Genomic DNA, 57,671 nt, shown 5'->3' on the forward strand with positions numbered 1-57,671 from the left:
TCGGGAAACACCACACGGCAGCGGCTAAACCGGGGCGGTGACAGACGCCTCAACGGAGCCCTGCATCTGGCCACAGTCGTCAGAATGGTCCATGATCCCGCGACCCGCTACCCGCTACCCGCTACCCGCTACCCGCTACCCGCGCCTACGCCGAACGCAGGACGGGCGAGGGCAAGAGCTCACGCGAGATCCGTTGGTGCCTCAAGCGGTACCTCGCCCGCCATCTTTACCGCGCCCTCGATGCACTCCACGCTGCCACTGGAACGATCCCAATCGAGGCTTGACAGATATAGAAGATTCACCCCAATCAGATGATTTCAGTTGCATATGCGCCATTATCGGCGTTTAACTCTTCGAGATGATGCTTTATTGGTTGTTCGGTGAGCGGGAGACCAATGTTGGTTCCCGCTCACCGGCACTGCGGGTTCTAGTTCTCATCACCGCCTGTGGATTCAGTTGCCTCCGCGGTTTCGAGAGCGGGATCTTCATTTTGAATTTCGTCCTTCTTCGCGGGCATGCCGAAGTCTTTTGCTTGGAGGACTGCTGTCCTCGGAACCGGCCACGATGGATCTCTCGTGATGACCTTTCCGTTCCTGATCCGAACCATGCAGATCTTCCACGGACTGTCGGGTGAGCTTTCTGGAGGCTCGAATATGGCGAGGACGAGCCACTTGCTCATTCCGTCGCTAAGTTCGTAACCCACTTCGGCAACAAGACGATCGCCATGGTTTGTGAATTCAAGCCTCTGAACTTTCCGATCGGTATGTGCAAGCCGGGCCATCGCGGAGGATATTTCATGCCAGCGTTCTAGGGCATCTCCCTCGTTTGCCATGCCGGGGACGAAGAAGGCTCTCTGCGAAAAGGTGCTTGGAGGAATCTCGAGAACCTGGGCCGACATCATTGCCCCCCCGTTGGACGTGTGTCTGGCGCTGCCAAGAGGATTCGTTCGAGATCCGTGGCTGAGAAAAGATGTCTGCCGAAGCCGCCACGAATCGTCTTACGCCATAGGGGCTTGAAAACCCCTAGCATGGCGCGATAGGTCGGGAGCATCTGGCTGTGAGAGTTACCGCCACCGTTCTCTGGGCTGAATGCTTCCTTTTGTTCGGTCCACCGATCGGTCTTGATGAGGTACTTGGCGTAGTTTGCCAAGCGGCTCTCGTCTAGGTCGTTGAAGTCGAAACCCCTGAACGTGCCGTGGAGCTCGGCATCCTGCACCTGGACGTGCTTCCAACCGTCCTTGCCAAATTCGCGGACACTGGCCTGGATGACGCGGAACATGTCGAAGATGTCCCATGTCAATTCGCATTCGGATCTCGTCATGGGTTCATCGATATCGGCGAACTCTTGAGGGTACTCCCCGGAGAAGCCATTTTCCAGAACCTGGAGTGATCGAACTTCCTGCTTTTCGTCGTAGTAGGAGTCGCCGAGTCCGCCTTGGGTGGCGAGGAGGTTGCGGTGAAGGAGTTGAAGTACCTTGCGCTGGTATGGGTCCAACGCAATTTCTTCTGTGGTGTCAGGGCGGTCGGCCCCGACGTCCCCTGACTGCTCGAGGGTTAGGTAGGCGTCCAAGGCCTCCCTGATGTAATCGCTGAGCGGGATGCCACGCGCATCTGCGGCTTCTCCTATTCGGTCTCTTGTCTCGTCTTTTAGCCTGATGGTTACAGTTGCCACTGTGAACCGTCCTTTCTGGGCTTGGCCCAATATTGTAGAAATTGTCGTTCAGTAATACAAGTATACCATACCGTATTACGGTTGTTACTTGCTGGCCTCGTGAGGATTGTCGAAACGATCTTGGATGCCCAACTTTGGTTGGTGGGCCTTGAAGTGGATTTTCCATGCCTGGACTGTGTGCGAGGTGATCTGGCGGTAAGGGTGAGATCCGTCGGCTATGGAAAACCAATTTGATGGCCAATGTGGTGAGTGTGTGAGTGAGTGAGCTGGCGAAGACGAAAATGCCGGAGAATGCTTGAATAAAGCGCTAAGTCAGGATGCTTGGATGACCTCACGGTGCCGAAGTGGCTACCCGGCCCCAATCTGCATTGGGTATCGCATAGGTATCGCATAGGGTTTCGCAAAATGGAATCGAAGGTCATAACAAACTGGCACCTGAGACGGTCTGTTCTAATGGTCCAGATAAGTGCTTGCTGTCGGCTGTTGAGGTACTGTGTAACCCATGAGCACTCAAAGCACCTCCAGCGAAGGCCCGAAAGGGCGTGATCCCTTTGCTGACATAGAAGACCAGCCCAAAATGGACACGTTGGGAACCCGGCTCAAACTATTCACTGACGCCAAGCGTGGCTATGTGAGGATCCGGAAAGACTTTGTTCAACGTGAGTCCGAGCCCCGCGCCTCGGTTTTAGCTGATTTTGTGCACGGGCGCAAGGAACGCGCCTTGGATCTGTTCCTCACGATCCACGCATTGCAACCAATACTTGAGGACACTCCGCTACCGATTGCGACATGGGCCCGTCTGCTCGACTCTACGGATCGGCCTTGCACAACTAGGGCGATCAGTTCGGCACTGCGTTCCCTGCAGACCATGAAACTTCTAAAATTCGAAGGTCCCAAAACAACACCGGTCATCACTCTCTATCGAGAAAACGCTGATGAGACTCTGTGGACCAAAGAGTGGCAGGAAGGGAAGGCCAATAATGACGGTCGAGGATTCTTCACCATTCCGTTCGATTACTGGACGGATGGAACGATCGACGAGCTCCGGCTCCCCGGCAAAGCCATGCTGCTGATACTGCTCAAAGAAACACAAGACCCGAACGGTCCATTGACGTTCACGATGCCTGTTCAACGTGCCAGTTCCTGGTACGGGATCAGCGAGCGTACCGCGGAGCGAGGGTACCTTGAACTGGCAAAGCTTGGACTTATCGCACAACGTGTCCAAAAGATACCGGACGCCCGCCATCCCGCAGGTCGAAGGGAAGTACACCACCGGGCGCCGATCGGCAGCTACAGCACAGACTACCGAGAATACTTAGGCATCGAAGCAAAGCAGGCGGCGAGTGGTGGAGACTAGCCCGAAAACAAGATTTTCCCGACAATCGGGAAGAGCTTCGGTTATCGAAGCGCGACAGAAAGGGGTCAGATGGCTAAACCGCAGCCGGACTCCGGTGAAAACCGCAGAAAAAGGAGGAAGGCCGGACACAAAAATAAGCTCTCAACCCTATTTTGTGTCCTAGCCTTCACCCGTGAACTACTCAAGTTCTACAACGACCTGTCTTGAGGTCACGCGCGTCCCTCGTTGCTGCGGGGGACGCGCACTTATTTGAGCGTAAAGGGGGCAAGGGTCATATTGCAACCGAAACAATCTCACTGTGGTGGTGCGAAAGCCTGCGGTATTTCGTCGGGTGGCAGAAGAATTCTGTGTCGATGCGAAATATCACATAGACCCATTCGAATATTTCTGTTTGGAGCGTTCTTCGGATAGTCGCATCAAACCATGGTTTGATGCGAGCATGTGTTTTGCTCCAGCAGAGACCGAAAATAATGGTCTAACGAAGAAGATGTGGTCTCAAAAAAGCGTCTCAGGACAGCTTCTGTATGGAAGTCAAGCCCGAGTCTTTGATGAGAAACTTGTGGCATTATCTGTGTTTTACAATGCTGATTTTGAAAAATGATCAGCTGCTAAATCGATTTGCAGAGGTACAAGTTCATCTATTCAATTTTGTGGCAACGGCAGCGAAACTACGAATTGTTCGCCACGGTCCGATTGTTGTGAGAAGAGCATGGGACGAGTTTGGCGACTTGCGACGGCCGTAGACTGCTTGATCTCGGACGCTTCATGGTCCCTTTGTGCCGGCATGAGATCCCCGCGAGGTGCCGGTGCCTGCCGCTATGCTGATTCCATGGCATTTGAATCACATGTTCTCCAAGTTCTTATTGCGTCTCCGTCGGACACCAAGGAAGCCCGCGATGAAACAGAGAAAGCGCTACACGGTTGGAACAGTGCACGAGCGCTGCGAGAACAGGTAATCCTCCTGCCCCGGCGATGGGAGTCGGATTCAGTGCCCCGTATGGGCGGTGGAGACGGACAGGAAGTGATCAACTCTCAGTTGGTCGACAATAGTGACATCGTAATAGTTATCTTCAACAGCAAGATTGGCCAGGCTACTCCGCGAGCTATTTCCGGAACTGCAGAAGAACTTGAGCGGGCTGTTAGCCAGGGCAAACACGTTCATGTGTTCTTTTCAGACGCGCCGGTTTCTCGGGATGTGTTGGAGTCCGCGAAAGAAGTTGAAGAGTTCAAGAAGTCGCTTGAAGCCAAAGGCCTCTATGGGAGCTTTTCCGACGCTGCAGATCTCGCCTACCAGGTTCGCAATGCTATTGAGTCTGATCTCCAATTGATGGATCTCGCGGCTCCTACTGGTAGGAAAATAGGTTCGGGTGGAGCTGACCCAGTAGTCGCTTACGAGTTCAATCGTGAGCAGGAACTCGATAGCCGTGGCAAGATTCGATACAAAATGAGGAACTCTCGATTGGAAGTAACGAACCACGGCGATGCAGCTGCTGAGAACTTCACTTTCACCGCTACGCCGGTTGGCAACGGCGAACTACCGATCTTGGACCGAAACACGACAAGTGTCATGATTCCGGCCAGAGGATCCTTCTCATACCCACTATTGCAAATGGGAGGTAGCGCATCCGTTCTGACATTGGTGATGGAGTGGGAAGAAGCAGGGGCAGAAAGAAGGAAAACTCAGACGGTTTCCCTATAGCCGAGGCCACGGCCGCGAAGTGGGCCGCCGCGCAGAAGCGCTCACAGACCTTGGAAACGGCCCGCGTCAAGCATCCCTAACATTTCAGCAGCACTACCGATCCCAAGACCTTGGCGATGCCCGGGCCGGCGTGGATCAACGAACCAAAGAACACCACCGAAACATAAGCGGCCTAACCGCTTGCTGCCTCACCTTGATACCGCTTGACTTGAAAACTTCCGTCTTGATCCTGGACAGGAATCTGGGTTGAACATACTGGTAGGTGCTATTTAGACGGGAGGCCTCACACTGCTGGCCGATTTCCGAGGGCATCACGTGCGTCAGGTTGGGGTATACCCCAACCAGATGTCAGGAAACCAGCGAAGAATCGTCAGGTTAGGCCCAGGCCTGGAAGCTCTGATGGTCTACTTACATGCTCTTTGAAATCAACTGGACATGTCCAGAACGGGAGAACTGGGACAGAAGCGCCAATATTGGAGGTAAACCTGAACCGTTCCGGAATCATGTCTCTCGCAAAACCGCGGCATGATTTCCGGAACGGTTCAGTACCACTCTCGCGGGATCAAAGCGGTTCCATCGCGCCACGTCTCGATGATTGATTCCTGGAACCAAGAATCTTCGAAGTCAGCATGGTCAAAGACGATGATCTGCAGGTCTCCGTCGAACGCGGTCACAGCGTCGAACATCATTTTGTAGAGCTTCCGAGTGTTCTCTCGGTCAGTATCCGACAGCTCGTGAAGGTCTCCTCCGGTCTTACGCTCTCGTGGGAAAAATGCCTGGCTTGGCTGATCGAGGACGACGAATCGGGGGACGGGACGATCGTTCGTAATAAAGTATCCTTGGAGCGCCAAGTATGCGGTGAGATGGTAGCCGACCCAGCTCATGCCGCTGCCGATCGCCCCTGCGTCCATGTAGGCAGGACCTTGCATCGTGTCAGCGACGACCGTAAGCCGATATGGGTCAATACGTACGCCGTACTCAGAGTGTTCAAGAGGTAGCGACTGCGCCAGCGTGGTCATTCCGCGCCCAACAATACGGAGAAGGGAATCGACTGCGGATCGTAGGGCATCCGGATCGAGTTCGTCGGCGAGCATTGCGATCTTGGCTTCAAGCGATTCGATGGCTTCACCCAAGCCGATCATTGTTTCGTCGGTTTCTAACGTAGCCGTTTCTAGGTACTGAGCGATGCGCCCTCGAACAAAGCTTTGCTGATCCCACCTGTTCTGGGCCGCCGCGCGAATGTCATCGTTGCGTGCGAGCTCGTCCAACGCAATATCCATGTCAGCGAGATCTGCTCGAATATGATCGCGCGTTTGTATGAGCTCCAAACGGGCTCCTGTGACGCGAGGCTGGTCACGTTGTGCGAGTTCGATTCGTTGGGCTACACGACCAAGACTATTTACTATCGCCTGATGCCGAGCAGCATCATTGAGCGGTCCCTCGCAGACGGGGCATGCGGCCTCAGAATTAATCGTTTCTGGGATAAGGCCAATAGAAGCGAGTCGAACCCTGTGTTCATTGAGTTCGGCGCCATATTCGGTTCCAACTCTCGCGTACTCATCCAGGCCGCGGATCTTGTCGTTGACTTCTCGAAGCGCACTACGCAGATCAGCGCGGGAAGAGATAAGTTTCTCCCACACGTCTGCCTCGTCGACCTCATCGATGCTCACCAGTGGAGCAGTTGGGGAAAGAGCAGTTGAAAGCATTTCAAAGGCTTCTCCGGCGTCACCCGGCACCGTTTCAAACGGTAGCAAGCCGCTAGATCTCGCATCAACAATCAGGCCGGCGGCACGACCCACACCGAGCTCACGTGCAGTGAGTGCTTCTTCAAGCTGCATTGACCGTCGTCGAAGATTACGCCGCAGCTCGGAAAGTTCCTGGCGTTTACGTAGTGCGTCGGAATTCTGCGCTCCCAAGAAATATGGAAACGTGTCTCGAATCGCTTGCTTTTGATATTCTCGATTCTGGCGGTGGAAGAGCAAATCCGGATTGGCTATCTCACCCTGGCCTTGAAAACAGTAGTAGAGCGAATGCTTGAAGTTCGCAGCCAGGGCGCGACGGGTCTGCCCCTCCGCTGGCACGTGAAGATTCTCTTCGATACCAATAAGCCCCCCGAGATAGTCGATGAGTTCGCCCGTGTTTGTGTTGACTTCGAGCGATGAATAGTCGGGAACCTGGTCTTCGCCGACTGTCAGCATGGCCTCTGTAGTGGTCACGCCATGTGGGGGCGCAGGACGAGCAATAAAGATACGCGTATCTCCCACATGCGCAAGAAGGCCGTACCACCTCACGGTGTTCTGGATCGGGCCAAGCGGAGCACTGGGACTTTTTCCTCCCAGGAGGAAACGGAGAATTCCGATGATGCTGGTCTTGCCAGTGCCGGATTCTCCAGTGATGATATTGAGCTGACCAGGCCGGAAGTGAATCTGCCGAGTGTCCCCATCGGCGTTGAAGATGATGAGATTATCCAGTTGCATCATGGTCGAACTCCCCAGTGTGCGAGCGTGGTGGCTTCATCTGCGCCCGTTCCGCCGTACCAACGTCCAAGAAACTCGGCAGCCTTGACACAGGCGGCCCAGTCCTGAGTTGGGAAAAGAGTACGTGGCTGAGGCCTGAGCTTCTCAGCTGAGATCGATCCTGACGTCCCTGACAGGACAGCGTGCCGCAACCCATAGGTAATGGCGGCGGCTGTAAGAGGTCGGAAGGTACGAACGCGTTCGGCGAAATCCATGAGCAGCACGGGATGGTCTGTAAGCCAGGTCCACATTGACGAAGCGGTTGACGCTGGCAGTGCCTCACGCGTGGGCTTGTGCAGCGCGCTAGGCAAGATAAGGAACGCGAACGTCACTGGCAACGCCTCACCGCTTTTCTTCTCGTAATTGGCACTCGCCTTGTTGAGGAGGAGGGTGCAAAAAGCGGGGTTGAAGAGAACGCTTGTTTCCGATTCCATGTCCGTCGAAAATATCGTTGTCATGCGGCACCCCTGGATTCTTTGCTGCCTTGCACGTCGGAAAGCCTGTGTTTCAGGAGTTCAACCCAGTCGGGATGCCAACCAATGCGCAATCGGTCGGCGAGAATATGCAAAGATCCGAGTGGAATATATCCAGAATTAAGGTTCGCCCTGATCTCGGGAAGCGCACGCTCCTGAATCCTGGCATACAGCTGGCGTGCGCTGGTACATTTCGCACTATCGCTAGGCTCCTCAACACTGGAGGGTTCTTCCAACGGTAGGAAGACCCGGTTCCATTCTTCACTAAGGCGCCTGTCGTATGCTTCGAGTTCCCCAATGGCAACGAGGTGTTCCCTCTGCCACTTGGATCTCTGCAGAAAAGCTCGATTGTGGTCATACACTGCTTGGCGAATGCGCCCGTGATGAAGCATGATGACCTTCAACTGCTCAACGAAAACACGATCGTCCTCCTTGACGTCGCTCAGCGTGGGTTCTGGTTCATCACTGTAATCCAACGGCAAGTTGTCGTCTCGAAGTGACTGGGCGATAAAAAGCAACTGTGCCTCAATTTCCTCGATCTTGATCCACTCTGACTCCCCACTCGCGATACGAGACAGATGGTTCAAAGCACGCCCGTGCCACCACCCCCGTAGACGCTCTACAAGCGGCCCCCTTTTTGAAGGAACGGTGGCTTTCCGTACGGTTGCGACAAGACGGTCCGTAATATGTTCAGCAGTCGCAGCGCCGTCTAACACCGTGACACGTTCAAGGAGATTCAGCCGCTGCTCAGAATCGAGTGAAAGGTACTTTGCATAGTAATCGGCAGAAGCCTTGTTCCCTCCCGTCAGAGCGACGGCATCTAGCTGCGCCCTCGCCGCAGCCACATCCTCTGTGGTGCGCGTCGGTCTGAGCAAGCCAGCCGCGGAGTCGCGTGGCGCAGTAACAGTAGAGAACAGGAAACAGGCCGTCTCGCCATCGGAACTTTCAATCCAATTGTGGAGGGTCTTCCAGAGATCCGGACTGCGATCACCTAAAGAACCCTGCCGGGCAATATGGTGCTTTGTCTGCCACAGCTCAACACGCCCACCCACATCGAATGTGATGTCGTCAGCTGTTTCCAACGAGAGACGAAGATCCTCTTCCCGATCCATTCGTTCAAGGGCAATAAGCAAGGCATACTCGATTTGTGCAATGTAGCCGAGAGCCGCACCAGCAGCGCCAAAACGATTGCTGTCAACCACTGGGGAACTCAATATGACCGGCCTCGCTTAAAATGAATCACAGCAGGACCGTATCTTACGTTTCAACCCGCCTTATCAGACCAATATATAAGACTAATCCCGCGCTCAACGTGCGCCAAGGCTAGTTTCTACTGTGTTGCGTTCGGATTCCATATATAGAGCTGCAAAGATCCTTTTTTAGAAGAGATCCATGCCAGCATTTCTTCGAACAGCTAGGAGCCTGGTTCCGAAGTACGCTGCACAATGCGATAGACCGTGCTCCGAGCTACCCCGAAGAGTTCGGCAATTTCCGCGCTGGTGTGCTGGCCGCCGCGGTGGAGGGCGACGAGGTGCTCTTCCTGGGCGGGGGAGAGCTTGGGCTGCTTGCCGCGGAGCTTGCCCTTGGCCTTGGCGATTTGCATGCCTTCGCGGGTGCGGGCGCGGATGAGGTCGGATTCGAATTCAGCGACCATGCCCAGGACGTTGAAGAGGAGTTTACCGACGGGGGCGGTGGGGTCGTGGATGGACCCTCCGAGGCTGAGCTTGATGTTGCACTTAGTGAGGTCCTCGACGATGTCGCGTGCGTCGGGCAGGGAGCGGGCGAGACGGTCCAACTTGGTGACCACGAGGGTATCGCCGGCGCGACAAGCGGCGAGGGCTTGTTGCAATCCGGGGCGTTGGCGTTTCCTGCTGGCGAGTCCGTGGTCGACGTAGACCAGGTCGTCCGGGACGCGGAGGGCCTTGAGGTCAACTTGCTGGGAGCTGAGGTCCTGTTGGTTGGTGGAGACGCGGGCGTACCCGACCAGATGCGGTGACATGTCTCGGGTGTAGTGTTTAGGTCACCTTGGTGAGACAGTTTCTCGGGCGGGGCAACCGCGAATCAGGGTCCGTTGAATTTTCAAGGTTTTGAAGGGCGGATTCTTAGTGCTCGGGTGTCGCGGTGGGGGATCCACTCGCGCAACAACCGGATTGCCCTCTGCTTTTGATGGCAAAGAGCGGAACCTTAAGCGAAGCGGTGGGCAATAGAACTGGGCAGCGTCGTTTGTTCTGGTCTTTGACGCTTCGAGTGCCCCTGTGAGAGAAAATCTAGGATGGGGTCAAACCGCGCCGAGATACTCCAGAAGTCGGAAGTATCGCGGGATGTGAGTACTTGTCATGTAGATGGACCTTCCGCTTTGAGCTCATCAATGGAGACTGTTTTCGTTGCAATTGAGAGAAGTGCACCCCGTTCCTGTATCCGGCCTGTCCCGCAGCCAACACGGTGTGGTGTGTAGAACTGCAACTCGCATCGATTCCCGGTAGTCTTATACGTGGTTATCCGTGTATCGCGGGAAACCACTACAAACAATTACTCCCCGGACCATGCGCCGCAGGTTCCAGCCCCGAAGATCGCGGTCCTCGGTAGTGGCTTTCGCTCTGATTCTTCAGGCAGCGCGAGTCTCGATCGAAGACCAGATCCGGGCAGCGCCCGATGGTTCGTTGCGCTCCGGGGAGCGATCGAAAGGAATGCCCCCACATGGAGGGTCCAGAAATTCAATTCGCAGAGGCCGTGATCGACAACGGTCGATACGGCAAGCGAGTCATCCGCTTCGAAACCGGCCGTTTGGCCCAGCAGGCTGCAGGTGCAGCCATGGTTTACATCGACGAAGACACCGCACTGCTCTCGGCAACCACCGCCGGCAAGCACCCGCGCGAGGGCTTCGACTTCTTCCCGCTGACCGTGGACGTCGAGGAGCGCATGTACGCTGCCGGCCGCATCCCGGGCAGCTTCTTCCGCCGCGAAGGCCGCCCGTCGACCGAAGCCATCCTGGCTTGCCGTCTGATGGACCGCCCGCTGCGCCCTGCATTCGTCAAGGGCCTGCGCAACGAAGTTCAGATCGTTGTCACTGTCCTGGCCATCAACCCGGACGAGCTCTACGACGTGGTTGCCATCAACGCATCCTCGATGTCGACCCAGCTTTCCGGTCTGCCGTTCTCCGGCCCGATCGGTGGCGTTCGCGTTGCCCTGGTTGACGACGGAAACGGTGCCCAGTGGGTTGCCTTCCCGAAGCACAGCCAGCTGGAAAACGCCGTCTTCAACATGGTCGTTGCAGGCCGCATCGCCGGCGACGACGTTGCCATCATGATGGTTGAAGCCGAAGCCACCGACAACTCCTGGAACCTCATCAAGGAACAGGGCGCCACCGCCCCGACCGAAGAGGTTGTTGCCCAGGGCCTTGAGGCTGCAAAGCCGTTCATCAAGGCACTGTGCGAGGCACAGGCAGACCTGGCAGCACGCGCCGCCAAGCCCGTTGTCGAGTTCCCGGTCTTCCGCGACTACGAGGACGACGCCTACGCAGCAGTCGAGGCCAAGGCCACCGCCAAGCTGGCCGAGATCTACACCATCGCCGACAAGCAGGAGCGCGACAACGCGGCTTCGGCTTACAAGGACGAGGTTGTCGCCGAGCTCGCAGCGGAGGGCACCGCCTTCGAGACCCGCGCAGGCGAGGTCTCCAAGGCCTTCGGTTCGCTGACCAAGCAGATCGTGCGCCAGCGCATCCTCACCGAGCAGGTTCGCATCGACGGCCGTGGCCTGTCGGACATCCGCAAGCTCACCGCCGAGGTCGAGGTTCTGCCCCGCGTACACGGTTCGGCAATCTTCGAGCGTGGCGAAACCCAGATCATGGGCGTCACCACCTTGAACATGCTCAAGATGGAACAGCAGATCGACTCGCTGTCGCCTGTAACGCGCAAGCGCTACATGCACAACTACAACTTCCCGCCGTACTCGACCGGTGAAACCGGCCGCGTGGGCTCCCCGAAGCGCCGCGAAATCGGCCACGGTGCCCTGGCAGAACGCGCAATCGTGCCCGTTCTCCCGTCGCGCGAGGAATTCCCGTACGCCATCCGCCAGGTCTCCGAGGCACTGGGCTCCAACGGCTCGACCTCGATGGGCTCCGTTTGCGCATCGACCCTGTCGCTGCTCAACGCCGGTGTCCCGCTGCGCGCTGCCGTTGCCGGCATCGCCATGGGCCTGGTCTCCGACGAAGTTGACGGCCAGACCCGCTACGCGGCACTGACCGACATCCTCGGCGCCGAAGACGCCATGGGCGACATGGACTTCAAGGTCGCAGGTACCTCCGAGTTCATCACCGCCATCCAGCTTGATACCAAGCTCGACGGCATCCCGGCATCGGTTCTGGCAGCAGCACTGACCCAGGCACGCGAGGCACGTCTGCACATCCTCAACGTCCTGAACCAGGCCATTGACACCCCGGACGAGCTCTCGACCTACGCACCGCGCATCATCTCCGTGAAGATCCCGGTTGACAAGATCGGCGAGGTCATCGGCCCGAAGGGCAAGATGATCAACCAGATCCAGGAAGATACCGGAGCGGATATCTCCATCGAGGACGACGGAACCGTCCTCATCGGCGCCACCAACGGCGAGTCGGCAGAAGCCGCCCGCTCGGCAGTGAACGCCATTGCAAACCCACAGGTTCCGGAAATCGGCGAGCGCTACTTGGGCACCGTCGTGAAGCTGACCACCTTCGGTGCGTTCGTTTCCCTGACCCCGGGCAAGGACGGCCTGCTGCACATCTCCGAGCTGCGCAAGCTCGCCGGTGGCAAGCGCGTGGATGACGTCGAGGACGTCGTCTCCGTGGGCCAGAAGCTCCAGGTCGAAATCACCAAGGTCGATGATCGCGGAAAGCTTTCGTTGGCACCGGTCGTGGCAGAGGACGAAGCCTCCGCCGAATCGGCCGAGTAGGGAATCCTGACTCCCTAGTCCGAAGAATCCCGGTCCGCCTTCCGGCGGGCCGGGATTTTCCGTCTCCAGGCACCGGCTTCCGGAACCGGCAGATGGGATGCGGGATGTGAGAGACCGGCCATAGGCAGGCTGCGAACCGGCGGCACTGTGGAAGAATGGATAAATGCGTTTCGCGCCCTGGCGTGCGCGGCGCACCCCGATCTTTGTGAACAGTAAAGGACTTTGCCCGTGGTCATGATTCCCCTGCCGCTCGATGGAGCTGGAGCATACCCTGCCAAGGCAGGGGAGCGCGGCGTCTCCGACACCGCAGCACCCATCGAGGCGGGAGACCCCACGATCATCCACGGCCAGGCCGGAGGCGCCCTGGTGCGCCGCTCCGTGCTGCCAGGAGGCGTCCGCGTGCTGACCGAGGCCATGCCCGGCCAACGTTCGGCGACCATCGGCTTCTGGGTCGGCGTGGGTTCCCGCGACGAGCAGGACGGCCAGCACGGTTCCACGCACTTCCTGGAGCACCTGCTGTTCAAGGGCACCAAGCGCCGCACCGCCATGGAAATCGCCTCGGCCTTCGACGAGGTCGGCGGCGAATCCAACGCGGCAACCGCCAAGGAAAGCACCTGCTACTTCGCCCGCGTGCTGGACACCGACCTGCCCATGGCCATCGACGTCATCGCGGACATGATCACCTCCGCAGTGATCGACCCCAATGAACTCGAGCAGGAACGCGACGTGATCCTCGAGGAAATCGCCATGGATGCCGACGATCCCGGGGACGTCGCCCACGAGCGCTTCGTCGAGGCAGTCCTGGGCGAGCATGCCCTGGGTCGCCCGATCGGCGGCACCCCGGAGGCCATCACCGGCATCAGCCGCGAGTCGGTCTGGGAACACTACCGCCGCTTCTATACCCCCGACGAGCTGGTCATCACCGCCGCCGGCTCCCTCGACCACGACGTGGTCTGCGACCTGGTGCTCGGAGCCCTGCGCGAGGCCGGCTGGGAACTGCCGGAGGACGCAACCCCCGTCCCGCGCCGCTCCACCGAACCCGTGGAGATCACCGGTTCGGAGCGCATCGAGGTCATCCGCCGCCCCGTCGAGCAGGTCAACATCATCATGGGCTGCCCGGGCATCGTGGCAACCGACGAGCGCCGCCACGTGATGAGCGTGCTCAACTCCGTGCTCGGCGGCGGCATGTCCTCCCGCCTCTTCCAGGAGATCCGCGAGAAGCGCGGCCTGGTGTACTCCACCTACTCGTTCTCCGCCGCGTACTCGGACGCCGGCTACTTCGGCATGTACGCCGGCTGCGCCCCGGCGAAGACCGAACGCGTGATCAAGCTGCTGGCCGCCGAGCTCGAGAAGCTCGCAGAGCACGGCATCACCGACGAGGAACTGCGCAAGGCGGTCGGGCAGCTGTCCGGCGGCATGGTGCTGGCGCTCGAGGACCCGGGATCGCGCATGTCGCGCCTGGGCCGTGCCGAACTCGTCACCGGTGTCTTCCACGACATCGACGAGTCGCTCGAACGCGTCAAGGCCGTCACCCCGGCCCAGGTCCAGGAACTGGCCGTCCTGTTGGCAGCGCGCCCCCGCACCATCACCGTGGTCGGTCCGTTCGACAAGCCCTCCGACTTCGGAATGTAGCCGACAACCGCTGGCGATCAACGGCCGCATCCGCTCGCCCTTCGGGGGAACGGATGCGGCCGTTTGCATGTCTGCCGGGATCGCGGATCGGTCGCCGGGGTTGGACGGTAAGCACCGAGTTTGCCGCGGCACCAAGCCCCGTTGACGCTGTGGCGAAGGCCCCGTTTTCGGCGGTGCCGGGTCGCTCCCACCTGGATCCGCAGTTGGACGATGGTTGTCTTACCCCGGATTTCCTGCGACACATTGCAACCGCTTGTCGTCGGAATGGCACCGCTCGTCTTGGTTGGACGGCCTTCTGGATGCATTTCATCACCTGACTTGGGAACTCGAGTAGCATGGGTGACTTGTGACGCGGATCACCGTCACATTTCTTCGAATTCGCACCAGAAGGAAATGAAACGCCACCATGGACAACCTCGCAACGGTTCTGGGTGACATTAGCAGTGTCATTTGGGGCCCATTCCTGTTGATTCCGCTGCTCTTGGGCACCGGGCTGTACCTGACCATCCGCCTCGGCGGCCTGCAGTTCTTCAAGCTGGGGGTGGCCCTCCGTTTGGGCCTGCTCAAGCGCAAGGACGCCGGCGCAGAAGGTGACATCTCGCAGTTCCAGGCGCTGACCACCGCGCTTGCCGCAACCGTCGGCACCGGCAACATCGTCGGCGTGGCAACGGCCATCGGCATCGGCGGCCCGGGCGCCCTGTTCTGGATGTGGGTCACCGGCCTGGTCGGCATGGCCGCCAAGTACTCGGAGGCGTTCCTGGGTGTGCGCTACCGCGCGACAGACGCCGCGGGCGAAAAATCCGGCGGTCCGCAGTACTACCTGGAACGCGGCATCAAGGGCCCGCTGGGCAAGGTGCTTGCGCTCTCCTTCGCGATCTTCGCGACCCTCGCCTGCTTCGGCATCGGCAACATGACCCAGGGCAACTCGATCGCTGCAAACCTCGAGAACTCCTTCAGCGTCCCGACCTGGGCCACCGGCCTCATCCTGACGGTGCTCTCCCTGGTGGTCCTCGTGGGCGGCATCAAGTCCATCGGCAAGGTCACCGCCGGCTTCGTGCCTGTCATGATCATCTTCTACGTGGGCGCCGCCCTCTACATCCTGCTCGCCAACATCGGCCAGGTCCCTTCGGCCTTCGGCCAGATCTTCTCCGATGCCTTCACCGGCACTTCGGCGATCGGCGGCTTCGCCGGCTCGGCGATCATCATCGCCGTCCAGTTCGGTGTGGCACGAGGCATCTTCTCCAACGAGTCGGGCATGGGTTCGGCAGCCATCGCGGCAGCCGCGGCACAGACCACACACCCGGTGCGCCAGGGCCTGGTCTCCATGACCCAGACCTTCATCGACACCATCATCGTCGTCACCTGCACCGGCCTGGTCATCATCACCACCGGCGCCTGGAACTACGTCGACCCGGAAACCGGTGAGCAGATCAAGGCCTCGCTGATGACCGGCTACGCCTTCACCTTCGGCCTGCCGGGCGAATGGGGCCACTGGATCGTGACCATCGGCCTAGTCATGTTCGCCTTCTCCACCATCCTCGGCTGGTGCTACTACGGTGAGCGCAACATCGAGCGCCTGCTTGGACGCAGCGCCGTCATGCCGTTCCGCGTCGCCTTCTCGCTGGTCGTCTACGTGGGCTGCACCACCGAGCTCACCGCCGTCTGGAACTTCTCCGACATGATGAACGGCCTGATGGCCATCCCGAACCTGATCGGCCTGCTGATCATGTCCGGCCTGATCGTCCGCGAAACCCGCTGGTACCTCAAGAACGACCCGAAGCTCGAAGCCACCAAGGACGAGATCGAGGAATTCATGAAGAACCAGAAGGGCTGGGACGAATGGAAGTCCGGCGACGTCATCGGTTCGAGCCACTCGCACCGCAACGTCCAGGTCCTTGACCGCGACAACGCCTAGCCAGCTGCCGCCCGGACCACCCCGGGCGTAGCCGAAACAACGCAAGCGATCCCCGCTTTCCCGGAAAACCGGAGGGCGGGGATCGCTTGCGTTGACCAGTGGAATCGCTTTGTGGCTAGGGAAGCAGGCGTGCCTTGCGTTCCTCATGCTCCCGGGCGACCTTCACATCGTGCGCCGCACGGATCTTGGCGTGCTCCGGGTTCCTGCGCAGCATCACGTAGCCCACGGCCAGCAGCACAAACCAGATCGGCGTGAAGACCAGAGCCATGAGCGTGTCCGGCTGCTGGGTCAAGGCCCAGATGATGAAGCCGAAGAACGCGAGCACCACGTAGGGCATGAACGTTCCGCCGGGCATCTTGAAGATGCTGGCCTCGTGCAGGTGCGGACGGCGACGGCGGTAGACGATGTAGCTAACCATGATGATCGTCCACACGAACATGAAGCACAGGGCCGAAATGGTGGTGACGAGCGTGAAGGCCTCGGCAACCGAACCTTCCGCATAGAGCAGCACCACGCCGGCGAGCAGGAACATGCAGGAGAAGATCAGCGCGTTCTTCGGGACCTTGCGGCTGGACAGCTTTCCGAAGGCCTTGGGTGCGTCCCCTTCCCGGGCTAGGCCGTAGACCATGCGGGAGGTGGAGTAGATGCCGGAGTTGGCGCTCGAGGTGGCCGAGGTCAGCACCACGAAGTTCACGACGCCGGCCGCGCCCACAAGGCCCGCCAGGGCGAACATGCCCACGAACGGCGATTCGTCGGCGGTGTAGCTGGTCCACGGGCGAACCGCCATCAGGATGACCAGCGAACCCACGTAGAAGAGCAGGACTCGGATGGGGATGGAGTTCACCGCGCGCGGGAGGTTCTTCTCCGGGTCCTTGGTCTCGGCCGCCGCGGTGCCCACCAGCTCGATCCCGACGAACGCAAAGACCGCGATCTGGAAGCCGGCCACGAAGCCCATGAAACCGGTCGGGAACATGCCGCCGTGCTCCCACAGGTTGGCGAAGGATGCGTGGGCGCCCTCGGACTCGAAGCCGGTGATGATCATGACCAGGCCGGTGACGATCAGGGCCATGATGGCAATGATCTTGATCAGGGCAAACCAGAACTCGGTCTCGCCGAAGGCCCGGACCGTCGGAAGGTTCAGGGCGAGCAGGACCAGGATGCAGGCCAACGCGGGTATCCAGAGGGCAAGGTCTGGCCACCAGAACGCCACGTAGTGCGCAATCGCAACGACGTCGGCGATGCCAGTGACGATCCAGCAGAACCAGTAGGTCCAGCCGGTGAAGAACGAGGCCCAGGGGCCGAGGATGTCGCCGGCGAAGTCGCCGAAGTTCTTGTACTGCAGGTTGCTCAGGAGCAGTTCGCCCATAGCCCGCATGACGAAGAAAAGCATGAAGCCGATGACCATGTAGACGAAGATGACGGATGGGCCGGCAACCGAGATGGTCTTTCCGGATCCCATGAACAGGCCCGTGCCGATGGCGCCGCCGATGGCCATGAGTTGGATGTGGCGGTTTGACAGTGCCCGTTCGAGCGGTGGACTGGCCTGGGGAACGATGTCCTCCCACTCGGTTTCGGTGGTGTTTTCACTCATTTTCCGGTCCTTGGTCTAGAAGAATGAAGGGTGATCGAAACTACCTGTCGTTCAAAACCATACGCCCGAAATGGGGCTTTGTTCAGGGGAAAGGAAGGCTCTCGTTTGTGCCGCCGGAGCCGCGGAACCGCAGGCGCGCGGGAGTGCCTGGACAGCCCAGCGGGAAACAGAAAGGCGCCAGCGAACGGTGTTGTTCGCTGGCGCCTCCGGGGACGGGCGTGGGCCCGTCTGTGGCGTACCGGTCTAGCCCCCGGCGAAGGGGGGAAGCACATCGAGTTCATCGGTCTGCTTCAGGACACTGTCCCGGGCCTGCGTGCTGACACCGTTCACGAGGAAACTGCAGCGGGCGAGCACTGTGCCCAGGGAAGCGGTTCGACGGACCAGCACGTCTCCGGTGGCCGGGGCCGCGAGCGGTTCGCGGGCCGAGAGCGTGTCCAGGACCTGCCCCAGCGTGGCCCCGCCGCCGGCAGTGCCGGCCGACAGCTCGTCAAGGTCGAGGTGTTCCTCGTGGGTGCCGGCAGCCTGTGCGGCTGCCGCGAAATAGCGAATGCGCATTATCCTCCGATGGCGCTCATGGAGCGGTCCGATTGTACAAAGTCCTTGGAGCCCAGCCCGACGTGGTCCATGCCGTGCGCCCTGGGCTTGCCCCACATTGCCGCACGCCAGCGCTCGGCGATGTCGGTGTCGCTGGACCCGTCGCGTAGCAGTGCGCTCAGGTCGGTCTCCTCGCGCGAGAACAGGCAGCTCATGACCTTGCCCTCCGCCGTGATGCGGGTGCGGCGGCAGTCGGCGCAGAACGGTTCGGAAACCGAGGCGATGATGCCCACGGCGCCAAGGACCGTGTGCGGATCGGCGTGGGTGGAGACCAGGAAGCGTTCGGCCGGGGCTCCGTCGCGCGGGCGCGTGTCGGGGCTCAGGATGAAGCGCGCTTCCAGGTAGGCGCGCAGCTGGGCGGCCGTGACCATGTTGTCCTTGCGCCAGGTGTGGTCGGCATCCAGCGGCATCTGCTCGATGAAGCGCAGCTCCAGGCCGCGTTCCAGCGCCCACGCGAGCAGCTCTGGCGCCTGCTCGTCGTTGATGCCGCGCATCAGCACCGCGTTGATCTTCACCGGGGACAGCCCGGCGGCCAGGGCGGCGTCGATGCCCTCGAACACCGAGTCGATGTGGTCGCGGCGGGTGAGCGTCGCGAAGGTTTCGGCGTGCAGGGTGTCCAGCGAGACGTTGATGCGGCTGAGCCCGGCCTCCGCGAGCGCCGCGGCCTTCTTGGCCAGGCCCACCCCGTTGGTGGTCAGCGAGACGGGAAGCTCCGGGAACTCCGTGCGGACGGCGGCGATGATCTGGGCGAGGTCCACGCGGACCAGCGGTTCCCCGCCGGTGAGGCGCAGTTCCCGGATGCCGAGGTCGCGCACGCCGATGCGTACGATCCGGGTGATTTCCTCCAGCGTGAGCAGCTTGGACTTGGGAAGCCAGGCAAGCCCGTCGGCGGGCATGCAGTAGGTGCAGCGCAGGTTGCACTTGTCGATCAGGGAGATGCGCAGGTCGGTGGCCCGGCGGCCGAACGTGTCGCTCAGCCCGGGGGAGTCGGCAGGGGCCGGGGTGAGGATCGTGGGCATCGGGAGGCGCACGGTCGTGGAGCGGGGTTGATCTGTGTGCGTCGCCATATATCGAGGGTAGACCACCGGCCGCCACTTTGTTCGGCGGACGTCACACCGAGAGGCCGCGCTGGCGGTGGGTCAGGGCAAAGAGGGGGAAGAGCAGGACCGAGAGCATGCCGGCGCCGACAAGTGCCGTGGCGATGCCCGAGGGCAGCAGGCCGCTTTCCTGCCCGATGGTCGTCACCGCGACGATGATCGGCAGGCCGGTGGCGCTGAAGAGCACTATCGCCCGCTTGTCGGAGCCCGGGGAGCCCGGCGGGGCGACCATCAGGTTCGGCAGGCCGCGCACCAGCAGGAAGAGCACCAGGAACGCCGGCACCATGGCCAGGGTGAGCGGGTCGGCCAGCAGAGCCTCGAGGTCGAAGGAGACGCCCGTGTGGATGAAGAAGACCGGGACAAGGAAGCCGAAGGCCACGGCGTCGAGCTTGGATTCCACCATTTCGCGGTCGTGCTCCTTGGCGCCCGCGATGAGCACCCGCCACAGGATGCCGGCCGCGAAGGCGCCCAGCAGCATGTCCAGTCCGAAGACGATGCTCAGGGCCACCAGCAGGGCCACGAGCAGCAGCACCAGGCGGACGGCGAACTGGCCGCTGGTGTGCAGCGTCAGGTTCACGAGCCGGTGCAGGCGCAGGTGCTCGCCGCGCGCTGTCAGCCAGATGGCGAGGCCGGCCAGCACGATGAAGCCGACAAGCAACACCGCCGAGGCCCCGAAATCGCGGCCGCTGAGGAACAGGGAGATGGCCAGCAGCGGGCCGAACTCCCCGGCAGTGCCGATCGCCGTGACGGCCAGCCCGAAGGGGGTCTTCAGTTCCTTGGCGTCGCGCAGGATCGGCAGCAGCGTCCCCAGCGCCGTGGAGGACAGGGCGATGCCGATGAAGACGCCCGCCGCAGGGGTGGGCGCCAGCAGCACGCCCAGGGCTATGCCCAGCGCGAGGGAGATGAGCCAGGCAACGCCGGCGCGCTTGACCGGCCGTCCCCGGATGGCGCCGAAGTTGATCTCGTTTCCTGCCATGAAGAAGAGCATGGCCAACCCCAGGTCGGCGAGCACCTTGAAGAACTCGGTGGGTTCCACCCAGCCCAGCAGGCTCGGACCCACCACGATGCCCAGCGCGATCTCGAAGACCACCAACGGCACCTTGGCCACCCGGCCCACGAGGGACGCCAGCGGGGGCACGAAGGCCGCGATCAGCGGAATGAGCACGAGGCCGATCGAGAGGTCGTTCATTGGCGCATCCTTAGAGGTGGAACGGTGGGTCGTCGGCCCAGTGTTTCAGGGTCCCGCCCGCAGCGCCAACCCGCAACCCCGGCAACCGGTGCGGGTGCACGCCTAGGATGGTGTCCATGACCTCACCATTCCGCCGCAGCGTCGCAGGGCACCAGGCCGCCATCCGGGAGCTGGTGGATGCCGCGTTCGCGGACCTCGGCAGCGAAACGGTCCCGCTGCGCGAGGCCCGCGGGCGCATGCTTGCCGCAACGCTGGCAGCTCCGCGCTCGCTGCCGCCGTGGGACAACTCCCAGATGGACGGGTACGCGGTGCACACCGGGGACCTGGGCGGCCCGGCGCTGCGGGTCGTCGAACCCATCGCCGCGGGAGAGGCCGCACCGGCGCTGGACCGGGGGAGTGCCGCGCCCATCATGACCGGTGCACCGCTGCCGGCCGGCGCCAACGCAGTCATCCCCATCGAGGCCGCGGTGCCGGACGGCTTCCCCGACGCGGTACAGCGCCAGGCCGGGTTCACCGTGCAGCTGCCCGCCACGGCCGATCCCGGCGCCTACATCCGGGTGGCCGGAAGCGACATCGCGGCAGGAGACACGGTCCTGGAGGCCGGGACCCGGCTGGGCCCCACCGCCCTGGGCATCCTGGCCGGGCTGGGCATCGGCGAGGTGGCCGTCACCCGGCGCCCCTCGGTGCTGCTGCTCTCCACCGGCGACGAGCTCGTCGCCCCCGGCCGGGAACTCGGCCCCGGGCAGATCCACGACGCCAACACCACCCTGCTGGCCACTGCCCTCGAATCGGCAGGCTGCGCCGTCAGCGCCGTCGGCGTGCTGGATGATTCGCCGGCCTCCTTCACCGCCTCCCTGGGCGCGGTGCTGGGCCCGGGCGGGGGCACCCACCACCTGGTGATCAGCAGCGGCGGCATCTCCCAGGGCGCCTTCGACGTGGTCAAGGAGGTGCTCTCCGGCCACGGCATCGCGTTCGGGTCCGTGGCCATGCAGCCCGGCGGCCCGCAGGGAGCCGGCACGCTGGTGCTGCCCGGATGCGACCCCGTCGCCTTCATCGCCTTCCCCGGCAACCCCGTCAGCGCGTTCGTGAGCCTCGAGGTCTTCCTGCGCCCGGCGCTCGCCGGGCACCTGGGCCTTGCCGAAAGACCGCTGCTCGAGGCGCGGCTGACCGAGGACCTGGCCTCGATGCCCGGTAAGCTACAGGTTCGCCGCGGCACGTTCCGCAACGGGGCCTTCACCCCGCTGGGCGGGGCGTCCTCCCACCTGCTGGCGGCCCTGGCGGCCAGCAACGCATTGATCCTCATCGACGAGGACACCACCGAACTCGCCGCCGGGGCACGAGTGCACACCCTAGTCATTGGAGACGGCTCATGAGCCAGGAGCAACAACCTTCCGCCCTGTCGCACGTGCGCGCCGACGGCAGCGCCCACATGGTCGACGTCAGCGCGAAGGCCGAGACAAGCCGCGAGGCAACGGCCGAGGCCACGCTGCGCACCACCGCCGAGGTGCTCGCGCTGGTCTCCTCCGCCGGCATGCCCAAGGGCGATGCCCTGGCCGTGGCCCGCATCGCCGGGATCATGGGCGCCAAGAAGACCTCCGAGCTGATTCCGCTGTGCCACCCGCTGCCGATCTCCAAGGTGGTCATCGACTTCGAGCTGGACCCGGCCGGCTCCGTGCGGATCCTGGCGACGGTGAAGACCCGCGGCGTCACCGGCGTGGAGATGGAGGCGCTGACCGCCGTGGGCACCGCCGCCCTGGCCCTGTATGACATGATCAAGGCCGTCGACAAGCACGCAAGCATCGAGGGCATGCGGGTGCTTGCGAAGTCCGGAGGCAAGTCCGGATCCTGGAGCATCGCCCCGCACACCCCCGAGAACACCCAAGGAGAACACCGCGCATGAGCGCCTGCGAACCACTGCCCGGCCCGCGCAAGGCCGCCATCCTGATCAGCTCCACCCGCGCGGCGCTGGGCATCTACGAGGACGCCAGTGCCCCGGTGATCGGCGACTGGCTCCAGGAACAGGACTTCGACGTCATGCCGGCGGTCATCGTGCCGGACGGGCCGAGCGTCGGTGCCGCCCTGCAGGGCCTGCTGCTGGCCGGACCGCGCGTCATCATCACCTCCGGCGGCACCGGGCTGAACCCGGATGACACCACCCCTGAGGAAACCGAGCCGCTGCTGAACCGGACGATCCCGGGCATCATGGAGGCGCTGCGCGCTGCAGGCCGGGAGAAGACGCCGCTGGCGGCGCTCAGCCGCGGGCATGCCGGGGTGGCCGGCGAGACGTTCATCGTGAACCTTCCCGGTTCGCCCTCCGGGGTCATGGACGGGTTGACGGTGCTCACCCCGCTGATCGGGCACATCTGCGACCAGATCGAGGGCCGGCATGGACACTAGGGAACCTGCCGCACAGGGCGAGGTCGTCTTTGCCGCGGTCAGCGACACGCCCCTGGCCGTGGATACCGCCTGGGACGCCGTGGAGTCCGCACGCACCGGCGCCGTCGTGACCTTCGGCGGCATCGTGCGCAACCACGACGGCGGCAAGGAGGTCGCCAAGCTCGTCTACAGCGCCCACCCGAGCGCCAACTCACGCATGGCCGAGCTGGTGGCCGAGGTCGCCGGGCGCCACCCCGGCACGCGGCTCTGGGCCGCCCACCGGGTGGGGGAGCTGCAGATCGGCGACGCCGCACTTGTTGCGGCAGCCGCCGCAGCCCACCGCGGCGAGGCCTTCGAGGCCTGCCGCGACCTTGTCGAGACCGTCAAGGCGCACGTGCCGGTGTGGAAGGAACAGTTCTTCGCCGACGGGCACGTCGAGTGGGTCGGCAGCGCCTGAGGCCGGAGCCCCGCCGCGAAGGAACGAAACACATGCGAAAACGACAACACAAGCCCGGCTCCAACGCGCGGTCGAAGAAAGCCGCGGGACCGAAGAGCACGCCGCGGCAGCGCGCGGGGCTGTGGGTGGGGATCGCCGGATATGCCCTGACCCTGGCCGCCGTGACGATGCTCATCGGCGGCGCCGTCTACCTGCCGCCGGTCCTTTCCGCCCAGCGCGCCGAGTCCGACCTGCTCCAAAACGGCGCCCCCGCGACGGGCCTCGTCGTCGAGATCGGGCGTTCGTCCACGCCGCACTCCAGGCCCGGCGGCGGCAGCACAACCTACTACCCGGTGACGGTGCAAGGGACCGACGGCGTGGAGCGGACCACCCGGTGGCCGAGCTACGCGACAAGGGATTCCGGCCTCTGGGTCGAGGGTGCCCGGCTGCCGCTGCTCTACGACCCCCTGGATCCGGAACGCGCGGTCATCGCCTCGGACGCCGCCTCGCAGCTCATCGACGGGCGGGTGCGCTTGTACCAGGGCGCGATGCTCGCCGGCATCCCGACGGCTGCAGCCGCCGCGGGGCTGCTCATCTGGGGCGGGCGCCTCAACCCGAGGCGCGGCGGGAAACCGAAGCGCTCCAAGAGCCTTCCCCGGTAGCGCGGGCGGGAAGAACTGGGAACGGCCGGTCCTGCCCGGTGCCGGGGTCATCGAATCGGTGGCGGGCCCCGGTTCCCGATAAGCTGGAGACCATGAGTGCACCGCTAAGAGTCGCCGTCATCGGCGCGTCAGGACGAATGGGAGCCGAGGCCGTCAAGGCCGTGGACTCCGCCACCGACATGGAACTCGTTGCGGCCCTGGGCCGCGGCGACGAGCTCCGGGCCATCCTTGATGCCGGCGCCACGCACGTGGTGGACCTGAGCGTGCCGGCGAGCACCGAGGGGAACGTCCGCTTCGCCGTCGAGCACGGGTTGCACGCCGTGGTCGGCACCACCGGTTGGGACGACGCCAAGCGGGCCTCCCTGGGGGAACTGCTGGCCGCGAACCCGGGAACCGGCGTGCTCATTGCCCCGAACTTCGCCCTCGGATCCGTGCTGGCCAGCGCCTTCGCCGCCACCGCCGCGCGCTACTTCGAATCGGTGGAGATCATCGAGCTGCACCACCCCAACAAGGTCGACGCCCCCTCGGGAACCGCGGTGCGCACCGCCGAACTCATCGCCGCCGAGCGCGCGGCCGCCGGCGTCCCGGTGAGCCCCGACGCCACCGAAACCCAGCTCGAGGGCGCCCGCGGCGCCGTCGTCGACGGCATCCACGTGCACTCGGTGCGCCTGCGCGGGCTTGTCGCGCACCAGGAAGTGCTCCTGGGCGGGGAAGGCGAGCAGCTGACGCTGCGCCACGACTCCTACGACCGCGCCTCCTTCATGCCCGGCGTCCTGCTGGGCCTGCGCACCGTGGCCTCGCGCCCGGGGCTGACCTACGGCCTTGACGGCTACCTCGAGTTGGGACGCTAGACACCGATGAAAACCAAGATCTGGGTCGGCGCCATCCTGCTGCTCTTCGTGTTCTACCTGGTGGCCGCGTTCGGCTCGGCCGTCCGCTTCATCACCGCCGCCGAACCCATCGCCAAGGTGATTGGCGTTGCGGCATTGGTGGTGCCGATGGTGGGCGTGTGGATCCTGATCCGCGAGGTGCTCTTCGGTGCGCGCACGCAGACCATGGCCGGCATCCTCGAATCGGAGGGGCTGCTGCCGGAGGACAACCTGCCGCGCACCCCGTCCGGGCGCATCGTCAAGGCCGCCGCGGACGAGGACTTCGTGCAGTACAAGGAAGAGGTTGAGGCCAACCCGGACTCCTGGAAGTCGTGGCACCGCCTCGCGCTGGCCTACGACGCCTCGGGGGACCGCCGCCGCGCCCGCGAATCCATGCGTACCGCCATCCGCCTGTACCTGGCCAGCACCAAGAAGTAACAGCACCCCCAGAGGGTGTGCCACCTGTGGCCCCGGTTCCGTCTTCGACGAAACCGGGGCCACAGTCGTTTTCCGGCCACAGTCGTTTTCCGGCCACAGTCGTTTTCCGGCCACGCGGCGGTCCCAACGCCGGACAGGTCACCGTCCGAGGGTTTCGGGACATCCGGTGCCCGGACAACACCGCGTGCCACGGGGATGAGTCCATTTGTGCTTTGCTACCCCGATGCTTGCGCATGTTCGGAAACGCCGCTTTCGACGTGAAGGGAGACGGCTCCCGGGGGCGGGGGCGGTCTCAGGGGACGGGAGCGGCTCCGGCGGTTTGGGCAGCAACCTACGGGCTTGAGTGGGTTTCTGGTATCCAATAAATTGCCCGATATTTCCTATCGTTGCACTGGATTCCTCGCAAACTCATGCCTTGTGTAGCCATGTGGATCATTTGGTATTCCATATGACCCCACTTTGGTATACAGTTTTTCGTGTTGCATGGATCACTTTCTCGAAGGGCTAGTCGTCATGACCAACACTGTTTCGAAGGCCCGCAAGTCGGCCACAAAGCCGGTGGCAACCGGGCGCTCACTGCTGGCCACGGCGTGGTTACGCATCCGCAAGAACCGCGTTGCCATGGTCAGCCTGGTCGTCGTGATCCTGATGGTCTTGTTCGCCATCCTCGCCCCGGTGCTGGTGGCGATCTCGGGCCAGGACCCCAACACGACCAACACATCGCCAGAGGTGCTGGACGACTTCTACACCCCGGGCCTGCCGCACCCGTACTACATGTACCCCAGCGCCGAGCACTGGCTCGGGGTCGAACCGGGCCTGGGGCGCGACCTGTTCGCCCGCCTTGCCTACGGGGCCCGGGTATCGCTGAGCATTGCACTGCTTTCCACCCTGGTATCGGTGGTGCTGGGCACGATCCTGGGGGCCGCCGCCGGGTACTTCGGCGGCAAGGTCGACATGGTCATCAGCCGCGTCATGGATCTGTTCCTGGCCTTCCCGCACCTGCTGCTGGTGCTCTCGATCGCACCCATCCTCCAATCCCGGTTGGCCGGTTCGGAGCTCGCCAGCGGATCCTTCGTCCCCATCGCGTCACTGGTCATCGTCCTGGGCTTCTTCGGCTGGGCCTACCTGGCGCGCGTGGTCCGAGGGCAGGTGCTCATGGTCCGCGAACAGGAATTCATGGACGCCGCAAAGTCCTTCGGCACCTCGCACCGGTCGATGATCCTCAAGCAGGTCATTCCCAACGTCTCGGGGGTCGTCCTGGTGTACGCCACGATGATGATCCCCACCAACATCACGGCCGAGGCGGCCCTCTCATTCCTGGGCGTGGGCGTCAAGGACCCGACGCCCTCGTGGGGCCAGATGCTCAACGCCGCACAGGCCGGCAACTGGTACCTGAGCGATCCGTGGTTCCTCGCGGTACCGAGCATCGCACTGATCATCACGGTCCTGGCCTTCAACCTGCTGGGCGATGCACTGCGCGACGCGCTGGATCCCAAGTCCTCGCGCTAACCGCCACCCAACTTTCCACATTCAATTCGCTTCATTTCATTTCGCATCATTTCCATAGGAGGATCCATGAAAAAGCACTCAGTCATGATGCTGTCGTTCACGGCGGCGATGGCGCTCGGGTTGACCGCTTGCGCCGGGGGCGCCAGCGGCGCCAAAGGTCCGCAGGGAGGAACCGACCCGTCGGCCGACCGGTACGCGCCGGTGGTCGTGCACTCCGGTTTCGCCAAGAAGGGCGGCAACGTCAACGTCCTGATGTCCGCAGACTTCGCGACCCTGGACCCGGGAAACTCAAACTACGTGCAGACAGCCAACGTCGGCCAGCTTTACTACCGGACCCTGACCATGGCCAAGGAAACGGCGGGCCAGCCGCCGGAGATCGTCCCGGACCTGGCCACCGACACCGGAACGGTCTCGGATGACGGATTGACCTGGACCTACACCCTGCGCGACGGGCTGAAGTTCGAGGACGGGACCCCGATCACGTCCAAGGACGTCAAGTACGGCGTCGAACGCACCTATGCCCGCGACGTCTACACCCAGGCGCCCCAGGAACTGAACTCGGCGCTTGTCGACGACGGGTACAAGGGCCCGTACTCCGGCGGGGACCTCAAGGCCATCGAAACCCCGGACGACAAGACCGTGGTGTTCCACCTCAAGCAGGCGTTCGCGGAATTCCCGGCCCTGGTGTCGCGCTCCAACACCGCCCCGGTGCCCGAGGCGAAGGACACCAAGCAGGACTACACCAACCACCCCGTGTCCTCGGGCCCGTACAAGGTCAAGAGCTACGAGCGCGGCCGTGAAATGGTCCTGGAACGCAACGAGAACTGGGACCCCGCCACCGACCCGAACCGCCCGGCACTTCCGGACACCTACACCTTCAGCCTGTCGACCTCGCAGTCGACCATCTCCCAGAAGCTGATCGCCGACGCCGATGCGAACGCCATCACCCTGGACAGCAACGGCGCCCTGCAGGTCTCCGACGCGGCAAGCCTCAACGACCCCAAGATCAAGGAACGCACCGCCAGCGGCTTCCTGGGCTGCATCGACGTCCTGGACCTGAACACCGAGACCATCACCGACCCCGACGTGCGCAAGGCCATCGCCCTGGCCATGGACCGGGAATCGATCCAGGTGCAGTACGGCGGGGCGCGCTTCGGGCAGCTGGTGACCACCCAGCTGACCGAAAAGATGGCCGGTGTCACCGAACAGCTCACCGACCTCGACCCTGCGGGCAAGCCCAAGGTCGAGGAAGCCAAGAAGCTGCTTGAGGGCAAGGACTACCCGAAGAAGCTCGTCTACGGATACTCCAACGCCACCGAGCGCTACAAAAACGTCGGCACGGTGCTGCAGCAGAACCTCAAGGAAATCGGCATCGACCTCGAGCTGCGGCCGATCCCCGCCGCGAACTACTACTCGACGCTGGCCGGCGAGGGCATGACGGACATCGCACGCTCCGGCTGGTGCGGCGGCGCCGATTCCTCGTCGGTGCGCATGACCGTCGACCCGAACCTGGGCCCGTCACTGGATGGCAAGACCTACGGGTTCAGCAACATCCCGCGCTTCTACGACGAGACGCTCTCCAAGAAGATGTACGAACTGCGTTCGGCCACCGGCACCGCAGAGGAACTGGGCGCGAAGTGGTCCGACCTGTACAACGAGGTCATGGCCACCTACCCGCTGGTTCCGACAATGCACAGCTACACCAACTCCGTAGTCGGGTCCAATATCCGAAATGCCCAGGTGGGCTACTTCTTCGGCGCCATTGACCTGAATTCGGTCGGCGTCGCAGAGTAAGGCAGCAGATCATGGTCGGTTTCCTCTTCCGCAGATTAGGCGCGATGCTCATCCTGCTTCTCGTCGTCAGCTTCATCACCTTCACGCTGTTCCAGTTCGGCCCCGCGGACCCCGCTGCCGCCTCGTGCGGCCAGGAATGCACGCCGGACCGCGTTGAACAGGCGCGACTGGCACTCGGCCTGGACAAGCCCTTCATGGCCCAGTACCTGGCCTTCCTCTCCGGCCTCGTCGGACCGCGCATGCTCGGGGCCCCGGGCGCCGAGCAGCTGTGCGCCTGGCCCTGCCTCGGAAAGAGCTTCCAGACCAACGAGAACGTCACGGACATGGTGGCAAACGCCCTGCCGTACACGTTGTCGCTGGCCGTGGGCGCCGTGCTGCTGTGGACGATTTCGGGTGTGGGCCTGGGGTTGTACGCAGCACTGCGGAAGGGGAAACTTGCCGACCGCATGATCGTCGGCGCCTCGTCGATCGGCGTATCGCTGCCGATCCCCGTCACCGGCCTCGTGCTGCTGCTGGTCTTCGTCGGCACCCTGGGGTGGTTCCCGTTCACGACCAACCAGATTCGCTCCCCGTTCGGGGACGCCGGATTCGGCGGCTGGGTCGCAAACTACTTCCTGGCCTGGGTCGCCCTGGCTGTGCTTTTCTCGGCGCAGTACGTGCGCATCACCCGCAGCAACATGATCGAGACCTTCTCCGAGGACTTCATGCGCACGGCCCGGGCCAAGGGGCTGCCGCGCCGGAGCATCGTGTTCAAGCACGGCGTGCGGGCCGGCATCACACCGATCGTCACGATGCTGGGCCTGGACCTCGGGGCGCTGCTCGGCGGCGCGGTCCTCACGGAGCAGATCTTCTCCGTGCCCGGTTTGGGGTTCACGGCGGTGCGTGCGGCCACCAGCGGCGACCTGCCGGTGACCATGGCCATCACCATGCTTGCCGCGTTCTTCATCATTCTTTTCAACGTGATCGTGGACGTTTCCTATGCGTTCATCGACCCGAGAGTCAAGGTGGGCTGACCATGGAACCAATGCTGAGCGTCAAGAACCTGAGCGTTAAATTCCCGACAGACGACGGAATGGTCGCGGCCCTGAACGGCATGGACCTGACCCTGCACCGCGGGGAGACCGTGGGCCTTGTCGGGGAGTCCGGTTCCGGGAAATCCGTGACAAGCCAGGCCATCATGGGCCTGTTCAAGGAAACCCGTGCGCAGGTCGAGGGCGAGATCACCTTCGAGGGCACCGACCTGCTGGCCCTGGGCGAGGACGCCATGCGGGGCTACCGGGGCAAGAAGATCGGCATGATCTTCCAGGACCCGCTTTCGGCAATGCACCCCTTTTACACCGTTGGGTCGCAGATCGCCGAGGCCTACCGGGTGCACCACAAGGTCTCGAAGAAGGCGGCCCGCGCGGTGGCCATCGACATGCTGGGCCGGGTCGGCATCCCCGACCCCAAGCGGCGGGTGGACAGCTACCCGCACGAGTTCTCCGGCGGCATGCGCCAGCGCGCGATGATCGCCATGGCGCTGGTCTGCGAGCCGGAACTGCTGATCGCCGACGAACCCACCACGGCGCTGGACGTCACGGTCCAGGCCCAGATCCTCGACCTGATCGCCGAGCTGCAGGCGGAAACGAACTCCGCCGTCATCTTCGTGACCCACGACCTCGGCGTGGTGGCACAGCTGTGCCAGCGCGTGGTGGTCATGTACGGCGGCCAGTGCGTCGAACAGGCCACGGTCCGCCAGATCTTCACCAACCCCTCCCACCCCTACACCCGCGGGCTGATGGCCTCGATGCCGCACCCCTCCGGCGAAGGGGACAGGCTCACGCCGATCCCCGGGTCCCCGCCCGCGCTGCTCGCCCTGCCGCAGGGCTGCATCTTCGCGGACCGCTGCGAATTCGCCCGGCTGGTCCCCGACAGCCTGTGCACCACCAAGCGGCCGGGGCTCCTGGTCGAGGGCGGGCACGCCGTCCGGTGCCATGCCCACGAGCTGGACCTGCTCGGCCAATCCATCCTGATCGGAGCCGGATCATGAACACCCCACTGCTCGAGGTCACCGAGCTGACCAAGCACTTCCCGACCAAGGGATCGTTGGGCCGGACCACCGGGGCGGTCAAGGCGGTGGACGGCGTGAGCTTCACGCTCGAACGCGGAACCACGCTGGGGCTCGTCGGGGAGTCCGGCTGCGGGAAGTCGACAACGGGCAAGGTCCTGATGCGCCTGCTGGATCCCACCAGCGGCAGCATCAAGCTGGACGGCGAGGAGGTGACGGGCCTGCGCGGCAAGCAGCTCGACGGGTTCCGCCGGCGCGTGCAGATGGTCTTCCAGAACCCCGCCTCCTCCCTGAACCCGCGACAGTCGATCGGCGCGACCATCGCGGCCCCGCTGGTCGAGCAGCGCATCAAGGTCCCCGGTGGCACCAAGGCCAAGGTCGCGGACCTGATGGACCGCGTGGGGCTGCGCCCGGAGCACGCCAACCGCTTCCCCCACGAGTTCTCCGGCGGCCAGCGCCAGCGCATCGGCATCGCCCGCGCGCTGGCCCTGGACCCCGACGTCGTGATCTGCGACGAGCCGGTCTCCGCCCTGGACGTCTCCGTCCAGGCGCAGGTGGTGAACCTGCTCAAGGACATCCAGCGGGACACCGGCGTCGCCTACATCTTCATCGCCCACGACCTGGCGGTCGTCAAGCACATGGCCGACGAGGTCGCGGTGATGTACCTGGGCAAGATGATGGAAAAGGCGCCCAAGGCGCAGATGTTCTCCGACCCCCGCCACCCCTACACCCGCGCACTGCTCTCGGCCGTGCCCAGCGTGGACCTCGACGCCGCACTGACCGAGCGCATCCGGCTGGGCGGGGACCTGCCCTCGCCGAGCAACCCGCCCTCGGGCTGCGTCTTCCGCACCCGCTGCCCGGCATACCAGCTGCTGGGGGAAACAGGCCGGGCCCGCTGCGCCGGCGAGGTCCCCACCGGCGCGCTGGCCTGCCACTTCCCGCAGGCACCGATGGCGATGGCCGTCGCCGCGGGGTAGTCCCACCCCGACGCAAGACACCGTCCAGGGGCGGGGCACGCCCCAGGACACCGCACCCCTTGGGACAATGAAGCCCTGAACCGCTGCACACGCGGATAGGCAACCCGCCCGGAACACCACAAGACTTGAACCACCCCGGAAGGAACAACCACATGCTGATCAGCAACGCCCGCCCCTGGGCCGGAAACCCCAGCGACGTCCTCGTCGAGGACGGGAAGATCGCCGCGATCACCCCGCACGACCCGACCCGCGTCCCCGAAGCCGACGATGTCCAGGGACGCGGCAGGATCCTCATCCCGTCCTTCTCCGACGTGCACGTGCACCTGGACTCCACCCGCATCGGCCTGCCCTTCCGCCAGCACACCGGCCGACCCGGGGTGTGGGGCATGATGAGCAACGACCGCGAACACTGGCGCGACGCGGAGATCGGGCTGGGGGAACGCGTGGCCGGGACGCTGGAGCGGATGATCGCCCGCGGCACCACGCGCGTGCGTTCCTTCGCCCAGGTGGACGTGGACTGCAAGCTGGAGAAGTACGAGGCGGTGGTGGCCGCGAAGGAAAAGTTCGCTGATGCGGCGGAGGTGCAGGTCATGGTCTTCCCGCAGGCCGGCATCCTGCTGGAGCCCGGCACGGAGAAGTACCTCGAGGACGCCCTGCGGGCCGGCGCGGACGTGATGGGCGGCATCGACCCCTGCGAGCTGGACCGGGACCCGGTGCGCCACCTGGACGTGGTGTTCGGGCTGGCGGAGAAGTACCAGGTGGACATCGACATCCACCTGCACGAGCACGGCACCCAGGGCGTCTTCTCCGCCGACCTGATCGCCGAACGCACCCGCGCCCTGGGCATGCAGGGACGGGTCAACCTCTCGCACGCCTACGAACTCGGCAGCGTCAACCCGGCCACCAGCCGCCGGCTGATCGACACGTTCGCGGAACTGGACATCTCGCTGACCTCGGTGGCCCCCAGCACCTCGAACCACCTGCCGATGGTTGACCTCGTCGAGGCCGGCGTGCGCTTCGGCCTGGGGGAGGACGGGCAGCGCGACTACTGGGGCCCGTACGGAAACTGCGACCTGCTGGAGAGGACCTGGCAGCTGGCCTTCGTCAACGGATTCCGCAAGGACGAGCTGATCGAACACTCCCTGGCCGTGGCGACCATGGGCGGGGCCTCCATCATGGACCGCGGCGTGCCGCGCCTGGCCTCCGTGGCCGACAAGCCCGGCGTGGCCGTGGGCGACCGCGCGGACCTGGTGCTGGTGGACGGGGAAACCATCGCCTCCACCGTCATGGACCGCGGCACCGACCGCACCGTCATCCACGACGGGCGCGTCGTCGCCGACGGGCTCAAGGTCCTCGCGCTCGCCGAGGCCTACTAGCCGGCCGCCGCACCAGCGGCACGCCGGGCGGGGTCCCGCAGCGGGACCCCGCCACGCAGCACCACCCGGGACGTACCAACGGCACGACGTACCAACAGCAAGCAGTTCAACAGCAAGGAGCATGAAGTGGGTCGGATCACCCGGGTCAGGGCGGCATTCGTCATCGGCTACGAGAACGGGGACCACTGCATCTGGCCCCAGGGGGAGTTGGTGCACGAGGACGACACGGTGCTCTTCGTGGGCCGCGGTTACCCGGGGCGTGTGGATACGGAGATCGACGCGGGCCACGCGATCCTCTCCCCGGGCTTCATCGACCTTAACGCGCTGGCGGACATCGACCACGCGATCTTCGACTCCTGGCCCACGGGCGAAACCCGGATGGGCCTGGCCTGGTCCGAGGAATACCTGGCCCACCACGGCCCGGTGTTCACCGGGGAGGAGGAGCTTTTCCGCCGGCAGTTCGCGCTCAGCCAGCTGGTGCGCAACGGCATCACCACGATCATGCCCATCGCCGCGGAGACCTACAAGCCGTGGTGCGAGGACTACGCCGACGCGGCGCAGCTGGCCGGCGCGGTCACCGAGATCGGGCTGCGCGCCTACCTGGGCCCCAGCTACCGCACCCACGTCCCCTACACCGACGGCACCGCCTCGCTGCTGCACGAGGACGAGGGCAAGGGGCTGGACGGCCTGGCGCAGGCGGTCCGCTTCTGCCGGGACTACGAGGGCGCCGCCGGCGGGCTGCTCCGCACAGCGCTGCTTCCGGCCCGCATCGAGACGCAGACCGAGCTGACGCTGAAACTGACCCGCGAGGCAGCCGACGAGCTCGGGGTCCCGGTGCGCCTTCACGCGGCGCAAGGGCTGTTCGAGGTCGGGGAGATCGTCGCCCGCACCGGGCTGCGCCCGATCCCGTACCTGGAATCGATAGGTTTCCTGAAGGAAAAGACCTTCATCCCGCATGCCTGGACGGTGCCCGGGCACCGGCACATGCCCGGATCCTTCGGGGAGGGCGACGACGTGGGGATCCTGGCCGAGCACGGCGCCACGGTGATCCTTTGCCCGATCCCCACCGCCCACTACGGCGTCTGCCTGGAGGACTTCGACTCCTACCGCGCCCGGGGCGTGGGCGTGGTGTTGGGCACCGATTCGGCGCCGCCGAACATGATCCGCGCCATGGACCTGGCCATGGGGATGACCAAGGCCAGCACGGGGGAGCGCACCAGCGCCCGGGCCGAGGACCTCTACCGGGCCGCGACCCTGGACCCCGCCAACGCGCTGGGCCGCGAAGACCTGGGCCGGCTGGCCCCGGGCGCGCAGGCCGACTACTTCGTGCTGGACCTCTCAGGAACCCACATCGGCCCGCACGGGGACCCGATCCGCACGCTGGTCATGAACTGCGACGGCCGGGACGTGACGCGCGTCGTCGTCGCCGGCAGGACCGTGGTCGAGGACCGGGAGATCGTCTCCGTGGACACCGGATCCTACGCGGAGCGGGCGCAGCGGTTCCTGGAGAAGTACATGGAATCGTTCAGCACCAGCGACTTCAGGAAGCGCCCGACCCACGAGCTCTTCCCCTCCAGCTTCCCGCTGCGCTGAGTCCGGCCGGCAGCCCGGGCTGGCCCGGAGAGCGGCGGCCGGGGTGCGGGAGACAGGTGCGAAGGACAGCGGCGTGGCACGGGCCGTCCCGGCAACGGCTCCCTCGTAGGCTTGGCGCATGACCAAGATCCTGCACCTTGCCGAAACCGGCCACTGGCTCGAGGCCCGGGCCTCGGGCGTGTACTCCCGCTCGACGCGCGGTGCCGCGGTGGCCGACGTCGGCTTCATCCACTGTTCCTCGCCCGAGCAGCTTCCGGTGGTCGCATCGTTCATCTACGCGGACCATCCGGGGGACCTTGTGGTGCTGGAACTCGACGAGGCGGCCATTGAGGCCGCCGGAATCGCGATCAGGTACGAGGACGGCGGCGACGGCGAACTCTTTCCGCACGTCTACGGGGAACTGAAATGTGAATGGGTCAGGGCCGCCCGTCCGGCGCGGATGGCCGGCGGCGTGCTGGTGGTTGGATGACGGAGTTGGCCTGGGGCGGCTACTTCAACGCCCGCGACCTGGGAGGGCTTCCGACCGCGCTCTCCCCGCACGGGGCCACGGTGCCGGGGCGGATTGCGCGCGGGCCGCGGCGCGAGCGACTGAGTGCCGGAGGATGGGCCGACGCGCGTGCGTGGGGCCTCTCCTCGGTCGTGGACCTCCGTTGCCCCTACGAGATCGGCCGGCGGGACGAGGACCCCGTGGTGGGCCCGGAAACGCTCGACGGGCTGTCGATCGTCAACGCGCCGACCGAGGACCAGTCGGATCCTGCCTTCCGGGAAGCCTGCTTCCCGATCCTCGATTCGCCCGAATACTGGAGCCACAACTGGCGCCTGCAACCGCACCTGGTCCGGGCGGCGCTCGAAGCCATTGCGTCCGCCGAGCCGGGCGTGCTGGTGCACTGCAGCGCCGGGCGAGACAGGACCGGCATGGTCAGCGCATTGCTCCTGGGCAACGCGGGGGTGGATCCCGCCGCGGTGGCCCTGGACTACGCCGCCTCGGTCCGTGCCATGGCGGGCGCCACCCACCAATCGCCCACGGCGGATGCGCAGTCCCGGTGGTCGCCCGGGGAAACCGAGGACTGGCTTGCCGGCAAGGTCGGCATCGTTCGAGATGTCGCAACCGGCGCCCGGGACATCCTGGAGATGCTCGGTGTTCCGGCCGCGGTCGGCGAGGCCCTGCGCGCGATGCTCATCGACCCGACGCCGGGTGTGGCCGGTAGCAGGACCCGGTCGAGCTCCTCGGCCAACACGTATGGAAGAATCGGCCCATGACCTCCATCAACCCGCAGGCAGGCACGTACGAACCGCCCCTCGCCACCTGGGGGCTCATGGGCCTGGGGCTTGTGCTCACGCTGCTCATGCTGCTGGTGGGAACCGACGGCCACCCAGCCTCCCCGTGGTTGCTGGCGGTGCCAGCGGTCCTGGGGCTGGCCGGGGCCTGGCTTGCCGCACGCAGGGACAGGCCGTGGTGGATGATTGCCTCGGCCCTCTGGGGGATCGCCCTGGTTCCGGCGACCCTCGTGGTGCTCACCCTGCTCGAGGGTCCCTGACCTGTTTGTTTCCCCCTGTGGCGTGCCGCGGGCTTCGGCGACACCGGTGAAGAATTCGCTGGCCGGGCGCGCCGCGTGGCCCTAGGATCGAAACCGTGGGACCACCCCATTCGCAGTCCAACGTGGGGCGCGATGCATGCCAGGAGGGTTGAATGATGAGTCGACAAATCGTGAGGCTGGGCGGGACCGACACCAAGCGGGCCACCACGCTGTTCGCCCTCATGGCGGAGGTGTTCGAGGAACCCGCCCCGGCCCTGGACCGCGACTACGTCTCGGCATTGCTTGCCGATTCCTCGTTCTGGGCGTACGCGGTGATCGTCGACGGCGAGGTGTGCGGGGGCATCACCGCCCACGTGCTGCCCATGACCCGCTCCATGGACAACGAACTGATGATCTACGACCTCGCCGTGGGGGTGGAGCACCAGCGCACCGGCCTGGGCCGGCAGCTCATGCAGGCGGTCATCGACGACGCGGCAAGCGCCGGGATCGCCACGGTGTTCGTTCCGGCTGAAGCTGCCGACGACCACGCCGTGGAGTTCTACAAGGCCCAGGGCGGGGTGCGCATGGACTGCGTCATCTTCAGCTTCGAAACCACCGGCACCGCCGCCCCGGTGGTCGAACCGACGCTGCGCGAATAGCCGCGCCCGCTACCTGCTTCCGGAGAGCGTCGTCGACACCCCGTGCACCAGCGCCTCGAGCGGGCCGCGGCGCCCCAGGAACTTCAGCAGCAACCCCAGCAGCAGGGCCGCCACGACGTAGATGATGAACAGCTGGATCCGCGGCAGCGGGGCCGACACGTCGCTGAAGACGTCCAGGGCCACCAGGTGCCCCGCGTAGATGGTGAGCGTGGCGCCGCCGGCCCCGGTCAGCGGCCACAGCAGCATCTCGCCCACCCCGCCCAGCATGGCTGTCAACGCCATGCACAGCAGCTGGGCAGCGCCCAGCACGGCCAGCGCGCAGCCGGTGACGTGCAGGACATCGAGCGGGGCGCCGCTGTGCGGCGCGGAAACGGCAAGGAACCACGCAGTGTCCATCGCCCCGCCCAGCCGCTGGCCCGTCGCCAGCGCCACCTCGAGCCCGTTCGCGTTGAGCCCGGTGGCCTCGCGCAACGCCCGCAACGCGCCGGGGCGCTCCAGCAGCCACTCGGAGGCGAGCTTCGAGCCCACGGCCAGCGTGCTTCCGACCACCAGCAGGCCCAGCGCCACGGGCGGCCGGGAGAGCGCCAGCCGGCCGACGAACAACCCGGCGAGCAGGAACCCGAACCACACCAGCAGCGGGTAGTAGCCGGTGAGCAGCACATCGGCCGCGAACACCAGCGGCGTCCCCAGGTCTGAGAACCCGGGGGAGTTGCCCAGCCGGAACGGATCCATCGCCCCTTCCACCCACGGGCGCAGCACGTAGAAGAGGAACGGGGAAGCCAGCAGCCAGCCGGCTGCCCACCAGCCCAGCGTCCGCCGGCGCATGGACAGGAACGGCAATGCCGCCAGGAAAAGCAGTGCATAGTGCACCAGGATGACGGCGACATTCGTGTCGAGCATGGCCAGCCCGAAACCGAGCAGGGCGACCAGCCCGGCGCGGATAAGCACGTTGCGCCGCAGGGCGCCGATCCTTGCCGCGGCCGGCCCGGCCGCGCCGCCGGTGAGCAGTGCCAGGCCCGTGCCGGCCAGCAGCACGAACAGGGCCGAGGCCTTCCCGGAGAACAGCGTGGCGGCCCAGGACGGGGCGAACCCCTCCCCGGCCAGTGCCACGCGCAGCGGCAGGATGTGCACGGCCATCATTCCCACCAGCGCCACGGCCCTGGCCAGGTCCACTCCGGGGATGCGTGCGGTGCCGGAGGCCGGGCGCACACCGCGGCGGCCGGCCGCCGCCCCCCGGGACGAAGTTTCGGTCATTGTTACAGCCTATTGCCTGACACCGAATGAACCCTTGGGGCGCGCAAAGTGTAACGTTGTTCCCATGGCTGACTCTTCGTTGAATACCCCGCGTCCGGATTACACCCTGGGAACCGTGCTCACTGCCATGGTGACCCCCTTCAAGGACAACGGGGAGGTCGACTACGAGGCCGCCGCCAAGCTGGCGAACAAGCTTGTCGACGACGGATGCGACGGCCTGGTCGTCACCGGAACCACCGGCGAGACCTCGACGCTGACCGACGAGGAAAACCTCGGCATGTTCGCCGCGGTGCGCGACGCCGTGGGCGACCGCGCCAAGATCATCGCCGGAACCGGCACCAACGACACCCGCCACTCGATCAGCCTCTCCCGGCGCGCCGCGGCCCTGGGCGGCATCGACGGCCTGCTGCTTGTCACCCCGTACTACAACAAGCCGTCGCAGGCCGGCGTGAAGGCCCACTTCGAGGCCGTCGCCTCCTCCACCGACCTGCCCATGATGATCTACGACATCCCCGGCCGCGCGGGCATCCCGATCGAACCCGAAACCATCATCGAGCTGGCCAAGCACCAGAACATCGTGGCGCTGAAGGACGCGAAGGCCGACTACCAGTCCACCACCCTGGTGCTGGGCGCCACCGACCTCGATGTCTACTCGGGCGACGACGGGCTGACCCTGCCGCTGATGGCGGCCGGCGCCGTGGGCGTCGTCTCGGTGACCGCGCACATCGCCGCAGCCCGGTACCGCGTCCTGGTCGACGCCATGCTCGCCGGCGACCTGGCCACGGCCCGCGCCGCCCACTTTGCCCTGGACCCGATCCAGCGCGCCGTGATGGGCCACATCCAGGGCGCCGTCTCGGCAAAGCACATTCTTCACTGGCAGGGAGTCCTGCCGAACACCGTTGTCCGGCTGCCACTTGTGGATCCGTCGGAAGCGGAACTCGATTCCATCCGCACCGACTTGCGCGAGGGCGGATGGGAGCTCTAGAAAGGTAAGAAATTCATGACCGCATCTTCCGTGGGTGGCACCGAACCGGTGCTCCACTCCCTGCCGCCCAAGCTCAAGCCGGGCACCATGCGCATCGTGCCGCTCGGTGGCCTGGGCGAGATCGGGCGGAACATGGCCGTCTTCGAAATCGACGGCAAGCTGCTGATCGTCGACTGCGGCGTCCTCTTCCCCGAGGAGCACCAGCCGGGCGTGGACCTGATCCTGCCCGACTTCAGCTACATCAAGGACCGCCTGGACGACGTCGTGGGCCTGGTGCTCACGCACGGCCACGAGGACCACATCGGCGCCGTCCCGTACCTGCTGCGCCTGCGCGGGGACATCCCGCTGATCGGCTCGCGGCTGACCCTCGCGCTGATCTCGGCCAAGCTGGAGGAGCACCGCATCAAGCCGGTGCTGCGCCAGGTGGCCGAGGGCGACGTGGAGACCTTCGGCCCCTTCGAGACCGAATTCGTCGCCGTCAACCACTCGATCCCCGACGCGCTGGCCGTGTTCATCCGCACCGAGGCCGGCAACGTGCTGCACACCGGCGACTTCAAGATGGACCAGCTGCCGCTCGACGGCCGCATCACCGACCTGCGCCACTTCGCCCGCCTGGCCGACGAGGGCGTTGACCTGTTCATGTCCGACTCCACCAACGCTGACGTCCCCGGCTTCACCACAGCGGAAAAGGAGATCGGCCCGGTCCTCGAGGGCCTCTTCGGCCGCGCGCGCAAGCGCATCATCGTCGCTTCCTTCTCCTCGCACATGCACCGCGTGCAGCAGGTCATCGACGCCGCGCAGGTCCACGGGCGCAAGGTGGCCTTCATCGGCCGCTCTATGGTCCGCAACATGACCATCGCGGAGAAGCTCGGCTACCTGCACGTGCCGGCCGGCATCCTCGTAGACATGAAGAACGTCGACAAGCTGCCGGACAACCAGGTGGTGCTGATGTCCACCGGTTCGCAGGGCGAGCCGATGGCGGCGCTCTCGCGCATGGCCAGCGGCGACCACCGCATCCAGGTCGGCCCGGGCGACACCGTCATCCTGGCCTCCTCGCTGATCCCGGGCAACGAGAACTCGGTGTTCCGCGTGATCAACGGCCTGATGCGCCTGGGCGCCGACGTGGTGCACAAGGGCATGGCCAAGGTGCACGTCTCCGGCCACGCCTCCGCCGGCGAGCTGCTGTACTGCTACAACATCCTGCAGCCGCTGAACGTCATGCCGGTGCACGGCGAAACCCGCCACCTGATCGCCAACGGCCGCCTTGCCGCGCAGTCCGGCGTCCCGGCGCAGAACGTGCTGCTCACCGAGGACGGCTCGGTCGTGGACCTCAAGGACGGCGTGGCAAAGCTCGTCGGCCAGGTCGAATGCGGCTACGTCTACGTGGACGGCTCGAAGGTCGGCACCATCACCGACGAGGACCTCAAGGACCGCGTCACGCTGGCCGAGGAGGGCTTCATCTCGGTGATCTCCGTGATCAACCGCCAGTCCGGCAAGCTGATCTCCGGACCGGACATCCACGCCCGCGGCGTGGCCGAGGACGACAAGGTCTTCGACGAGATCAAGCCGAAGATCGCCGAGGCCATCGAGGACGCGGTGCGCAACAACCCGTCGCACACCACCCACCAGCTGCAGCAGGTGGTGCGCCGCGTGATCGGTTCGTGGGTCTCGCGCAAGCTGCGCCGACGCCCGATGATCGTGCCGGTGGTCCTGGAAGCCTAGGCCCCGGCGGGCGGGGCAGTTCGCTGCCTCACACCGGTTCGCCAAAGCCCCCGGAAACACGCGTGGACACGCGGGTTCCGGGGGCTTTTGCGCGTGTAAATCCGGGTGTGTTCCGCGGTTTCACGGTAGCCTTGCACTCATGGCCACCCGTACTCCCTCCGGCAACTCGAAGGCCCCTGCGCGCTCCTCGAGCGGCGCCGGGTCCCGATCCAAGAGCACCAAGACCGCCAAGAGCGCACCCGCGGCACCGGTGCACGACTTCCCGCTGCCGGTGCGCATGGTCCGCTCCTCGTGGATGGGCATCGCCCGGGTGGTCGCCGGCGCCTTCCGCAAGATCGGCCGCGACGTGCACCCGCCCTACGAGGTGCGCCGCGACGGCACCGGCCTGTTCCTTGTCATCCTGGCCATGGTCATCGCCTCCGTCGAATGGTGGGGGCTGCGCGGGGTCGGGTGGTACGGCACGTTCGTGCACTCCGTGGCCGGGGGCACTTTCGGTTTCATGGCGGCCTTCATGCCCCCGATCCTGCTCATCGGCGCCATCCGGCTCTTCCGCTGGCCGGAGGAACACCGTGCCAACAACCGCGTGGGCATCGGCCTGGCCCTGCTGAGCGTTGCCGGTTCCGGCATCGCCCACGTGGTGGGCGGCACCCCGGCGCTCAACGCGCCCTTCGACGAACTCTGGGCCGCCGGCGGCGTGCTCGGCGCCCTGGCCACCGCCCCGCTGGTGGGGCTCATCAAGGCCGGCGGCACCATGGCAGCCATGATCGCGCTCGCGCTGCTGAGCCTGCTGATCCTCACCGCCACCCCCGTCAAGCAGGTGCCCGAGCGCATCCGCGAGGGCTACGACAGGCTCATGGGCCAGGACCCGGAGCAGGCCCCAGCCCGCCGCGGCGTCCAGCTCGACGCCCCCGAGCACGACCAGTCCTACCTCTACGACGAAGCGCCCGCCGCCAAGAAGCCGCGCAAGAAGACCCGGCTCTTCGGCAGGGACCGCGAGGAAAACCCGCAGGACGCCACGGCAGACCTGCTGGGGAATTCCGGCGAGGGCGCCTACGACACGGCCGTCATCACCGACGACCACCACCCGGGGCTGGCCCAGGACCCGTCGGTGGACCTGTACGACGAATCGGTGGGGGAGGAGTACCGCGAACCGGCGGTGCGCCCGGGCGTGCGCCGGCCCACCAAGGCCGAGCTGGAGATGGCCGCGATCATGGAGCAGGTCGGCCTGGGCACCGAGCCCGAGGCCGACACCCAGGCGATGAGCGCCATCGACCTGACGAACTTCGACTCCGCGGAGGCACAGACCTCCGCCGTGCCGCAGGTGCCCTCGCGCCCCGCCGCCGCCCCGCTGCCGCCGATCCCGGCGCGCACCGAGCAGCTCCAGCTCTCCGGCGACGTCACCTACACGCTGCCCTCCTCCGACTTCCTGCCGGCCGGCCCGCCGTCCAAGGAACGCTCCGAGGCCAACGACGCGGTGGTCGCCGCGCTCACCGACACGCTCACCCAGTTCAAGGTCGACGCGCAGGTCACGGGGTTCTCCCGCGGCCCCACCGTCACCCGGTACGAGATCGAGCTCGCGCCCGGCACCAAGGTGGAGCGCGTCACGGCGCTGTCCAAGAACATCTCCTACGCGGTGGCCTCCTCCGACGTGCGCATCCTCTCCCCGATCCCGGGCAAGTCCGCCATCGGCATCGAGATCCCCAACGCGGACAAGGAAATCGTGGTGCTCGGCGACGTGCTGCGCAGCCACAACGCCCGCAAGACGGAGCACCCCATGGTCATGGGCGTGGGCAAGGACGTGGAGGGCGGCTTCGTCGTCGCCAACCTCGCCAAGATGCCGCACCTGCTGGTGGCAGGCGCCACCGGCGCCGGCAAGTCCTCGTTCGTGAACTCGATGATCACCTCGATCCTGATGCGCGCCACCCCGGACGAGGTCCGCATGGTCATGGTCGACCCCAAGCGCGTGGAACTCACCGCCTACGAGGGCGTCCCGCACCTGATCACCCCGATCATCACCAACCCCAAGAAGGCCGCCGAGGCGCTGCAGTGGGTGGTGAAGGAGATGGACACCCGCTACGACGACCTCGCCAACTTCGGCTTCAAGCATGTCGACGACTTCAACAAGGCCGTGAAGGCCGGCAAGGTCGTGGTGCCCGAGGGCTCCAAGCGGGTCCTGAAGCCCTACCCGTATTTGCTGGTCATCGTCGACGAGCTCGCCGACCTCATGATGGTCGCCCCGCGCGACGTCGAGGACTCGATCGTGCGCATCACCCAGCTGGCCCGCGCCGCGGGCATCCACCTGGTGCTCGCCACCCAGCGCCCGTCCGTGGACGTTGTCACCGGCCTGATCAAGGCCAACGTGCCCTCCCGCATGGCGTTCGCGACCTCCTCGGTCACCGACTCCCGCGTGGTGCTCGACCAGCCCGGCGCCGAGAAGCTGCTGGGCCAGGGCGACGCGCTCTTCCTGCCCATGGGCACCTCCAAGCCGATGCGCGTGCAGGGCGCCTGGGTCACCGAATCGGAGATCCACGCGGTCGTCGAGCACGTGAAGGGGCAGCTGAAGGCCGAGTACCGCAACGACGTCGCCGCCGAGGCGCCCAAGAAGCAGATCGACGACGACATCGGGGACGACCTGGAGCTGCTGCTGCAGGCCACCGAACTGGTCGTCACCACGCAGTTCGGCTCCACCTCGATGCTCCAGCGCAAGCTGCGCGTCGGCTTCGCGAAGGCCGGCCGCCTGATGGACCTTCTCGAGTCCCGCGGCGTCGTGGGCCCCTCCGAGGGCTCCAAGGCCCGCGACGTGCTGGTCAAGCCCGACGACCTGCCCGCGGTGCTTGCCGCGATGCGCGGGGACGAGACCCCCGCGGAGGAGGTCGTCGCCTCGGCCCAAGAGGCGGCGCTGGCGGAGAACGCCAACGCGAACCACTACGGCACCGACCTGGTGGCCGAGGACCTTGACGGCTACGAGCAGGCCGTCGACTACCACGACGGAGCCGACGACGAGGGGTCCGAGGACGCCTGGAACCTGACCGGAAGGTAGTCTGGAAGCGTGACTGATTCACCGGAAAACCCAACCCAGAAGCCCGTTTCGAACCTGAACATCGCCAACGTGCTGACCACGTTGCGCATCGTCATGGTCCCGTTCTTCATTTGGGCCCTGCTGGCGGACCACCAGCAGTATGGGGCCCTGCGCTGGACGGCCTTCGGGCTCTTCGCGCTGGCCATCTACACCGACAAGCTCGACGGGGACCTGGCGCGCAGCCGCGGGTTGATCACGAACTTCGGCAAGATCGCCGACCCGATCGCGGACAAACTGCTGACCGGCTCGGCCCTGGTGCTGTTCTCCGTGCTGGGGGAGCTGTCCTGGTGGATCACCGGCGCGATCCTGGTACGTGAATGGGGCATCACGCTGATGCGCTTCGGCGTCATCCGCTACGGCGTCATGGCCGCCTCTAAGGGCGGCAAGCTCAAGACAGTGCTGCAGGCCGTGGCCATCCTGCTCTACCTGCTGCCGCTGACCCACACCGTGGCGTGGCTGGGCGTCGTCGCCCTGGTCGTGATGCTCATTGCCCTGGCCGTCACCCTGGTGACGGGTGTCGACTACGTGGTGAAGGCTGCGCAGCTCCGCGCTCGCTACCTGCGCGAACACGGCGCCAGGGCCTGAGCGGAAGCGGGGACGCACCATGGATGAACGGACCCCCGAACCGGCGGCCAACCCGCTGGCCCGCGAGGCCATCGCCGACGCGATTGCGGCCGGCCTGAGCCTTGCCACGGCGGAGTCGCTCACGGCTGGAATGATCGCCGCGACGCTGGCGGAGGTGCCCGGAGCCTCCGCGGTCCTGCTCGGCGGGGTCGTCAGCTACAGCAGCGAGGTCAAGGCCAACGTGTTGTCCGTTGACCGGGCGCTACTGGCGTCCGCGGGGTCGGTGGACGCAGAGGTGGCCCGCCAGATGGCGGTCGGGGCCAGGGACTGCTGCCACAGCGACATCGCCGTGTCCGCCACCGGGGTTGCCGGCCCGGACGCCCACGACGGCAAGGCCGTCGGCACGGTTTTCCTGGGCTATGCCCACCCCGGAGGCAGTGGTTCGGTGGAGTACCGGTTCCAGGGGGACCGGGCCGGGATCCGGTCCGCAGCCACCGACGCGGCGATAACCCTGCTCATTTCCACGATTCGCTCAGTTACCGCACAGGTTGATGGGGCAATGTAGCTATCAATGCGGTTTGTGACATAGTTGTTGACCCATTAAACAATGTTGTGGAAAATCGACCCCGGCTCTGGATAGGGTGGGGGTCGTGGGAACAAACTACGATTACCCGTAGTTGTAACCCATGACGGGCACATCAAGTGCCTGCACCGATCGCCCCACAAAGGCAATAGGACCGGAGAACAAAGGCAATGCACATGGTCAAGCAACCAGTATCGGTAAACGGTGTGGTCCGTTGGCGTGATGTGGGCCTACAGAGCGAGGTCCGCCGCGAAAAAGAGGAGCGCAAGATGGTAGTCCTTCGACACGAAATCGGTGACGTCCTCCGCGACGTTCGTCAGCGCCAGGGTCGTACCCTGCGTGAAGTTTCCCATAGCGCCCGTGTTTCCCTCGGTTACCTGTCCGAGGTCGAACGCGGCCAGAAGGAAGCTTCTTCCGAACTGCTCTCCTCGATCTGCAGCGCACTGGAGGTCCCGCTTTCGCTGATGCTTCGCGAAGTCAGCGACCGCGTGGCCATCGCCGAAGGCATCACCATCCCGGATACCGTTCCCGTGGATCTCACCAGCGAATTCGCAGGGGACCTCGGCAAGCGCCTGGCACCAAGCCACTAGCAAACAATTTCAGTCCCCGGGTGGGTGTGTACCCCAGGGGAGATCAGGTTGGCCTCCGGGCCCCGCTTTCGGGCGGGGGCCGGAGGCCAACCGGCTTAAAGACGGGTGCCCGGCGTGGGGTCGGCGCGGCATGGCACAATTGCAAAGTGCGATTGAGTGATTTCTGGCGTCTGATGGACGACGAATTTGGCGAGGGCTACTCCCGCGTGCTGGCCTCCAGCCTGGTGCTGGCCGAGGTCGGCGGGGTCACCGCCGAGGACGCCTTGAGCCGGGGGACCCCGCCCAAGGCCGTGTGGCTGGCGGTCTGCAACATGCAGGACGTTCCACCCGAGCGGCGCCTCGGCAAGGACATCGTTCCCAAGGAAAGCTAGGAACTACCCCGACACCCGCCCCGGACGTTCGAATATCTGTTCGGAAGAGTGTATTCTTCAAGGAGAAAGTTCGTGGGGTCAGCGACTCAGGATTTCCACAGCTTGAACACCTGAATGCCAAAGTGTCGGCCAGCGGTCGTACGCTCGTGGACAGACAAAGAGTATTGGCCAATATGGCCCCAACAACCGAGGTGAATGATGGCCGCAGCAGGCAACAATCGCGAGAAGGCCCTCGAAGCGGCACTTGCGCAGATTGACAAGCAATTCGGCAAGGGATCCGTCATGCGCCTGGGCGACGACACCCGTGCGCCCATCGAAGCCATTCCCACCGGCTCCGTCGCATTGGATATCGCGCTGGGTATCGGAGGGCTTCCCCGCGGCCGCGTCGTGGAGATCTACGGCCCGGAATCCTCGGGTAAGACCACCGTCGCCCTGCACGCCGTAGCCAGCGCGCAGAGGCTCGGCGGCATCGCCGCGTTCATCGACGCCGAACACGCCCTGGACCCCGAATACGCCAAGAAGCTTGGCGTGGACACCGATGCCCTGCTGGTTTCCCAGCCGGACACCGGTGAACAGGCCCTTGAAATCATGGACATGCTCGTGGGCTCCGGTTCCATCGACATCATCGTGATTGACTCCGTGGCGGCACTGGTTCCCCGCGCCGAAATCGAAGGCGAAATGGGCGACAGCCACGTGGGCCTCCAGGCCCGCCTGATGAGCCAGGCGCTGCGCAAGATCACGGGCCGGCTGAGCCAGACCCGCACCACCGCAATCTTCATCAACCAGCTGCGTGAAAAGATCGGCGTGATGTTCGGCAGCCCCGAAACCACCACCGGCGGCAAGGCGCTCAAGTTCTACGCATCGGTCCGCATCGACGTCCGACGCATCGAAACCTTGAAGGAAGGCACCAACCCGGTCGGCAACCGCACGCGCGCCAAGATCGTCAAGAACAAGATGGCCCCGCCCTTCAAGCAGGCCGAGTTTGACATCATTTACGGCGCGGGCATCTCCCGGGAGGGAAGCCTCATCGATATCGGCGTCGAGCAGGGCTTCGTCAAGAAGTCCGGCGCGTGGTTCACCTACGACGGCGACCAACTGGGCCAGGGCAAGGAGAATGCGCGCAAGTTCCTGCGTGACAACCCGGACCTCGCCAACGAACTCGAACGCCAGATCCTCGAAAAGCTGGGTATCGGCCAGGGCGCCGGCGACGGCGGGGAAGATGCGTTGCGCATCGTCAAGGATTCCTAGTTTCGTGAGTTCCAAGCAGCACCAGGGCGGTTCGTCCGGCACCCCGCAGGGTTCCGAACGACCGCTCTGGTCGTTTCCGGCCGACGGCAATTCCGAGTGGGGAAGCCCCGACGACATGCCGCAATGGGCGCAGTCGTCCGCGGCGTTCGAGGCGCCGCCTGCCGAGCTTGCTCCGGGCCCGCCGGAACCGAAGAAGGAGTTCGGCGAACGCCGGGCCTACGCCGGACGCAGCAAGAGCCCCGGGGCGCGAAGCGCATCCGGATCACGCGGCGGCCGAGGTGCCCGCTACGGCACCTCGCGGTCGTCGGCCACCAGACGGGAGAAGCCCGCCGCTGGACCAGTGGAGCTCAGCGACGAGCAATACGCATCCAAAGGGCGCGCCATTCTGCTGCGCCAGCTCACCGCGTCCTCAAAGAGCCGGTCGCAGCTGCTGAAGAAGCTGCTGGAAAAGGAAATCCCGCCACGCATCGCGGAGGAGCTGCTCGACCGCTTCGAGGAGATCCAGCTGGTGGACGACAGCTCCTTCGCCGAAAGCTGGGTGCGTTCGCGAGCCCGCAGCCGCGGCCTTGCCCGTTCGGCCATCAGGCGCGAACTACGCGACAAGGGGATCGAAGGGGACATGGCGGAGAACGCCCTGGAGCAACTCGACGACGACTCCGAAGCGGCAACGGCCAGGGACCTCGTGGAACGAAAACTGCGGGCACCCTCCATGGGCGTTGACAAGGACAAGAGCGTCCGCAGGTTGGTCGGCATGCTGGCCCGGAAGGGGTATTCCCCGTCGTTGGCATTTCGCATCGTCAACGAGGCCTGGGAAGAGCAGTTCGGGCAGGATTCCTACTAGGGTCGTGCGCTCCAGGTCCGCCGGTGAAGTTTGGGTAACCTTGGAGGGTGACTGTGAGCATTTCTACTTCCACCGCAAGGGAACCGGGCGAGCAGGTGCGCACCTACGAGGTGCGAACCTACGGCTGCCAGATGAACGTACACGATTCGGAGCGGCTCTCCGGCCTGCTGGAAACGACGGGACTCGTCCCGCACCAGGCTGATGGCGACACCGCGGACGTCGTGGTGTTCAATACCTGCGCGGTGCGTGAGAACGCGGACAACAAGCTCTACGGGAACCTCGGACTGCTGGCGCAGGTCAAGGAGAAACGCCCGGACATGCAGATCGCCGTCGGCGGCTGCCTGGCACAAAAAGACCGCGAGACGATCCTTCGCAAGGCCCCGTGGGTGGATGTCGTCTTCGGAACCCACAACGTCGGTTCGCTGCCGGCCCTGCTGGACCGCGCCCGCCACAACAGCAAGGCGCAGCTGGAAATCCTCGAATCCCTCGAGGTCTTCCCGTCCACGTTGCCGACCAAGCGGGACTCGGTGCACTCGGGCTGGGTCTCGATTTCCGTGGGCTGCAACAACACCTGCACATTTTGCATCGTGCCGTCCCTGCGCGGCAAGGAACGCGATCGCCGGCCGGGGGAGATCCTCGCCGAGATCGAAGCCCTCGTCGCCGACGGGGTCATCGAAGTGACGCTGCTGGGACAAAACGTGAATTCATACGGCGTGGAGTTCGGGGACAGGCTGGCCTTCGGAAAGCTGCTGCGCGCCTGTGGTCGGATCGAAGGACTCGAACGAGTCCGTTTCACCAGTCCGCACCCCGCTGCTTTCACCGATGACGTCATCGAGGCCATGGCCGAAACCCCGAACGTGATGCCGCAACTTCACATGCCGCTGCAGTCCGGCTCAGACAAGGTGCTCAAGGACATGCGGCGCTCGTACCGGTCCAAGAAGTTCCTTGGCATCCTCGAGAAGGTTCGGGAGCACATTCCGCACGCCGCGATCACCACCGACATCATCGTCGGGTTCCCCGGGGAATCGGAGGAGGACTTCCAGGCAACCCTGGATGTCGTTGAAGCCTCGCGCTTCGCCAGCGCCTTCACCTTCCAGTACTCCAAGCGACCCGGAACTCCCGCCGCGGAACTGGAAAAGCAGCTTCCCAAGTCGGTGGTCCAGGAACGCTATGAACGACTGACTGCACTCCAGGACCGGATCTGCGCGGAAGAAAACGCCAAGCAGGTGGGTCGAACCGTCGAAGTTATGGTCACTGCCCAGTCCGGCAAGAAGGCCTCGGAAACCCATCGCCTCAGCGGGCGATCAACCGACCAACGGCTCGTGCACTTCTCGATTCCAGCAGGCGGTGAAACCCCGCGTCCCGGTGACCTCGTCACTCTTCCCATTACCGAAGCTGCGGCCTTCCACCTCGTTTCCGACCCTGCAGGCCTGGAGGAATACTCCGTGCGCCGCTCCCGTGCCGGCGATGCCTGGGACCGTGCACAGGCCGATTCCTGCGGTGCACCTACCCCCGCTTCGGGTGGCTCCAAGGGAGTTTCCCTTGGCATGCCGCTTCTGCCAACCAGAAAGTAACGCGTGAACACGACACTCCCGGCAATCGCCGTGGTTGGACCAACCGGGACGGGCAAATCGGATCTCTCGATTGCCCTCGCCCGGGAACTGGGCGGGGAAATCGTCAACGCCGACGCCCTGCAGTTCTACCGGGGCATGGACATCGGCACGGCCAAGCTCCCGGTGGGTGAACGGGGCGGGGTCCCGCACCACATGCTGGACATCATGGATGTCCGGGAAGAAGCCAGCGTCGCCCGCTTCCAGTCGGAGGCACGCCGTGCCTTCGACGAGATCCGCTCCAGGGGAGCGGTGCCCATCCTGGTCGGCGGATCGGGCCTGTATGTGCGTGCGGCCCTCGACGAAATTGATTTCCCGCCCACCGACGCCGCGGTCCGCCGCCGACTTGAGCTTGAGGTTGGCGAACACGGTCCCGGGCCGCTGGCCAGGCGCCTCGCAGAGGTGGACCCGGCCTCAGCCGCACGCAACCTCGATGAGCGGCGGATGATCCGCGCCCTCGAGGTTTTCGAGATCAGCGGAAAACCGTTCAGCTCCTTCATGCCGGAACGCAAGTACCATGCGCCGGCGGTACAGATCGGTTTGAACGTGGATCGCGGGCTCCTGCACCAACGGCTGGAAATGCGCGTGGCGGGCATGCAGGAGCAGGGACTGCTGGAAGAGGTCCGTCGGTTGGATGCAGCGGGCCTGCGCGAGGGAAAAACCGCATCCCGGGCTATCGGCTACGCACAATTCCTGGCTGTGCTGGACGGCACCATGAGCGAGGTCCAGGCAGCGGAGAAGACGGTCATTGCCACCCGGCAGTTCGCCCGCAGGCAGGTCACCTGGTTCAACGCGGACGAGCGCGTGCGGTGGTTCAATCCGCTCAGCCCGACCTTGCTCGACGACGTGCAGGCAACAATCCACGCGTCCTAAGGGTCCGGTAGCCGACGTAGCAAAATGGGCGGGTGCGTTGGGCTGCCCGTATCCTTGAACCCATGAGCGCCACCGAACCACAGTCCATCCCAGGCGAGTCGCTACTGGCCGTCGCGGGCCCACTGAGTTACGCAAAGGGGCACGGCACAGGAAACGACTTCGTGCTCATCTCCGACCCGGAGAACATCCACCACCTCGGGCCGGAACAGGTCGCGGCCATCTGTGACCGCCATCGAGGCATCGGGGGCGACGGATTGATCCGTGCGGTGCCCTCCGAGCACGTGCAAGAAGGCCGGGAGATCCTTGCGGCCCATCCCGAGGCCCGCTGGTTCATGGACTACCGCAACGGCGACGGATCGGTGTCCGAAATGTGCGGCAACGGCGTCCGCGTTTTCGTCCACTTCCTGGTGAACGAGAAACTCGTTGACTTGCCGGTGGGGGCCGAGCTGTCCATCGGCACCCGTGCCGGCTTGAAGATCGTGACCCGCCTTGCCGATGGGTACTCGGTGGACATGGGTCCCTGGGAGTTCATCCACCCGGAGGCGGCCGCCAAGTCCGGGCTGGATTCCGTGGTGCAAACCGAGGGGTTGCCGGTTCCCCGTGCCGCCGTCTCGGTCAGCATGGGAAACCCGCACACCATCGTGGCCGTGGCAAGCCGGGCCGAACTCGATGGACTCGAACTCTTCACCATCCCCGTGGTCGACCCGTTGCCGCCGCACGGAACGAACGTGGAATACGTGCTCCCGGCGGAACCGCTGCTTGAGGGTGGGCGCGGCAGCCTGCGGATGCGCGTGCACGAGCGAGGCGTCGGCGAGACGCTTTCCTGCGGCACAGGTGCCTGCGCTGCTGCGGTCGCCACCCGGCACTGGGCCCAGGCCCAGGACGTTCTGGACTGGGACGTTGCTGTGCCCGGAGGAACCCTGGGAATTCGTTTTGCCCCGGGGGTCGGGGGAGCGGAACACGTGTTCCTCAGCGGGGCGGCAGTGCTTGTTTCCCGCGGCACGATTTCCGAGGACTAGTTCCCGAAACGCGATGAGGGCGTTGAACACCATGGTGTTCAACGCCCTCATCGCCGTGCGCAGGGGGTTGCGTTCCCGGGCCTATGCGTCCTGGGGGCGGTGGACCCGGATGGTGCGGAAAGCCTTGTCCGTGGACGTGCGCTCGACCTCCCAGGTCGCGGGCATCACGGTTCCGATCCACTTTTGCAGGGAGTCGGCGCCCAGGTTCTTCTGGACCACGAGCCATGCGGTTCCACCCGGTGCCAGCCGCGGCAGCCAGAGCAGGAGCAGTTCGTGGAGCGCCTCCTTGCCGATGCGGATCGGGGGATTCGACCAGATGGTGTCGAAGGCGATGCCTGCGTCGACTTCCTCGGGCAGCGAGACCTTGACATTGCCCAGTCCCAGCGAGTGGGCGTTGTCGCGGGTCAGGGCGATGCTGCGTTCGTTGACGTCCACCGCGTGGATCGTTGCCCCGGGGGAGGCCAATGCCATGGTCAACGTGATGGGGCCCCAGCCGCAGCCGATGTCCAACAGGTTTCCGGTGGCCGCCGGGTCCGGAACCGACTCCAGGAGCACTGCCGTCCCCTTGTCGATCCTGTCCGGGCTGAAGATTCCGCCGGAGGTTTCCACCTTGCGGGTTGCACCACCCAGTTCGACGCTGATGGTGCGGCGCTTCTCCGGTTTGGATGGTTGCGCGCTGAAATAGTGATCCGAGCTCATGTTGGCAGGTTAACCGCCCGGGGGTCGCAACCCCAAACCGCAAGCCGCATTTCGGGCCCGTATCGAGACGCCGGCAGTGTGATTTGCGTTAAGGCGGGTCGTCGCGGTGAAGTGATAGAGTTTTCCCTATGACTTTTCTGTAAGACGCACACAGCGCATTTCCCAATCACCGGACGGCCGCTGCGGCCGAAGAATCCGGGGACCTGCCGCGCGCCGAAAAGTCATGATTCCCCGTCTGCCCAAGCCACGCTGCGCCAACTGAACGCACCGCCGGACCCAACCTTCCGGACATGTGGCTCCCGCAGACTTCACTGACCCGGCGCGCGGTGGATCCCCCAAGAAATCCATCGAAGGACAACACATGGCTTCTCATGATGATCATGCACACCAATTCGGCGCATCTGTCGGCGCAGGGCACTATTCTGGAATACAGCACGCAAAGGGGAACATGACCAACTCACAGCATTCCGGTCCACACGACAAAGACATGGACGAGGCGCAGATCCAGGCCGCCATTGAACGGATTCTTGCCAGCGACCATTCGGTCGCCGACAAGAGCACGCATTTCGGGGCGCCCGAACACGAGGGAATATTCTCCGGCCGCGCCCAGGCGCTGAGTAACCTGACCCGGGAACATTCGTCGTTCGACGGCGCCCAGGAGGACCTCGCCGAACGCCGCGCACTGCGCCGCGTCGCGGGGCTCTCCACCGAACTCGAGGACGTCACCGAGGTCGAGTACCGGCAGCTGCGCCTCGAGCGCGTCGTGTTGGCGGGCATCTGGAACGAAGGCACCGCCCAGGACGCCGAGAACTCCCTGCGTGAACTCGCTGCGTTGGCCGAGACGGCCGGTTCCGAAGTGCTCGACGGCATTGTCCAGCGCCGCTCAAAGCCGGACCCGGGAACCTTCCTTGGCTCGGGCAAGGCCGCGGAACTGCGCGAGATCGTTGCCGCCACGGGTGCCGACACAGTCATCATCGACTCCGAGCTTGCCCCGTCGCAGCGCCGCGCGCTCGAGGACGTCGTCAAGGTCAAGGTCATCGACAGGACCGCACTGATCCTCGACATCTTCGCCCAGCACGCCAAGAGCCACGAGGGCCGCGCCCAGGTGGAACTGGCGCAGCTTGAGTACCTCCTGCCGCGACTTCGCGGCTGGGGCGACTCCATGTCCCGCCAGGCCGGTGGCCGCGTCGGCGCTGCCGGCGGAGGCATTGGTTCCCGAGGCCCGGGCGAAACCAAGATCGAGCTCGACCGCCGCCGCATCCGCGACCGCATGGCCAAGCTCCGCAAGGAGATCAAGGGCATGCTCCCGGCCCGGGAGGCCAAGCGAGCCAACCGCAAGCGCAACGAGGTCCCCTCGGTCGCCATCGTCGGGTACACCAACGCCGGCAAGTCCTCGCTGCTCAACCGGCTCACGCAGGCCGGCGTGCTGGTGGAAAACGCGCTCTTCGCGACACTTGACCCCACGGTTCGCCAGGCGGAGACCAGCGACGGACTGAACTACACGCTCACCGACACTGTCGGCTTCGTGAAGTCGCTCCCGACGCAGCTCGTGGAGGCGTTCCGCTCCACGCTGGAGGAAATTGCAGACTCGGACCTGATCCTGCACGTTGTCGACGCGGCGCACCCCGATCCGGAAGGCCAGATCCAGGCCGTGCGTACCGTACTCAACGAGGTCGACGCACGAAACATCCCCGAGATCATCGTGTTGAACAAGGCCGACGTGGCCGATCCCTTCGTCGTGGAGCGGCTGCGCCAGCGGGAGCCGAACCACGTGATCGTCTCGGCACGCACCGGCGACGGCATCGAGGAACTGCTGCAGAAGGTCAGCGCCTCGATTCCGCGCCCCGGCGTCCAGATGGAACTGATGATCCCCTACGACCGCGGCGACGTGGTCAACAAGCTCCACGGAGCCGAGGCCGAGATCCTGGCCATCGAACACACCGAAAACGGGACACGCATGATGGTCAAGGTCCGCGAGGGCCTGGCCGCGGAAGTGGAGCAATTCAGTATTCATGGCTGAGGAATCAGAAGTCATCGCCCTGCTGGACTCTGCCGTGTCCGCGATGGGCGGGCAAAGCAGGCCGGGCCAGCACGAGATGGCGAAACAGGTCGTGCGCGCCATGGAAACCGGCGAGCACCTTCTGGTGCAGGCGGGGACGGGAACGGGCAAGTCGATGGCTTACCTGGTTCCCGCCCTCGCACACGCTCTGGACTCGGAAAAGCCCGTGGTCATCTCGACCGCGACGCTGGCGCTTCAGGCCCAGATCGTGGGACGCGATGTGCCCAGGCTGCTGAAGTCCCTGAAGAACGACTTGCCCCGCGAGATGGAGGTGGCCCTGGTCAAGGGCCGCTCCAACTACGTGTGCCAGTACAAGCTCGGCGGCGGCTACCCGGACGACGACGAGGGCACCCTCTTCTCGATGGAATCCGAGGCTCCGGCCGCCGGCGGCTACTCGGACGGTCCGTCCTCCGCGCTCGGGCAGGAAATCGTGCGCCTTCGCCAGTGGGCCGAGCGCACGGACACCGGAGACCGCGACGACCTGACGCCCGGCGTCAGCGACAAGGCCTGGCGCCAGGTCTCGGTCAGCGCCATGGACTGCCTCGGCTCCCAGAAGTGCCCGATGGCCGCCGAGTGCTTCAGCGAGATGGCCCGGGCACGCGCCGCGGAATCCGATGTGATCATCACCAACCACGCGATGCTGGCCGTCTCGGCGTTCGAGGGGCTGGCGGTGCTCCCGGACTTCGACACGGTCATCATCGACGAGGCCCACGAGCTGCAGGACCGGGTGACGAGTTCGGTGACCCGCCCGCTTTCGGTCAACATGGTGCAGACCGCCGCCTCGGCGGCGCGCAAGCACTGTGCCGTGAGCGTGGACGCACTGAACCAGGGAGCAAAGGCCCTGCAGCGCAGCCTCGAGGGTGTCCCCACGGGACTGATGGCCCGGGGCCTGAATGAGGAACAGGCAGCGGCGATCAACCAAATCGCCGAGGCCGCACGCGTGGTGCTTTCCGATTCGAAGCCCGAGGCCAACGCGCCGGCGGACGGCGGGCGGCAGATGGCCCGCTCGCAGGTCATGTACCTGGTGGAGCAGTGCACCAAGATGCTTGAGATGACCGAGGAACGGGAAGTCATCTGGGCCTCCCGCCCGGGGCACTTCAGCCCGGGGGAGGGCTATGTCCAGCCGGACGAATCGAGCCAGCCCACGTTGAACGTCGCGCCCCTGTCCGTTGCAGGCAAACTGCGCGAGGGGCTCTTCGACGGCCGCACCGTCATCCTGACCAGTGCGACGCTGGCCATCGGCGCGGCCTTCGAACCCGTGGCGGGCGCGCTGGGCCTGGTCGGCGACGGCGCACCCACCTGGAACGGCGTCGATGTGGGAAGCCCCTTCGACTACCCCAAACAGGGCATCCTGTATGTGGCCAAGCACCTTCCCAAGCCCGGGCGCCAGATGTCGCAGGAGATGATCGGCGAGATCGAGGATCTGATCAAGGCCTCCGGCGGAGGGGCCTTGGTGCTCTTCACCTCGAGACGCGCCGCGGAGGAAGCGACAGAGATCCTGCGGGCCAGGCTTGACGTCCCGATCCTGTGCCAGGGCGAATCGAGCATGAAGGCCCTTGTCGACCAGTTCTCGGCCGAACCCGACACCTGCCTCTTCGGCACCATGACACTGTGGCAGGGCGTCGACGTGCCGGGCAACGCATGCCGCCTGGTGATCATCGACAAGATTCCGTTCCCGAGGCCCGACGACCCTTTGTCCTCGGCGCGCAGCCGCGATGTCGCAAAGCACGGCGGCAACGGGTTCATGGCCGTGGCGGCAAGCCATGCTGCAGTCAGGCTCGCCCAGGGCGCGGGGCGACTGATCCGTTCGGTCAACGACCGCGGCGTCGTGGCCGTCCTGGATTCCCGTCTTGCAACGGAACGCTACGGAGCCTTCCTGCGGGCTTCACTGCCGCCGCTGTGGGCGACGCCTGACAAGCCTACGGTTCTGGCGGCTCTCGAGCGGCTCAGCGAGGGCTGAGGCTTCCGCCCGGGATCCGGGCGGAAGCGGCGTTAAACGGGTCTGGGGCCGGTCGTGTTGACCGGCCCCAGACCCGTTTGTCGTACTGCGGTGTTCCTAGATGGAACGCATGACCGATACGACCTTGCCCATGACGGTTGCCGCGTCTCCGAGGATCGGTTCGTAGCGGGAGTTCTGCGGCAGCAGCCAGGTGTGGCCATCACGCTGCCGGAAGGTCTTCACGGTTGCCTCGTCGTCGAGCAGCGCCGCGACGATGTCGCCGTTGACAGCGGTCTGCTGGCGTCGCACGACCACCCAGTCGCCGTCGCAGATTGCGGCATCGATCATCGAGTCGCCGCTGACCTTCAGCATGAAGAGTTCGCCGTGGCCCACGAGCTGGCGCGGCAAGGCAAACACGTCTTCCACAGCCTGGTCGGCAAGGATCGGGGCGCCGGCGGCGATGCGTCCCACCAGTGGAACCATGGCGGTGTCGGCGGAGGTCGTCAGCTCGGAGACGTTCATGCCGTTGGCCGCCTTGAGCTCGGCCTGCCCGGAATCGGCTTCAAGCTTCGAATCGGTTTTCAGCTGCAACGGCAGCAGGATCTCCATGGCGCGCGGGCGTCGAGGATCGCGGCGGATGTAGCCGAGCTTCTCGAGCTGGCTCAATTGGTGGGTCACGCTCGAGAGGCTGGCCAGGCCGACGGCGTCGCCGATTTCCCGCATGGACGGCGGGTAGCCGTGGGCGCTGACGGACCGCTGGATGGTTTCAAGGACCTTTTTCTGGCGGATGGTCAAGCTCTTCGCGTCACGCCGGGGGGTTCTTTGTTCGGTCGTCATTCTGTGTGCCTCATCCCGATCGTCGGCGGTTGGCCCGCGCGTTCCGCAATTTGTCGGTGCGGAGTGGTGAAGTGAATTCACCGTTCCACATCACTCATGTTAGTGGACGAACACGGTGCTTTCAAAGATTTGTTCGAACCGATCTGGACACGTGTCGTTGAAAAGTGCTAGAAATGATTTACGAACTACGAACACATGTTCGAAAGATGTGTTCGAAGAATAGAAGCTTGTTCGACTCGTGGCCCGCTCGCACCGGCCCGTCGCACTCCTAGGAAAGGCAAAGACATGGCAAGCACTGCTTTCTCGGCCCCGCTCCACCTCGTTCCAGACCCCATCTCCTACTGCGCACCGCAAGAGGCTCCGCTGCGGCTGACGCGCCGGGGGAAATTCGTCCTGATCGCCATGCCGATCTTCTTCGCCACCGTGGGTGTGCTCATGCTGCTCGGCCTCTTCCTGTCGCCGGCCAAGGCATCGGCCGATGT

General features: G+C 64.9%; 52 protein-coding genes and 1 pseudogene (1 of these 53 running past the window's edge). 40 read left to right on the top strand and 13 right to left on the bottom strand.

Translation table 11 applies throughout. The annotated features are described in order from the left end of the window. A pseudogene (locus ACSYDW_RS17660) lies at positions 1-284 on the top strand (hypothetical protein); the annotation flags it as partial. A gap of 143 nt (positions 285-427) precedes the next feature. On the opposite strand, the gene ACSYDW_RS17665 reads toward ACSYDW_RS17660, so the two are convergent. Further along, positions 428-901 (bottom strand): hypothetical protein, encoded by a 474-nt coding sequence (locus ACSYDW_RS17665; protein WP_438340046.1) that lies wholly within the window; start codon positions 899-901, stop codon positions 428-430. Continuing rightward, positions 898-1,671 carry a YfbU family protein gene (locus ACSYDW_RS17670; protein ID WP_438340047.1) on the bottom strand — a complete coding sequence of 258 codons (774 nt, stop codon included), beginning with the start codon at positions 1,669-1,671 and terminating at the stop codon, positions 898-900. The genes ACSYDW_RS17665 and ACSYDW_RS17670 overlap by 4 nt, the downstream gene beginning before the upstream one ends. Positions 1,672-2,173: 502 nt before the next feature. Here ACSYDW_RS17670 and ACSYDW_RS17675 point away from each other — a divergent pair. From ACSYDW_RS17675 to ACSYDW_RS17685, 3 genes are all read left to right on the top strand, one after another. Further along, positions 2,174-3,028, top strand: coding sequence for a hypothetical protein (locus ACSYDW_RS17675; RefSeq protein WP_438340048.1), 855 nt, complete (start codon positions 2,174-2,176; stop codon positions 3,026-3,028). A gap of 298 nt (positions 3,029-3,326) precedes the next feature. Then, a complete protein-coding gene (locus ACSYDW_RS17680) occupies positions 3,327-3,629 on the top strand; it encodes a hypothetical protein (RefSeq protein ID WP_438340049.1) in 303 nt (100 codons plus the stop codon). 228 nt (positions 3,630-3,857) lie between these two features. After that, positions 3,858-4,727, top strand: coding sequence for a DUF4062 domain-containing protein (locus tag ACSYDW_RS17685; protein ID WP_438340050.1), 870 nt, complete (start codon positions 3,858-3,860; stop codon positions 4,725-4,727). Between the two features lie 542 nt (positions 4,728-5,269). Here ACSYDW_RS17685 and ACSYDW_RS17690 read toward each other — a convergent pair. The 4 genes from ACSYDW_RS17690 to ACSYDW_RS17705 form a co-directional block, all read right to left on the bottom strand. After that, a complete protein-coding gene (locus ACSYDW_RS17690; protein ID WP_438340051.1) occupies positions 5,270-7,207 on the bottom strand; it encodes a DUF3732 domain-containing protein in 1,938 nt (645 codons plus the stop codon). Then, positions 7,204-7,701, bottom strand: coding sequence for a three component ABC system middle component (locus ACSYDW_RS17695; RefSeq protein WP_438340052.1), 498 nt, complete (start codon positions 7,699-7,701; stop codon positions 7,204-7,206). Before ACSYDW_RS17695 ends, ACSYDW_RS17690 begins: the two co-directional genes overlap by 4 nt. Beyond that, positions 7,698-8,918, bottom strand: a complete 1,221-nt coding sequence (locus tag ACSYDW_RS17700) for an ABC-three component system protein (protein WP_438340053.1) — start codon at positions 8,916-8,918, stop codon at positions 7,698-7,700. The genes ACSYDW_RS17695 and ACSYDW_RS17700 overlap by 4 nt, the downstream gene beginning before the upstream one ends. Before the next feature lie 212 nt (positions 8,919-9,130). After that, positions 9,131-9,715, bottom strand: a complete 585-nt coding sequence (locus ACSYDW_RS17705) for a recombinase family protein (protein ID WP_438340054.1) — start codon at positions 9,713-9,715, stop codon at positions 9,131-9,133. A 698-nt stretch (positions 9,716-10,413) separates the two neighbouring features. Between ACSYDW_RS17705 and ACSYDW_RS17710 the strand changes: the two genes are divergently transcribed. The 3 genes from ACSYDW_RS17710 to ACSYDW_RS17720 all read left to right on the top strand — a co-directional run bounded on the left by ACSYDW_RS17710 (position 10,414) and on the right by ACSYDW_RS17720 (position 16,192). Beyond that, positions 10,414-12,645, top strand: a complete 2,232-nt coding sequence (locus tag ACSYDW_RS17710; protein WP_438340055.1) for a polyribonucleotide nucleotidyltransferase — start codon at positions 10,414-10,416, stop codon at positions 12,643-12,645. Positions 12,646-12,873: 228 nt separating this feature from the next. Continuing rightward, on the top strand, positions 12,874-14,277 hold the full coding sequence (locus ACSYDW_RS17715) for a M16 family metallopeptidase (protein ID WP_438340056.1): 1,404 nt from the start codon (positions 12,874-12,876) through the stop codon (positions 14,275-14,277). A gap of 406 nt (positions 14,278-14,683) precedes the next feature. Continuing rightward, complete coding sequence (locus ACSYDW_RS17720) at positions 14,684-16,192, top strand: alanine/glycine:cation symporter family protein (RefSeq protein ID WP_438340057.1); 1,509 nt, start codon at positions 14,684-14,686, stop codon at positions 16,190-16,192. 115 nt (positions 16,193-16,307) lie between these two features. On the opposite strand, the gene cycA is transcribed toward ACSYDW_RS17720, so the two are convergent. From cycA to ACSYDW_RS17740, 4 genes are all read right to left on the bottom strand, one after another. Then, on the bottom strand, positions 16,308-17,783 hold the full coding sequence (gene cycA, locus ACSYDW_RS17725; protein ID WP_438340058.1) for a D-serine/D-alanine/glycine transporter: 1,476 nt from the start codon (positions 17,781-17,783) through the stop codon (positions 16,308-16,310). A gap of 243 nt (positions 17,784-18,026) precedes the next feature. Next, the gene (locus ACSYDW_RS17730; RefSeq protein WP_438340059.1) at positions 18,027-18,338 is read right to left on the bottom strand and encodes a MoaD/ThiS family protein; all 312 of its coding nucleotides are present in this window, start codon (positions 18,336-18,338) and stop codon (positions 18,027-18,029) included. Then, the gene (gene moaA, locus ACSYDW_RS17735) at positions 18,338-19,396 is read right to left on the bottom strand and encodes a GTP 3',8-cyclase MoaA (RefSeq protein ID WP_438340138.1); all 1,059 of its coding nucleotides are present in this window, start codon (positions 19,394-19,396) and stop codon (positions 18,338-18,340) included. Before moaA ends, ACSYDW_RS17730 begins: the two co-directional genes overlap by 1 nt. 91 nt (positions 19,397-19,487) lie before the next feature. Beyond that, the gene (locus ACSYDW_RS17740) at positions 19,488-20,663 is read right to left on the bottom strand and encodes a cation:proton antiporter (protein WP_438340060.1); all 1,176 of its coding nucleotides are present in this window, start codon (positions 20,661-20,663) and stop codon (positions 19,488-19,490) included. 116 nt (positions 20,664-20,779) lie between these two features. On the opposite strand from ACSYDW_RS17740, the gene ACSYDW_RS17745 reads away from it, so the two are divergent. The 18 genes from ACSYDW_RS17745 to ACSYDW_RS17830 all read left to right on the top strand — a co-directional run bounded on the left by ACSYDW_RS17745 (position 20,780) and on the right by ACSYDW_RS17830 (position 36,916). After that, positions 20,780-22,036: a molybdopterin molybdotransferase MoeA gene (locus ACSYDW_RS17745; protein WP_438340061.1), complete on the top strand. Its 1,257-nt coding sequence runs from the start codon at positions 20,780-20,782 to the stop codon at positions 22,034-22,036. Then, positions 22,033-22,563 carry a cyclic pyranopterin monophosphate synthase MoaC gene (moaC, locus tag ACSYDW_RS17750; RefSeq protein ID WP_438340062.1) on the top strand — a complete coding sequence of 177 codons (531 nt, stop codon included), beginning with the start codon at positions 22,033-22,035 and terminating at the stop codon, positions 22,561-22,563. The genes ACSYDW_RS17745 and moaC overlap by 4 nt, the downstream gene beginning before the upstream one ends. Next, on the top strand, positions 22,560-23,060 hold the full coding sequence (locus tag ACSYDW_RS17755) for a MogA/MoaB family molybdenum cofactor biosynthesis protein (RefSeq protein ID WP_438340063.1): 501 nt from the start codon (positions 22,560-22,562) through the stop codon (positions 23,058-23,060). The genes moaC and ACSYDW_RS17755 overlap by 4 nt, the downstream gene beginning before the upstream one ends. Further along, complete coding sequence (locus tag ACSYDW_RS17760) at positions 23,050-23,496, top strand: molybdenum cofactor biosynthesis protein MoaE (protein ID WP_438340064.1); 447 nt, start codon at positions 23,050-23,052, stop codon at positions 23,494-23,496. Before ACSYDW_RS17755 ends, ACSYDW_RS17760 begins: the two co-directional genes overlap by 11 nt. A 32-nt stretch (positions 23,497-23,528) precedes the next feature. Beyond that, positions 23,529-24,137 (top strand): DUF3592 domain-containing protein, encoded by a 609-nt coding sequence (locus ACSYDW_RS17765; RefSeq protein WP_438340065.1) that lies wholly within the window; start codon positions 23,529-23,531, stop codon positions 24,135-24,137. 92 nt (positions 24,138-24,229) lie between these two features. Continuing rightward, entirely contained in the window at positions 24,230-24,988 is a 759-nt protein-coding gene (dapB, locus tag ACSYDW_RS17770) for a 4-hydroxy-tetrahydrodipicolinate reductase (RefSeq protein ID WP_438340066.1), read from the top strand. 6 nt (positions 24,989-24,994) lie between these two features. Continuing rightward, entirely contained in the window at positions 24,995-25,444 is a 450-nt protein-coding gene (locus ACSYDW_RS17775) for a tetratricopeptide repeat protein (protein WP_438340067.1), read from the top strand. 513 nt (positions 25,445-25,957) lie between these two features. After that, a complete protein-coding gene (locus ACSYDW_RS17780; protein ID WP_438340068.1) occupies positions 25,958-26,953 on the top strand; it encodes an ABC transporter permease in 996 nt (331 codons plus the stop codon). Between the two features lie 66 nt (positions 26,954-27,019). Further along, positions 27,020-28,747 (top strand): ABC transporter substrate-binding protein, encoded by a 1,728-nt coding sequence (locus ACSYDW_RS17785; protein WP_438340069.1) that lies wholly within the window; start codon positions 27,020-27,022, stop codon positions 28,745-28,747. An 11-nt stretch (positions 28,748-28,758) separates the two neighbouring features. Beyond that, positions 28,759-29,760: an ABC transporter permease gene (locus tag ACSYDW_RS17790; protein WP_438340070.1), complete on the top strand. Its 1,002-nt coding sequence runs from the start codon at positions 28,759-28,761 to the stop codon at positions 29,758-29,760. A gap of 2 nt (positions 29,761-29,762) precedes the next feature. Then, entirely contained in the window at positions 29,763-30,776 is a 1,014-nt protein-coding gene (locus ACSYDW_RS17795; RefSeq protein ID WP_438340071.1) for an ABC transporter ATP-binding protein, read from the top strand. Then, positions 30,773-31,771, top strand: a complete 999-nt coding sequence (locus ACSYDW_RS17800) for an ABC transporter ATP-binding protein (protein ID WP_438340072.1) — start codon at positions 30,773-30,775, stop codon at positions 31,769-31,771. Before ACSYDW_RS17795 ends, ACSYDW_RS17800 begins: the two co-directional genes overlap by 4 nt. A 152-nt stretch (positions 31,772-31,923) precedes the next feature. After that, a complete protein-coding gene (locus ACSYDW_RS17805) occupies positions 31,924-33,147 on the top strand; it encodes an amidohydrolase family protein (RefSeq protein ID WP_438340073.1) in 1,224 nt (407 codons plus the stop codon). A gap of 126 nt (positions 33,148-33,273) precedes the next feature. Further along, complete coding sequence (locus ACSYDW_RS17810) at positions 33,274-34,740, top strand: chlorohydrolase family protein (RefSeq protein WP_438340074.1); 1,467 nt, start codon at positions 33,274-33,276, stop codon at positions 34,738-34,740. A gap of 118 nt (positions 34,741-34,858) precedes the next feature. After that, positions 34,859-35,209 (top strand): DUF952 domain-containing protein, encoded by a 351-nt coding sequence (locus tag ACSYDW_RS17815; RefSeq protein ID WP_438340075.1) that lies wholly within the window; start codon positions 34,859-34,861, stop codon positions 35,207-35,209. After that, positions 35,206-36,000 carry a tyrosine-protein phosphatase gene (locus ACSYDW_RS17820; protein WP_438340076.1) on the top strand — a complete coding sequence of 265 codons (795 nt, stop codon included), beginning with the start codon at positions 35,206-35,208 and terminating at the stop codon, positions 35,998-36,000. The genes ACSYDW_RS17815 and ACSYDW_RS17820 overlap by 4 nt, the downstream gene beginning before the upstream one ends. Further along, the gene (locus ACSYDW_RS17825) at positions 35,997-36,278 is read left to right on the top strand and encodes a hypothetical protein (protein WP_438340077.1); all 282 of its coding nucleotides are present in this window, start codon (positions 35,997-35,999) and stop codon (positions 36,276-36,278) included. Before ACSYDW_RS17820 ends, ACSYDW_RS17825 begins: the two co-directional genes overlap by 4 nt. A gap of 155 nt (positions 36,279-36,433) precedes the next feature. Then, positions 36,434-36,916, top strand: a complete 483-nt coding sequence (locus ACSYDW_RS17830) for a GNAT family N-acetyltransferase (RefSeq protein WP_438340078.1) — start codon at positions 36,434-36,436, stop codon at positions 36,914-36,916. Positions 36,917-36,925: 9 nt separating this feature from the next. Here the strand turns inward: ACSYDW_RS17830 and ACSYDW_RS17835 are convergent, their stop codons facing one another. Beyond that, positions 36,926-38,170, bottom strand: coding sequence for a heparan-alpha-glucosaminide N-acetyltransferase domain-containing protein (locus ACSYDW_RS17835; RefSeq protein WP_438340079.1), 1,245 nt, complete (start codon positions 38,168-38,170; stop codon positions 36,926-36,928). A gap of 64 nt (positions 38,171-38,234) precedes the next feature. On the opposite strand from ACSYDW_RS17835, the gene dapA reads away from it, so the two are divergent. The 12 genes from dapA (at position 38,235) to dapF (ending at position 51,655) form a co-directional block, all read left to right on the top strand. Then, a complete protein-coding gene (gene dapA, locus ACSYDW_RS17840; protein WP_438340080.1) occupies positions 38,235-39,155 on the top strand; it encodes a 4-hydroxy-tetrahydrodipicolinate synthase in 921 nt (306 codons plus the stop codon). Between the two features lie 15 nt (positions 39,156-39,170). After that, positions 39,171-40,877, top strand: coding sequence for a ribonuclease J (locus tag ACSYDW_RS17845; RefSeq protein ID WP_438340081.1), 1,707 nt, complete (start codon positions 39,171-39,173; stop codon positions 40,875-40,877). A 139-nt stretch (positions 40,878-41,016) separates the two neighbouring features. Next, a complete protein-coding gene (locus ACSYDW_RS17850) occupies positions 41,017-43,917 on the top strand; it encodes an FtsK/SpoIIIE family DNA translocase (protein WP_438340082.1) in 2,901 nt (966 codons plus the stop codon). 9 nt (positions 43,918-43,926) lie between these two features. Then, a complete protein-coding gene (gene pgsA, locus ACSYDW_RS17855) occupies positions 43,927-44,541 on the top strand; it encodes a CDP-diacylglycerol--glycerol-3-phosphate 3-phosphatidyltransferase (RefSeq protein ID WP_438340083.1) in 615 nt (204 codons plus the stop codon). A 19-nt stretch (positions 44,542-44,560) separates the two neighbouring features. Next, entirely contained in the window at positions 44,561-45,085 is a 525-nt protein-coding gene (locus ACSYDW_RS17860; protein ID WP_438340084.1) for a CinA family protein, read from the top strand. 194 nt (positions 45,086-45,279) lie between these two features. Then, positions 45,280-45,693: a helix-turn-helix domain-containing protein gene (locus tag ACSYDW_RS17865; protein ID WP_209996009.1), complete on the top strand. Its 414-nt coding sequence runs from the start codon at positions 45,280-45,282 to the stop codon at positions 45,691-45,693. A gap of 146 nt (positions 45,694-45,839) precedes the next feature. Next, positions 45,840-46,064 (top strand): DUF3046 domain-containing protein, encoded by a 225-nt coding sequence (locus ACSYDW_RS17870; RefSeq protein WP_438340085.1) that lies wholly within the window; start codon positions 45,840-45,842, stop codon positions 46,062-46,064. A gap of 195 nt (positions 46,065-46,259) precedes the next feature. After that, the gene (recA, locus tag ACSYDW_RS17875; RefSeq protein ID WP_438340086.1) at positions 46,260-47,312 is read left to right on the top strand and encodes a recombinase RecA; all 1,053 of its coding nucleotides are present in this window, start codon (positions 46,260-46,262) and stop codon (positions 47,310-47,312) included. A 4-nt stretch (positions 47,313-47,316) separates the two neighbouring features. Then, positions 47,317-48,153, top strand: coding sequence for a regulatory protein RecX (locus tag ACSYDW_RS17880; RefSeq protein ID WP_438340087.1), 837 nt, complete (start codon positions 47,317-47,319; stop codon positions 48,151-48,153). 53 nt (positions 48,154-48,206) lie between these two features. Then, complete coding sequence (gene miaB / locus ACSYDW_RS17885) at positions 48,207-49,727, top strand: tRNA (N6-isopentenyl adenosine(37)-C2)-methylthiotransferase MiaB (RefSeq protein WP_438340088.1); 1,521 nt, start codon at positions 48,207-48,209, stop codon at positions 49,725-49,727. A 3-nt stretch (positions 49,728-49,730) separates the two neighbouring features. Further along, the gene (gene miaA, locus ACSYDW_RS17890; protein WP_438340089.1) at positions 49,731-50,636 is read left to right on the top strand and encodes a tRNA (adenosine(37)-N6)-dimethylallyltransferase MiaA; all 906 of its coding nucleotides are present in this window, start codon (positions 49,731-49,733) and stop codon (positions 50,634-50,636) included. Between the two features lie 62 nt (positions 50,637-50,698). Beyond that, positions 50,699-51,655, top strand: a complete 957-nt coding sequence (dapF, locus tag ACSYDW_RS17895; protein WP_438340090.1) for a diaminopimelate epimerase — start codon at positions 50,699-50,701, stop codon at positions 51,653-51,655. Between the two features lie 81 nt (positions 51,656-51,736). On the opposite strand, the gene ACSYDW_RS17900 is transcribed toward dapF, so the two are convergent. Next, the gene (locus ACSYDW_RS17900) at positions 51,737-52,354 is read right to left on the bottom strand and encodes a class I SAM-dependent methyltransferase (protein WP_438340091.1); all 618 of its coding nucleotides are present in this window, start codon (positions 52,352-52,354) and stop codon (positions 51,737-51,739) included. A gap of 448 nt (positions 52,355-52,802) precedes the next feature. Here ACSYDW_RS17900 and hflX point away from each other — a divergent pair, with 448 nt between their 5' ends. Beyond that, positions 52,803-54,374 (top strand): GTPase HflX, encoded by a 1,572-nt coding sequence (gene hflX / locus ACSYDW_RS17905; RefSeq protein ID WP_438340092.1) that lies wholly within the window; start codon positions 52,803-52,805, stop codon positions 54,372-54,374. Next, positions 54,367-56,373, top strand: coding sequence for an ATP-dependent DNA helicase (locus tag ACSYDW_RS17910; protein ID WP_438340093.1), 2,007 nt, complete (start codon positions 54,367-54,369; stop codon positions 56,371-56,373). Before hflX ends, ACSYDW_RS17910 begins: the two co-directional genes overlap by 8 nt. A gap of 96 nt (positions 56,374-56,469) precedes the next feature. On the opposite strand, the gene lexA is transcribed toward ACSYDW_RS17910, so the two are convergent. Further along, positions 56,470-57,189: a transcriptional repressor LexA gene (gene lexA, locus ACSYDW_RS17915; RefSeq protein ID WP_438340094.1), complete on the bottom strand. Its 720-nt coding sequence runs from the start codon at positions 57,187-57,189 to the stop codon at positions 56,470-56,472. Positions 57,190-57,474: 285 nt separating this feature from the next. Between lexA and ACSYDW_RS17920 the strand changes: the two genes are divergently transcribed. Further along, positions 57,475-57,671: the 5' portion of a LysM peptidoglycan-binding domain-containing protein gene (locus ACSYDW_RS17920; RefSeq protein WP_438340095.1), read on the top strand. The gene runs 184 nt beyond the window's last position; 197 of the gene's 381 nt are visible here — the first part of the coding sequence; the start codon lies at positions 57,475-57,477; its stop codon lies off the right edge, out of view.

Source organism: Paeniglutamicibacter selenitireducens, from assembly GCF_051550675.1.
Lineage (GTDB): Bacteria > Actinomycetota > Actinomycetes > Actinomycetales > Micrococcaceae > Paeniglutamicibacter.

Bases quoted from the DNA above. Each gene is read 5' to 3' on its own strand.
- ACSYDW_RS17765 (WP_438340065.1), top strand. From the start codon at position 23,529: ATGCGAAAACGACAACACAAGCCCGGCTCCAACGCGCGGTCGAAGAAA.
- lexA (WP_438340094.1), bottom strand. From the start codon at position 57,189: ATGACGACCGAACAAAGAACCCCCCGGCGTGACGCGAAGAGCTTGACC.
- ACSYDW_RS17720 (WP_438340057.1), top strand. From the start codon at position 14,684: ATGGACAACCTCGCAACGGTTCTGGGTGACATTAGCAGTGTCATTTGG.
- ACSYDW_RS17785 (WP_438340069.1), top strand. From the start codon at position 27,020: ATGAAAAAGCACTCAGTCATGATGCTGTCGTTCACGGCGGCGATGGCG.
- ACSYDW_RS17850 (WP_438340082.1), top strand. From the start codon at position 41,017: ATGGCCACCCGTACTCCCTCCGGCAACTCGAAGGCCCCTGCGCGCTCC.
- ACSYDW_RS17675 (WP_438340048.1), top strand. From the start codon at position 2,174: ATGAGCACTCAAAGCACCTCCAGCGAAGGCCCGAAAGGGCGTGATCCC.
- ACSYDW_RS17790 (WP_438340070.1), top strand. From the start codon at position 28,759: ATGGTCGGTTTCCTCTTCCGCAGATTAGGCGCGATGCTCATCCTGCTT.
- moaA (WP_438340138.1), bottom strand. From the start codon at position 19,396: ATGCCCACGATCCTCACCCCGGCCCCTGCCGACTCCCCCGGGCTGAGC.
- recA (WP_438340086.1), top strand. From the start codon at position 46,260: ATGATGGCCGCAGCAGGCAACAATCGCGAGAAGGCCCTCGAAGCGGCA.
- ACSYDW_RS17775 (WP_438340067.1), top strand. From the start codon at position 24,995: ATGAAAACCAAGATCTGGGTCGGCGCCATCCTGCTGCTCTTCGTGTTC.
- ACSYDW_RS17910 (WP_438340093.1), top strand. From the start codon at position 54,367: ATGGCTGAGGAATCAGAAGTCATCGCCCTGCTGGACTCTGCCGTGTCC.
- ACSYDW_RS17760 (WP_438340064.1), top strand. From the start codon at position 23,050: ATGGACACTAGGGAACCTGCCGCACAGGGCGAGGTCGTCTTTGCCGCG.
- ACSYDW_RS17865 (WP_209996009.1), top strand. From the start codon at position 45,280: ATGGTCAAGCAACCAGTATCGGTAAACGGTGTGGTCCGTTGGCGTGAT.
- ACSYDW_RS17690 (WP_438340051.1), bottom strand. From the start codon at position 7,207: ATGATGCAACTGGATAATCTCATCATCTTCAACGCCGATGGGGACACT.
- ACSYDW_RS17705 (WP_438340054.1), bottom strand. From the start codon at position 9,715: ATGTCACCGCATCTGGTCGGGTACGCCCGCGTCTCCACCAACCAACAG.
- ACSYDW_RS17665 (WP_438340046.1), bottom strand. From the start codon at position 901: ATGATGTCGGCCCAGGTTCTCGAGATTCCTCCAAGCACCTTTTCGCAG.
- dapA (WP_438340080.1), top strand. From the start codon at position 38,235: ATGGCTGACTCTTCGTTGAATACCCCGCGTCCGGATTACACCCTGGGA.
- ACSYDW_RS17800 (WP_438340072.1), top strand. From the start codon at position 30,773: ATGAACACCCCACTGCTCGAGGTCACCGAGCTGACCAAGCACTTCCCG.
- ACSYDW_RS17825 (WP_438340077.1), top strand. From the start codon at position 35,997: ATGACCTCCATCAACCCGCAGGCAGGCACGTACGAACCGCCCCTCGCC.
- ACSYDW_RS17830 (WP_438340078.1), top strand. From the start codon at position 36,434: ATGAGTCGACAAATCGTGAGGCTGGGCGGGACCGACACCAAGCGGGCC.
- dapF (WP_438340090.1), top strand. From the start codon at position 50,699: ATGAGCGCCACCGAACCACAGTCCATCCCAGGCGAGTCGCTACTGGCC.
- ACSYDW_RS17820 (WP_438340076.1), top strand. From the start codon at position 35,206: ATGACGGAGTTGGCCTGGGGCGGCTACTTCAACGCCCGCGACCTGGGA.
- ACSYDW_RS17730 (WP_438340059.1), bottom strand. From the start codon at position 18,338: ATGCGCATTCGCTATTTCGCGGCAGCCGCACAGGCTGCCGGCACCCAC.
- cycA (WP_438340058.1), bottom strand. From the start codon at position 17,783: ATGAGTGAAAACACCACCGAAACCGAGTGGGAGGACATCGTTCCCCAG.
- ACSYDW_RS17710 (WP_438340055.1), top strand. From the start codon at position 10,414: ATGGAGGGTCCAGAAATTCAATTCGCAGAGGCCGTGATCGACAACGGT.
- ACSYDW_RS17795 (WP_438340071.1), top strand. From the start codon at position 29,763: ATGGAACCAATGCTGAGCGTCAAGAACCTGAGCGTTAAATTCCCGACA.
- ACSYDW_RS17900 (WP_438340091.1), bottom strand. From the start codon at position 52,354: ATGAGCTCGGATCACTATTTCAGCGCGCAACCATCCAAACCGGAGAAG.
- ACSYDW_RS17755 (WP_438340063.1), top strand. From the start codon at position 22,560: ATGAGCGCCTGCGAACCACTGCCCGGCCCGCGCAAGGCCGCCATCCTG.
- ACSYDW_RS17695 (WP_438340052.1), bottom strand. From the start codon at position 7,701: ATGACAACGATATTTTCGACGGACATGGAATCGGAAACAAGCGTTCTC.
- hflX (WP_438340092.1), top strand. From the start codon at position 52,803: ATGACCAACTCACAGCATTCCGGTCCACACGACAAAGACATGGACGAG.
- ACSYDW_RS17780 (WP_438340068.1), top strand. From the start codon at position 25,958: ATGACCAACACTGTTTCGAAGGCCCGCAAGTCGGCCACAAAGCCGGTG.
- ACSYDW_RS17815 (WP_438340075.1), top strand. From the start codon at position 34,859: ATGACCAAGATCCTGCACCTTGCCGAAACCGGCCACTGGCTCGAGGCC.
- moaC (WP_438340062.1), top strand. From the start codon at position 22,033: ATGAGCCAGGAGCAACAACCTTCCGCCCTGTCGCACGTGCGCGCCGAC.
- dapB (WP_438340066.1), top strand. From the start codon at position 24,230: ATGAGTGCACCGCTAAGAGTCGCCGTCATCGGCGCGTCAGGACGAATG.
- ACSYDW_RS17835 (WP_438340079.1), bottom strand. From the start codon at position 38,170: ATGACCGAAACTTCGTCCCGGGGGGCGGCGGCCGGCCGCCGCGGTGTG.
- ACSYDW_RS17745 (WP_438340061.1), top strand. From the start codon at position 20,780: ATGACCTCACCATTCCGCCGCAGCGTCGCAGGGCACCAGGCCGCCATC.
- ACSYDW_RS17860 (WP_438340084.1), top strand. From the start codon at position 44,561: ATGGATGAACGGACCCCCGAACCGGCGGCCAACCCGCTGGCCCGCGAG.
- ACSYDW_RS17845 (WP_438340081.1), top strand. From the start codon at position 39,171: ATGACCGCATCTTCCGTGGGTGGCACCGAACCGGTGCTCCACTCCCTG.
- ACSYDW_RS17805 (WP_438340073.1), top strand. From the start codon at position 31,924: ATGCTGATCAGCAACGCCCGCCCCTGGGCCGGAAACCCCAGCGACGTC.
- ACSYDW_RS17740 (WP_438340060.1), bottom strand. From the start codon at position 20,663: ATGAACGACCTCTCGATCGGCCTCGTGCTCATTCCGCTGATCGCGGCC.
- ACSYDW_RS17685 (WP_438340050.1), top strand. From the start codon at position 3,858: ATGGCATTTGAATCACATGTTCTCCAAGTTCTTATTGCGTCTCCGTCG.